Source organism: Micromonospora sediminimaris (assembly GCF_016863575.1).
In the GTDB taxonomy this organism is placed as follows: domain Bacteria; phylum Actinomycetota; class Actinomycetes; order Mycobacteriales; family Micromonosporaceae; genus Micromonospora; species Micromonospora sediminimaris.
Genome location: NZ_BOPD01000004.1, coordinates 1 through 57306, shown reverse-complemented (window position 1 = coordinate 57306; position 57306 = coordinate 1). Strand labels below are relative to the sequence as shown.

At 70.9% G+C, this 57306-nt stretch carries 52 protein-coding genes and 1 pseudogene (1 of these 53 only partly in view); 29 read left to right on the top strand and 24 right to left on the bottom strand.

The genetic code is table 11. The features are described 5' to 3' along the window. Both Vse01_RS02575 and Vse01_RS02570 read left to right on the top strand, forming a co-directional pair. Positions 1-1477, top strand: partial view of a sulfatase-like hydrolase/transferase gene (locus Vse01_RS02575; protein ID WP_373870618.1) — the 3' portion only. The gene continues 620 nt to the left of window position 1, outside the view; 1477 of the gene's 2097 nt are visible here — the last part of the coding sequence; its start codon lies off the left edge, out of view; it ends in the stop codon at positions 1475-1477. A 249-nt stretch (positions 1478-1726) separates the two neighbouring features. Further along, positions 1727-3010 carry a citrate synthase gene (locus tag Vse01_RS02570; protein ID WP_093402738.1) on the top strand — a complete coding sequence of 428 codons (1284 nt, stop codon included), beginning with the start codon at positions 1727-1729 and terminating at the stop codon, positions 3008-3010. 391 nt (positions 3011-3401) lie between these two features. Here the strand turns inward: Vse01_RS02570 and Vse01_RS02565 are convergent, their stop codons facing one another. After that, the gene (locus Vse01_RS02565) at positions 3402-3971 is read right to left on the bottom strand and encodes a maleylpyruvate isomerase N-terminal domain-containing protein (RefSeq protein ID WP_093402834.1); all 570 of its coding nucleotides are present in this window, start codon (positions 3969-3971) and stop codon (positions 3402-3404) included. A 98-nt stretch (positions 3972-4069) separates the two neighbouring features. Between Vse01_RS02565 and Vse01_RS29575 the strand changes: the two genes are divergently transcribed. Both Vse01_RS29575 and Vse01_RS02560 read left to right on the top strand, forming a co-directional pair. Continuing rightward, complete coding sequence (locus Vse01_RS29575; protein ID WP_275415485.1) at positions 4070-4192, top strand: hypothetical protein; 123 nt, start codon at positions 4070-4072, stop codon at positions 4190-4192. A gap of 97 nt (positions 4193-4289) precedes the next feature. Beyond that, the gene (locus tag Vse01_RS02560) at positions 4290-4775 is read left to right on the top strand and encodes a DinB family protein (RefSeq protein WP_198413146.1); all 486 of its coding nucleotides are present in this window, start codon (positions 4290-4292) and stop codon (positions 4773-4775) included. A 91-nt stretch (positions 4776-4866) separates the two neighbouring features. On the opposite strand, the gene Vse01_RS02555 is transcribed toward Vse01_RS02560, so the two are convergent. Beyond that, the gene (locus Vse01_RS02555; RefSeq protein ID WP_093402740.1) at positions 4867-6258 is read right to left on the bottom strand and encodes a glycosyltransferase family 4 protein; all 1392 of its coding nucleotides are present in this window, start codon (positions 6256-6258) and stop codon (positions 4867-4869) included. Between the two features lie 359 nt (positions 6259-6617). Here Vse01_RS02555 and glgX point away from each other — a divergent pair, with 359 nt between their 5' ends. From glgX to Vse01_RS02535, 4 genes are all read left to right on the top strand, one after another. Beyond that, the gene (glgX, locus tag Vse01_RS02550) at positions 6618-8735 is read left to right on the top strand and encodes a glycogen debranching protein GlgX (protein ID WP_093402741.1); all 2118 of its coding nucleotides are present in this window, start codon (positions 6618-6620) and stop codon (positions 8733-8735) included. Between the two features lies 1 nt (position 8736). Beyond that, complete coding sequence (treY, locus tag Vse01_RS02545; RefSeq protein WP_093402742.1) at positions 8737-11022, top strand: malto-oligosyltrehalose synthase; 2286 nt, start codon at positions 8737-8739, stop codon at positions 11020-11022. Positions 11023-11038: 16 nt separating this feature from the next. Next, complete coding sequence (treZ, locus tag Vse01_RS02540; RefSeq protein ID WP_093402743.1) at positions 11039-12763, top strand: malto-oligosyltrehalose trehalohydrolase; 1725 nt, start codon at positions 11039-11041, stop codon at positions 12761-12763. Between the two features lie 135 nt (positions 12764-12898). Beyond that, the gene (locus tag Vse01_RS02535) at positions 12899-13477 is read left to right on the top strand and encodes a DUF4231 domain-containing protein (protein WP_139233111.1); all 579 of its coding nucleotides are present in this window, start codon (positions 12899-12901) and stop codon (positions 13475-13477) included. On the opposite strand, the gene Vse01_RS02530 is transcribed toward Vse01_RS02535, so the two are convergent. Then, positions 13447-14658 (bottom strand): NsdA family TPR-like regulatory protein, encoded by a 1212-nt coding sequence (locus Vse01_RS02530; RefSeq protein ID WP_139233112.1) that lies wholly within the window; start codon positions 14656-14658, stop codon positions 13447-13449. The two genes, Vse01_RS02535 and Vse01_RS02530, sit on opposite strands and share 31 nt — an antisense overlap. A 237-nt stretch (positions 14659-14895) precedes the next feature. Between Vse01_RS02530 and Vse01_RS02525 the strand changes: the two genes are divergently transcribed. Continuing rightward, complete coding sequence (locus Vse01_RS02525; RefSeq protein WP_170863358.1) at positions 14896-15057, top strand: hypothetical protein; 162 nt, start codon at positions 14896-14898, stop codon at positions 15055-15057. After that, positions 15044-16183 carry a helix-turn-helix domain-containing protein gene (locus tag Vse01_RS02520; protein ID WP_093402746.1) on the top strand — a complete coding sequence of 380 codons (1140 nt, stop codon included), beginning with the start codon at positions 15044-15046 and terminating at the stop codon, positions 16181-16183. The genes Vse01_RS02525 and Vse01_RS02520 overlap by 14 nt, the downstream gene beginning before the upstream one ends. A 22-nt stretch (positions 16184-16205) precedes the next feature. Here the strand turns inward: Vse01_RS02520 and Vse01_RS02515 are convergent, their stop codons facing one another. The 3 genes from Vse01_RS02515 to Vse01_RS02505 all read right to left on the bottom strand — a co-directional run bounded on the left by Vse01_RS02515 (position 16206) and on the right by Vse01_RS02505 (position 19756). Further along, positions 16206-17318 (bottom strand): hypothetical protein, encoded by a 1113-nt coding sequence (locus Vse01_RS02515; RefSeq protein ID WP_232511139.1) that lies wholly within the window; start codon positions 17316-17318, stop codon positions 16206-16208. A gap of 116 nt (positions 17319-17434) precedes the next feature. Further along, positions 17435-18313, bottom strand: coding sequence for an inositol monophosphatase family protein (locus Vse01_RS02510; protein WP_275415484.1), 879 nt, complete (start codon positions 18311-18313; stop codon positions 17435-17437). 465 nt (positions 18314-18778) lie between these two features. Next, entirely contained in the window at positions 18779-19756 is a 978-nt protein-coding gene (locus Vse01_RS02505; RefSeq protein ID WP_093402748.1) for a hypothetical protein, read from the bottom strand. A gap of 578 nt (positions 19757-20334) precedes the next feature. Here Vse01_RS02505 and Vse01_RS02500 point away from each other — a divergent pair. Further along, positions 20335-22113 carry a cellulose binding domain-containing protein gene (locus tag Vse01_RS02500; RefSeq protein ID WP_170863360.1) on the top strand — a complete coding sequence of 593 codons (1779 nt, stop codon included), beginning with the start codon at positions 20335-20337 and terminating at the stop codon, positions 22111-22113. Positions 22114-22190: 77 nt separating this feature from the next. Here the strand turns inward: Vse01_RS02500 and Vse01_RS02495 are convergent, their stop codons facing one another. Beyond that, the gene (locus tag Vse01_RS02495) at positions 22191-23174 is read right to left on the bottom strand and encodes a DMT family transporter (protein WP_232511140.1); all 984 of its coding nucleotides are present in this window, start codon (positions 23172-23174) and stop codon (positions 22191-22193) included. A gap of 81 nt (positions 23175-23255) precedes the next feature. Here Vse01_RS02495 and Vse01_RS02490 point away from each other — a divergent pair, with 81 nt between their 5' ends. After that, complete coding sequence (locus Vse01_RS02490) at positions 23256-24164, top strand: LysR family transcriptional regulator (RefSeq protein ID WP_093402749.1); 909 nt, start codon at positions 23256-23258, stop codon at positions 24162-24164. Between the two features lie 11 nt (positions 24165-24175). On the opposite strand, the gene Vse01_RS02485 is transcribed toward Vse01_RS02490, so the two are convergent. From Vse01_RS02485 to Vse01_RS02470, 4 genes are all read right to left on the bottom strand, one after another. After that, positions 24176-24712, bottom strand: coding sequence for a hypothetical protein (locus tag Vse01_RS02485; protein WP_139233113.1), 537 nt, complete (start codon positions 24710-24712; stop codon positions 24176-24178). 63 nt (positions 24713-24775) lie between these two features. After that, complete coding sequence (locus tag Vse01_RS02480) at positions 24776-25126, bottom strand: UBP-type zinc finger domain-containing protein (RefSeq protein ID WP_093402751.1); 351 nt, start codon at positions 25124-25126, stop codon at positions 24776-24778. A gap of 133 nt (positions 25127-25259) precedes the next feature. Continuing rightward, entirely contained in the window at positions 25260-25874 is a 615-nt protein-coding gene (locus Vse01_RS02475) for a GNAT family N-acetyltransferase (RefSeq protein ID WP_093402752.1), read from the bottom strand. Positions 25875-26001: 127 nt separating this feature from the next. Continuing rightward, on the bottom strand, positions 26002-27000 hold the full coding sequence (locus Vse01_RS02470) for a hypothetical protein (RefSeq protein WP_093402753.1): 999 nt from the start codon (positions 26998-27000) through the stop codon (positions 26002-26004). Between the two features lie 196 nt (positions 27001-27196). Here Vse01_RS02470 and argG point away from each other — a divergent pair, with 196 nt between their 5' ends. Both argG and Vse01_RS02460 read left to right on the top strand, forming a co-directional pair. Next, positions 27197-28645, top strand: coding sequence for an argininosuccinate synthase (argG, locus tag Vse01_RS02465; protein WP_093402754.1), 1449 nt, complete (start codon positions 27197-27199; stop codon positions 28643-28645). Between the two features lie 95 nt (positions 28646-28740). Next, positions 28741-29088, top strand: coding sequence for a hypothetical protein (locus tag Vse01_RS02460; RefSeq protein ID WP_093402755.1), 348 nt, complete (start codon positions 28741-28743; stop codon positions 29086-29088). A 67-nt stretch (positions 29089-29155) separates the two neighbouring features. On the opposite strand, the gene Vse01_RS02455 is transcribed toward Vse01_RS02460, so the two are convergent. The 5 genes from Vse01_RS02455 to Vse01_RS02435 all read right to left on the bottom strand — a co-directional run bounded on the left by Vse01_RS02455 (position 29156) and on the right by Vse01_RS02435 (position 32713). Further along, a complete protein-coding gene (locus Vse01_RS02455; RefSeq protein ID WP_093402756.1) occupies positions 29156-30148 on the bottom strand; it encodes an NAD(P)-dependent alcohol dehydrogenase in 993 nt (330 codons plus the stop codon). After that, positions 30145-30369 carry a helix-turn-helix transcriptional regulator gene (locus tag Vse01_RS02450; RefSeq protein WP_093402757.1) on the bottom strand — a complete coding sequence of 75 codons (225 nt, stop codon included), beginning with the start codon at positions 30367-30369 and terminating at the stop codon, positions 30145-30147. The genes Vse01_RS02455 and Vse01_RS02450 overlap by 4 nt, the downstream gene beginning before the upstream one ends. Next, the gene (locus tag Vse01_RS02445) at positions 30363-30791 is read right to left on the bottom strand and encodes a hypothetical protein (RefSeq protein ID WP_093402758.1); all 429 of its coding nucleotides are present in this window, start codon (positions 30789-30791) and stop codon (positions 30363-30365) included. The genes Vse01_RS02450 and Vse01_RS02445 overlap by 7 nt, the downstream gene beginning before the upstream one ends. Positions 30792-30929: 138 nt before the next feature. Next, on the bottom strand, positions 30930-31835 hold the full coding sequence (locus Vse01_RS02440; RefSeq protein WP_093402759.1) for a serine hydrolase: 906 nt from the start codon (positions 31833-31835) through the stop codon (positions 30930-30932). Further along, positions 31832-32713: a LysR family transcriptional regulator gene (locus Vse01_RS02435; protein ID WP_093402760.1), complete on the bottom strand. Its 882-nt coding sequence runs from the start codon at positions 32711-32713 to the stop codon at positions 31832-31834. The genes Vse01_RS02440 and Vse01_RS02435 overlap by 4 nt, the downstream gene beginning before the upstream one ends. A gap of 134 nt (positions 32714-32847) precedes the next feature. On the opposite strand from Vse01_RS02435, the gene bla reads away from it, so the two are divergent. Next, positions 32848-33762, top strand: coding sequence for a class A beta-lactamase (gene bla, locus Vse01_RS02430; protein ID WP_232511141.1), 915 nt, complete (start codon positions 32848-32850; stop codon positions 33760-33762). A 75-nt stretch (positions 33763-33837) separates the two neighbouring features. On the opposite strand, the gene Vse01_RS02425 is transcribed toward bla, so the two are convergent. Together Vse01_RS02425 and Vse01_RS02420 are read right to left on the bottom strand one after the other, a co-directional pair. Further along, the gene (locus Vse01_RS02425) at positions 33838-34962 is read right to left on the bottom strand and encodes a hypothetical protein (protein WP_139233114.1); all 1125 of its coding nucleotides are present in this window, start codon (positions 34960-34962) and stop codon (positions 33838-33840) included. Between the two features lie 85 nt (positions 34963-35047). Next, complete coding sequence (locus tag Vse01_RS02420) at positions 35048-36526, bottom strand: glutamate-cysteine ligase family protein (RefSeq protein ID WP_093402763.1); 1479 nt, start codon at positions 36524-36526, stop codon at positions 35048-35050. Positions 36527-36613: 87 nt separating this feature from the next. Between Vse01_RS02420 and Vse01_RS02415 the strand changes: the two genes are divergently transcribed. Further along, positions 36614-36958, top strand: a complete 345-nt coding sequence (locus Vse01_RS02415; RefSeq protein ID WP_093402764.1) for a DUF3817 domain-containing protein — start codon at positions 36614-36616, stop codon at positions 36956-36958. 88 nt (positions 36959-37046) lie between these two features. On the opposite strand, the gene Vse01_RS02410 is transcribed toward Vse01_RS02415, so the two are convergent. Next, complete coding sequence (locus tag Vse01_RS02410; RefSeq protein ID WP_093402765.1) at positions 37047-37586, bottom strand: hypothetical protein; 540 nt, start codon at positions 37584-37586, stop codon at positions 37047-37049. A 147-nt stretch (positions 37587-37733) separates the two neighbouring features. Between Vse01_RS02410 and Vse01_RS02405 the strand changes: the two genes are divergently transcribed. The 4 genes and pseudogenes from Vse01_RS02405 to Vse01_RS02390 form a co-directional block, all read left to right on the top strand. After that, the gene (locus tag Vse01_RS02405; protein ID WP_093402766.1) at positions 37734-38852 is read left to right on the top strand and encodes a baeRF2 domain-containing protein; all 1119 of its coding nucleotides are present in this window, start codon (positions 37734-37736) and stop codon (positions 38850-38852) included. Further along, on the top strand, positions 38845-40020 hold the full coding sequence (locus Vse01_RS02400; protein ID WP_093402767.1) for a thiamine pyrophosphate-binding protein: 1176 nt from the start codon (positions 38845-38847) through the stop codon (positions 40018-40020). The genes Vse01_RS02405 and Vse01_RS02400 overlap by 8 nt, the downstream gene beginning before the upstream one ends. A gap of 130 nt (positions 40021-40150) precedes the next feature. After that, on the top strand, positions 40151-41521 hold the full coding sequence (locus tag Vse01_RS02395) for a hypothetical protein (RefSeq protein ID WP_170863365.1): 1371 nt from the start codon (positions 40151-40153) through the stop codon (positions 41519-41521). Between the two features lie 219 nt (positions 41522-41740). Next, a pseudogene (locus tag Vse01_RS02390) lies at positions 41741-42657 on the top strand (SigB/SigF/SigG family RNA polymerase sigma factor); the annotation flags it as partial. A 19-nt stretch (positions 42658-42676) separates the two neighbouring features. On the opposite strand, the gene ctaD reads toward Vse01_RS02390, so the two are convergent. The 3 genes from ctaD to Vse01_RS02375 form a co-directional block, all read right to left on the bottom strand. Continuing rightward, positions 42677-44680: an aa3-type cytochrome oxidase subunit I gene (gene ctaD / locus Vse01_RS02385; RefSeq protein ID WP_093402769.1), complete on the bottom strand. Its 2004-nt coding sequence runs from the start codon at positions 44678-44680 to the stop codon at positions 42677-42679. A gap of 88 nt (positions 44681-44768) precedes the next feature. Then, positions 44769-45497, bottom strand: a complete 729-nt coding sequence (locus Vse01_RS02380) for an ATP-binding protein (protein WP_093402839.1) — start codon at positions 45495-45497, stop codon at positions 44769-44771. An 85-nt stretch (positions 45498-45582) separates the two neighbouring features. Further along, entirely contained in the window at positions 45583-46566 is a 984-nt protein-coding gene (locus Vse01_RS02375) for a glucosyl-3-phosphoglycerate synthase (RefSeq protein WP_232511146.1), read from the bottom strand. Positions 46567-46886: 320 nt separating this feature from the next. Between Vse01_RS02375 and secA2 the strand changes: the two genes are divergently transcribed. From secA2 to Vse01_RS02355, 4 genes are all read left to right on the top strand, one after another. Next, positions 46887-49181, top strand: a complete 2295-nt coding sequence (gene secA2, locus Vse01_RS02370; RefSeq protein ID WP_093402771.1) for an accessory Sec system translocase SecA2 — start codon at positions 46887-46889, stop codon at positions 49179-49181. Between the two features lie 189 nt (positions 49182-49370). After that, the gene (locus Vse01_RS02365; protein ID WP_093402772.1) at positions 49371-50111 is read left to right on the top strand and encodes a GAF and ANTAR domain-containing protein; all 741 of its coding nucleotides are present in this window, start codon (positions 49371-49373) and stop codon (positions 50109-50111) included. Positions 50112-50190: 79 nt separating this feature from the next. Beyond that, a complete protein-coding gene (locus Vse01_RS02360; protein WP_093402773.1) occupies positions 50191-50691 on the top strand; it encodes a DUF2231 domain-containing protein in 501 nt (166 codons plus the stop codon). 87 nt (positions 50692-50778) lie between these two features. Next, the gene (locus Vse01_RS02355) at positions 50779-51534 is read left to right on the top strand and encodes a class I SAM-dependent methyltransferase (RefSeq protein WP_093402774.1); all 756 of its coding nucleotides are present in this window, start codon (positions 50779-50781) and stop codon (positions 51532-51534) included. Positions 51535-51538: 4 nt separating this feature from the next. Here Vse01_RS02355 and Vse01_RS02350 read toward each other — a convergent pair whose 3' ends face one another. Next, a complete protein-coding gene (locus Vse01_RS02350; RefSeq protein ID WP_093402775.1) occupies positions 51539-51931 on the bottom strand; it encodes an ankyrin repeat domain-containing protein in 393 nt (130 codons plus the stop codon). Between the two features lie 387 nt (positions 51932-52318). On the opposite strand from Vse01_RS02350, the gene Vse01_RS02345 reads away from it, so the two are divergent. From Vse01_RS02345 to Vse01_RS02325, 5 genes are all read left to right on the top strand, one after another. After that, positions 52319-52930, top strand: coding sequence for a winged helix-turn-helix domain-containing protein (locus Vse01_RS02345; RefSeq protein ID WP_093402776.1), 612 nt, complete (start codon positions 52319-52321; stop codon positions 52928-52930). A 55-nt stretch (positions 52931-52985) separates the two neighbouring features. Beyond that, positions 52986-53627 (top strand): nucleoside/nucleotide kinase family protein, encoded by a 642-nt coding sequence (locus tag Vse01_RS02340; protein WP_093402777.1) that lies wholly within the window; start codon positions 52986-52988, stop codon positions 53625-53627. A 122-nt stretch (positions 53628-53749) separates the two neighbouring features. Next, positions 53750-54148, top strand: a complete 399-nt coding sequence (locus Vse01_RS02335) for a TraR/DksA family transcriptional regulator (protein ID WP_093402778.1) — start codon at positions 53750-53752, stop codon at positions 54146-54148. A 45-nt stretch (positions 54149-54193) separates the two neighbouring features. After that, entirely contained in the window at positions 54194-55069 is an 876-nt protein-coding gene (locus Vse01_RS02330) for a DUF72 domain-containing protein (protein WP_093402779.1), read from the top strand. 719 nt (positions 55070-55788) lie between these two features. After that, positions 55789-56217 carry a DUF2267 domain-containing protein gene (locus Vse01_RS02325; protein ID WP_093402780.1) on the top strand — a complete coding sequence of 143 codons (429 nt, stop codon included), beginning with the start codon at positions 55789-55791 and terminating at the stop codon, positions 56215-56217. Between the two features lie 79 nt (positions 56218-56296). Here Vse01_RS02325 and Vse01_RS02320 read toward each other — a convergent pair whose 3' ends face one another. Continuing rightward, the gene (locus Vse01_RS02320; protein ID WP_170863362.1) at positions 56297-57034 is read right to left on the bottom strand and encodes a PIG-L deacetylase family protein; all 738 of its coding nucleotides are present in this window, start codon (positions 57032-57034) and stop codon (positions 56297-56299) included. Positions 57035-57306: the final 272 nt, after the last annotated feature.

Here is a 57306-nt window from a genome sequence, read left to right as displayed (position 1 = left end):
GACCGGCAACCGGCACCCGCCGGTGATCATGCTGATCCTCGACGAGCTTCCGCTGGTCTCCCTGCTCGACGCCACCGGTGGCGTCGACGCGACCCGGTTTCCGCACTTCGCCGAGCTGGCCGCCGCCTCGACCTGGTACCGCAACGCGACAGGGGTCAGCGGCTGGACCCCGTACGCGTTGCCGGCGATGCTGACCGGCCGCTACCCGGCCGAGTCGTTCGCCCCGCACTACTCGCACTACCCGGACAACCTCTTCACCGCCTTCGGCGGGTTGTACGACATCCGCGCCGAGGAGAGCATCACCCGGCTCTGCCCGCCGAGCCGCTGCGAGCAGCCGGTCACCCCGGAACAGGGGACCGGCGTGCTGGTGCGGGAGACGGCGGAGCTGCTGCGTCAGGTGACCGCGCCGCACGACAGTCGGATCGACCCGGAGGACTCCTACCGCGAACGCACCGCCGAGGAGGCCGGCATCGACGCCGCAGAGCCGGTGCCGACCGACCCGAAGTTCCGCTGGGACAGCCTCAACGTCAACCAGCCGGCCCGCTTCACCAGCTTCCTCGCCGGCCTGGCCCCGTCGGCGCGACCGACACTGCATTTCCTGCACCTGCTGATGCCCCACTCGCCGTGGGCGTTCCTGCCGTCCGGGGCGCGGTACGAGGCCCCGGAGGACTTCCCCAACGAGGGTGACGGCTGGGTGGACCTGGCCCGCGCCCGGCACCTCGCCCAACTCGGCTACACCGACCGGCTGATTGGCGAGACGATGCGTACGCTGCGCGCCAGCGGACTGTGGGACGAGGCGCTCGTGGTGGTCACCGCCGACCACGGAGTCAGTTTCACAAAGGGCGTGCAGGGGCGCGGCGAGGACGCGATCCGCGCCGCCGCCGACGAGGTGGCCTGGGTGCCGCTGTTCGTCAAGACGCCCGGCCAGCGCAGCGGGCAGGTCGACGACCGCAACTGGCAACACGTCGACCTGCTGCCGACGATCGCCGACGAGGCCGCCATCCGGTTGCCCTGGCGGGTCGACGGTCGTTCCGCCCGGCAGGGGCCCCGCGCCGACGCGGGCAAGGTCTTCTACGACCGGCCGTCCCAGCCGATGCCGATCAGCGGCGGGGTGCCGGCCGCGCCGCCACCGATGGCGCCGCACCGGCTGGTCGGCACCGCCGTGGGCGCGGTACCGACCTCCGGCAGCGCCCGGGTCGGCGGGCTGGACGCCTTCCGGGCCGTCGATCCCGACGAGGGTGTGCTGCCCGGCATGATCTGGGGCACCGTCGACGACGACGTCCCCGACGGCACCGAGCTGGCGGTGGCCGTCAACGGCACCGTCGCGGCGGTGGTCCCGGTGGTCGCCCCGGACCCCGGCGGCCGACGCTTCGCGGCGCTGCTCGCCGACGACCGGCTGTTCCGGGCCGGCGCCAACCACCTCGACCTCTACCTGGTCGGCCAGGACGGCCAACTTCGTCAGCTGTCGATCTCCTGACCGGTCCGTCGGGCCCGCCAGGTCGGCACGCGCGCCGGTCTTGGATCGTTTCCCACTCCGCCTGTTTGCACGCTACGTGCGCCTTTCCTGCCTGTCCGTCCCGGTCGTCGGGGTTTCCCGGCGCTTCGGTCGGGAATCGGGTGACGCATGCCTCACCGCCGAACCACGAGCGGCGGTGTTGCCGCAACCGCAATTACGGTAGAAGCGAAGGCAATTCAACGTAGATCTGCCGGCGAAGCGAGGAACCACATGACGGAAGTCAAGCTCGATCACCCCGGCGGGCAGCTGTCGATGCCGGTACATTCCGCGGTCGAGGGCCCCGCCGGGATCGGTGTGGGCAAGCTGCTGAAGGAAACCGGGCTGACGACGTACGACCCGGGGTTCGTCAACACCGCCGCCTGTTCGTCCGCGATCACCTACATCGACGGTGACGCGGGCATCCTGCGTTACCGTGGCTACCCGATCGATCAGCTGGCCGAGAAGAGCTCCTTCCTGGAGGTCTCCTACCTGCTGATCTACGGTGAGCTGCCGACCACCCAGGAGCTGACCGAGTTCACCGAGCGGATCCGCCGGCACTCGTTGCTGCACGAGGAGATGCGGCGCTTCTTCGACGGTTTCCCCCGGGAGGCCCACCCGATGGCGGTGCTCTCCTCCGCCGTCAGCGCCATCTCCACCTTCTACCAGGACAGCCTCGACCCGTTCGACGCCGAGCACGTGGAGATGTCCACGGTCCGGCTGATGGCGAAGGTGCCGACCATCGCCTCGTACGCGTACAAGAAGGCGATCGGGCAGCCGCTGCTGTATCCGGAGAACTCCCTGGGCTACGTGGAGAACTTCCTGCGGATGACGTTCGGTGTGCCGGCGGAGCCGTACGAGGTCGACCCGGTGATCGCCCGGGTGCTGGACATGCTCTTCGTGCTGCACGCCGACCACGAGCAGAACTGCTCCACCTCGACGGTGCGGCTGGTGGGCTCCAGCAACGCCAACCTGTTCGCCTCGGTCTCGGCCGGCGTCAACGCGCTGTTCGGCCCGCTGCACGGCGGCGCCAACCAGGCGGTGCTGGAGATGCTCGAGCGCATCCAGGCCGACGGCGGTGACGTGCAGTCGTTCGTCCGCAAGGTGAAGGACCGCGAGGACGGCGTCAAGCTGATGGGGTTCGGCCACCGGGTCTACAAGAACTACGACCCGCGTGCCGCGATCGTGAAGCAGGCGGCGCAGGACGTGCTCGGCCGGATGGCCAAGCCGGACCCGCTGCTGGACATCGCGATGCAACTGGAGGAGATCGCCCTCGCCGACGACTTCTTCGTCTCCCGCAAGCTCTACCCGAACGTCGACTTCTACACCGGCCTGATCTACAAGGCCATGGGCTTCCCGACGAAGATGTTCACCGTGCTGTTCGCCCTGGGGCGGCTGCCGGGCTGGATCGCCCAGTGGCGCGAGATGATCAACGACCCGGAGACCAAGATCGGCCGCCCGCGGCAGGTCTACACCGGTGCCGCCGAGCGGAACTACCTTCCCGTCGAGCAGCGCTGACCGCGCAACCTGACGCAGCCCGCACGACGACGGCCGCCGCACCCGGAACACGGGTACGGCGGCCGTCGTCGTCCTGACCCGCAGTGGTGGGCAGGTCGCCGAGCACCTCGTTGATGACATGGATGCGGGCGGCGCCGGCCCGGTAGTCGGTGGTAACCGTGCCGGCGGCGACCAGCTCGGCCACCGGCAGCGCCCCGGTGACCAGATGATCGCGCAGCAACCCGCGCCCTCCTCGGACCGCACCGCCGCCGGATGTCTGCGAGTGTGTCGGATGCGCAGCGTCGCCGACCAGTGTGGATAGATCGTAACGGCAGACCGAACTACCCGAACAGACCTGGTGCCATCCGGCGGGCGCCGCCCCACACGCCGCCCGGCGGTGCCCACGGGCGGGTCAGTCGACGGCGGCCTTCAGCAGCCAGGACGTCACCCGGGGATGGCCGGGCAGTTCGGCCCGGCCGGTGCACCAGAGCAGCACATCGACCGGATCCCCGGCCGGGGCCTGCGGAAAGAGCCGGGCGAGCACCGCCGCGCACAGCTCCGCCGGTGGCCGCCAGTCGATGCCGAGCCCCTGGGCGATGTCCCAGGTGTGCACGAGCGTCTCGTTGACCCCGAGGGCGGCGAAGCCACCCGGATCGGTCGGCCCCCAGTGCCACCCACGGGCGGCCGGATCCGCAGCGTCGACCGCTTCGCTCAGCAGCCGCCCGCAGGCGGTGACCACGGCGAGAACATCGCGCGGCGCGGCGTCGTCCCGGACGACCAGGTCGAACGGCAGGTACGCCTCATCCGGGCGGGCTGCGACCTGACCCGCGTACGCCAGCAGGTCGTGGGCGACGTGGACCGCCGTCGTCCAGCAACTCCACTTCAGCGGGCCCGCCCGGTGTTCCCGCCAGTCCCGGGACAGGTGCGGCGTGAGCACCCGCACCATCTCGGTCACCGCCCGCTCGACGTCCCCACCGTCCATCCTCATCATGTCCAGCATGCTGCCATTCGCCCTGCCGGCCGGCGGCCCCGTCAGGTCCGGGCTGCCGCACCAACCGGGTGAGCGGTACGGTGCCGCCCATGAGTCAGCAGGTGCGGGTCCGACCGTTTTCGCTCGGTGGGCGCGTGGTGCTGGTGGCCCACCTGTTGATGCTGGCCGCCGTGCTGATCGGCAGACTAGGGGTTTGCCGACGGCGGTCGTGAGCGAGTGTCGGTCGGGATTGCTACCGTCCGGCATTCGCTGGAGCCGATCCGGGCGACACGTCCCGGGGGCATCGGCTGACAAGAGGGGATGCACGGCGTGGGTGACGAGGAGAAGAGCGCACTGTCGATGTTCCTGAAGGCGCAGCGGGTAAGCGTCCTCGCGATCATCGACGGGCTTGACGTGACGGCCCTGACCACCGCCGTGCTGCCCTCCGGGTGGACGCCGCTGGGCCTGGTGGAGCACCTCGGCTACGCCGAGCGACACTGGTTCCAGGAGATCATGCTCGGCTCGGCCGTCCCGCTGGTCTGGCCCGACGACGACCACGCGCCGCTGACCACGCCCCGACCGCCGTCGGTGGTGCTGGAGTTCTACCGTGCCCAGTGCGAGCGGTCCGACGCCGTCCTCGCCGCCACGTCGCTGTCCGCCCCGGTACGCGAGCGGCACCCCGGCCCGCTCGGAGAAGAGGTCACCGACCTGCGGCGCGTCGTCCTGCACATGATCGAGGAGACCGCACGACACGCGGGTCATCTCGACGCGGCGCGCGAGCTGCTCGACGGAAGGACCGGACTCGGGCCCCGATAGCCGCACCCGATCGCCGGTGGGTCATCGCCCCGACCCGGTCGAGGTCCGGGTCGGGGCGAGGCGCCCGCAAGCGCGAGCGGTGCGGAAGGGGTCAGCGCAGACCGGCGGCGGCGAGCAGGTTGCCCTCCGGGATCGCCGGGAGCGACCGCCCGTGCGCCATCTGCTGCGCCGCGCGTTCGGCGGTGAACGTCGGGGCCTGGGTGATCGCCGCGGCGGTGCGGCTGGCGATGGCGGCCCAGCCGTACTGCTCGTGCACCATCACTCGGGCCCGGCGGGCCAGCGTCCGGGCGCGTTCGGTGTCAGAGAGCAGGGTGTGCACCGCGTCGGTAAGCGCGTCCGGATCGTGCGGCCGGAAGGTCACGCCGGTGACGCCCGGCTCGACGATCTCGGCCAACCCACCGGTCTGGGCGACCGCGAGCGGCGCACCGGCGGCGGCGCCCTCCAGGGCGACCATGCCGAACGGCTCGTAGATGCTGGGCACGGCGAAGCAGTCCGAGGCGGCCATCACCGCGGGCAGATCGGTGCCGCCGAGGAAACCGGGCAGGCTGACCGTGCCGGCCAGGCCGAGCCGGTGCACGTGGGCCTCCAGCTCACCCCGGTACGGCCCGTCGCCGACGATCACCGCGCGCAGCCCCGGGTGCCGCTCACGCAGCCGGGGCAGCCCGGCGATCAGGTGCTGCACACCCTTCTCGTAGACCAGCCGGCCGGCGAAGGTGACAAGCGGCCCGTCTCCGGCGAACCGGGCCCGCGCCTTGGCCACGGCGGCGGCGGAGACCCGCCAGCGGTGCGGCTCGACCCCGTTGGGCACCACGTCGACCCGGCCGTTCGGCACGCCGAACAGGCCGGCCACCTCGTCGCGCATGTAGCCGGAGCAGACGATCACCCGGTTCGACTCGCCGCCCAGCCAGTGCTCCACGCCGTGGATGGTGCGGTTCATGTCCTCGGGTAGCCAGCCCTGGTGCCGGCCGGCTTCGGTGGCGTGGATGGTGGTGACGAGGGGGAGGTCGAGGTGGTCGCGCAGGGTCATCGCGGTGTGCGCGACGAGCCAGTCGTGGGCGTGGATGACGTCGTAGTCGTCGGTCGCGGCGGCGCGTAGGGCGGCGCGGGTGAGGGTGTGGTTGAAGGCCATGGTCCAGGCCAGCAGCGATCCGGTGGCCAGCGGGAAGGTGACCGGGTCCTCGGCGGCACGGACGACGCGTACGCCGTCGACGTATTCCTCAAGCGGCGCGCCGTCGGCGTGGCGGGTGACGACGGTGACCTGGTGACCGGCGGCGGCCAGCGCCACCGACAGGGCGTGCACGTGCCGACCCAGGCCGCCCACGAGTACCGGCGGGTACTCCCACGACAGCATCAGGATGCGGCGGGTCTGTGTCCCGGCGGTAGGGCCGGACGGCGTCGGAACCTGGGGTCGCGAGGTGAGCGTGGGGCGGTGGACGCGGTCCGGAGCGGTGGCGGTACGTCCGCCGACCCGCAGGGTGGTCACATCAGTCTCCGTCCGTGCAGGAAGGAACGCGCCGACGTCGGTGGCGGCGGAACGGGCAGGGTTGGGTTTCGGACACGCGTGGACGCGTCCGCGGTGCAAGGATCTGATAGGCGCGCACTACGCGCCCGCGAACAAGGAAACGTCATGACGGCCGATCGCGCATCTCGAAGAGGGCCTCAGTGACCGAGGACACCGCAGGGTTCATCTCGGCTCAGTCGGGCGGATACCGGGCATTCACCCGATCGGATGGATTGGCGGTGGACCGTGCGGGGCATTACCGCCGCGCGCATCACCGGGCCGCCCCGGCGGGTGCGCTCATGGTGCGGGCGCGCTCATGACATGTGGGCCGAAGGAGCGACATGCAGGTCTGGCCGGGCGAGCGGTACCCCCTCGGGGCCACCTACGACGGGATGGGCACCAACTTCGCGATCTTCTCCGAGGTGGCGGAGAAGATCGAACTCTGCCTCTTCGATGAGTGGGACGTAGGCCACGAGCGCCGGGTCGAGCTGCGGGAGGTCGACGCGTACGTCTGGCACGCGTACATCCCGGGGATCGGGCCGGGGCAGCGGTACGGCTACCGCGTGCACGGCCCGTACGACCCGGCGAACGGGCTGCGCTGCAACCCGGCCAAGCTGCTCATCGACCCGTACGCGAAGGCCATCGACGGTGACGTGCGGTGGGATCCGGCGGTCTACGACTACACCCACGGCGACCCCGATCGGATCAACACCGACGACTCGGCGCCGTACATGCCGAAGTCGGTGGTGGTGAACCCCTACTTCGACTGGGGCAACGACGCGCCGCCGCGCATCCCGTACCACCACTCGGTGATCTACGAGGCCCACGTCCGCGGGCTGACCATGCGGCTGCCCGGCATCCCCGAGGAGTTGCGCGGCACGTACGCCGGCATCGCCTCGCCCCCGATGATCGAGCACCTGACCCGGCTCGGGATCACCGCCATCGAACTGATGCCGGTGCACCAGTTCGTCAACGACCACCGCCTGACCGACCTGGGGCTGCGCAACTACTGGGGTTACAACACCATCGGCTTCTTCGCCCCGCACCACGCGTACTCGGCCCTCGGCCACCTGGGCCAGCAGGTGCAGGAGTTCCGGGGCATGGTCAAGGCGCTGCACGCCGCCGGCATCGAGGTGATCCTCGACGTGGTCTACAACCACACCGCCGAGGGCAACCACCTGGGCCCCACGCTGAGCTTCAAGGGGGTCGACAACCCCAGCTACTACCGGCTGTCCGAGGAGGACCGGCGTTACTACGTCGACTACACCGGCACCGGCAACAGCCTCAACGTCCGCAGCCCCCACTCGCTGCAACTGATCATGGATTCGTTGCGGTACTGGGTGACCGAGATGCACGTCGACGGCTTCCGCTTCGACCTGGCTGCCACCCTGGCCCGCGAGTTCTACGAGGTGGACCGGCTCTCCACCTTCTTCGAGGTGGTGCAGCAGGACCCGGTGGTCAGCCGGGTGAAGCTGATCGCCGAACCGTGGGACGTCGGCCCCGGCGGCTACCAGGTCGGCAACTTCCCGCCACAGTGGACCGAGTGGAACGGCAAGTACCGCGACACGGTCCGCGACTTCTGGCGCGGCGAACCGGCCACCCTCGCCGAGTTCGCCTCCCGCATCTCCGGCTCCGCCGACCTCTACCAGGACGACGGCCGCCGTCCCTTCCACAGCATCAACTTCGTCACCTGCCACGACGGGTTCACCCTCAACGACCTGGTGTCGTACAACGACAAGCACAACGAGGCCAACGGCGAGGACAACCGCGACGGGGAGAGCCACAACCGCTCCTGGAACTGCGGCGTCGAGGGCGACACCGACGACCCGGGCGTGCTCGGCCTGCGCGCCCGGCAGCGCCGCAACTTCATCGCCACCCTGCTGCTGTCGCAGGGCGTACCAATGATCGGCCACGGCGACGAGCTGGGCCGCACCCAGCGGGGCAACAACAACGCCTACTGTCAGGACAGCGAGCTGGCCTGGGTCGACTGGGACAACGCCGACACCGAACTGCTCGACTTCACCCGTCGGCTGGTGGAGTTCCGCCGCCAGCACCAGGTGTTCCAGCGTCGCCGGTTCTTCAGCGGCCTGCCGGTGCACGGCCGCGAGGTCGACGAGCCGCTGCCCGACCTGGCCTGGTACACCCCCGACGGTCGGGAGATGACCGGCGAGGACTGGGGCAACGACTTCGGCCGCTCGGTGGCGTTGTTCGTCAACGGTGAGGGCATCCGGGAACGCGGCCAGTACGGCCAACGCCACCACGACGACTCGTTCTGGCTCTGCTTCAACGCCCACGACGCACCGCTGGACTTCGCCCTCCCACCGGCCGAGTTCGGCCACCGCTGGGAACTGGTGATCAGCACCGCCGAACCGGACCAGGACAAGGGCACCACCGTGGAGGCCGGCGACACGCTCTGCGTACCGGACCGATCCCTGGTGGTGCTGGAGAGGGTGGCCTGACATGCCCGCGAAGCCCGTCGGCGCCACCTACCGGGTGCAGGTGCGCCCCGGCTTCGACCTGGACGTCACCGCCGGCCTCGCCGGCTACCTCGCCGACCTCGGCGTCACCCACCTCTACAGCGCGCCGCTGCTGGCCGCCGCACCGGGCAGCGCGCACGGCTACGACGTCGTCGACCACCGGCAGGTCAACCCGGAGATCGGCGGCGAGGCCGGCCGGCAGCGGCTGCTGCGGGCGCTGCGGGACGCCGGCCTCGGCCTGGTGGTGGACATCGTCCCCAACCACGCCGGAGTGGCCGTACCGGCAGCCAACCCGGCCTGGTGGGACGTGCTGCGTCGGGGCCGCGAGTCGGCGTACGCCGCCTGGTTCGACATCGACTGGCAGCGGGGCCGGCTGCTGCTGCCGGTGCTCGCCGACACCCCCGACGCCCTCGACGACCTCAAGCTCGCCGACGGAGAGCTGCGCTACCACGAACACCGCTTCCCGATCGCCGACGGCACCGGCGACGGCACCGCCCGCGAGGTGCACGACCGGCAGCACTACGAGCTGGTCTCCTGGCGACGCGGCGACGCCGAACTGACGTACCGCCGGTTCTTCGCCGTCTCCAGCCTGGCCGGGCTGCGGGTGGAGGACCCCGACGTGTTCGCCGCCACCCACGAGCTGATCCTGGCCTGGGCGGCGGCCGGTGAGGTCGACGGCATCCGGGTCGACCACCCCGACGGGTTACGCGACCCCGCCGGCTACCTGGCCCGGCTGCGGGAAGCCGCCCCCGAGGCGTGGCTGATCGTGGAGAAGATCCTGGAGTACGGCGAGGAACTGCCGGCGTGGCCGGTCGACGGCACCACCGGCTACGACGCGCTGGGCGCCGTCGGCGGGCTCTTCGTCGACGGCGACGCCGAAGCCGAATTCACAGCCCTGGACACCCGCCTCGCCGGCCGGGCCACCTCCTGGGCCGACCTGACCCACGACACGAAACTCGGCGCCGCCACCCGGCTGCTGGCCGCCGAACTGACCCGGCTGGCCGCGCTCGCCCCCGACGTCGACCCGGACACGGCCCGCGCCGCCCTGGCCGAACTCGCCGCCGCCTTCGCCGTCTACCGGGGCTACCCGCCCGAGGGGGCACGGCACCTGGCCAACGCCCGCGCCGAGGCCGGCCGCCGCCGCACCGACCTGACCGGCGCGCTGGACGCGATCACCCGCCGGCTGCGCGACCCCGACGACGAGCTGGCCCGCCGCTTCCCGCAGTTCACCGGCGCGGTGATGGCCAAGGGCGTCGAGGACACCGCCTACTACCGGTGGAGCAGGTTCATCGCGCTCAACGAGGTCGGCGGCAGCCCCACCCACTTCGGCACCCGGCCCGGCCGGTTCCACCGCTTCGCTGCGGCCCGCCACGAGCGCTGGCCGGCGAGCATGACCACCCTGTCGACCCACGACACGAAACGTGGTGAGGACGTCCGCGCCCGCCTCGCCGTCCTCGCCGAGCTGCCGCAGCGCTGGGCCGACGCGGTCACCCGCTGGATGGCGGCGGTGCCGTTGCCCGACGCCGCCCTGGCCCACCTGCTGTGGCAGACCGCCGTCGGCGCCTGGCCCATCGAGCGCGAGCGCCTGCACGCGTACGCGGAGAAGGCCGCCCGGGAGGCGGCGGCCTCGACCAGCTGGACGGACCCCGACCCGGACTTCGAACGGGCCATGCACGCCCTGGTCGACGCCATGTACGACGACCCGGCGGTCAGCTCGGAGCTGGCCGCCTTCGCCGCCGAGATCACTCCGCCCGGCTGGTCGAACTCGCTGGGGCAGAAGCTCGTGCAACTGGCCATGCCCGGGGTGCCCGACACCTACCAGGGCACCGAGCTGTGGGAAAACTCGCTTGTCGATCCCGACAACCGCCGCCCGGTCGACTTCGGCGTACGCCGGGAACTGCTGGCCCGGCTCGACGCCGGCTGGCAGCCGCCGGTGGACGAGACCGGCGCGGCGAAACTGCTTGTGGTGTCGCGGACCCTGCGGGCGCGTCGCGACCACCCTGAACTGTTCGGCGACTACCAGCCGCTCATCGTGCACGGGCCGGCGGCCCGGCACGCCGTGGCCTTCGACCGGGGCGGTGCGGTCGCCGTGGCCACCCGGCTGCCGCTGCGACTGGCGGCGGCCGGCGGCTGGCGGGAGACCACCCTGTCACTACCCGTTAAAGAGATGTCGTGCCTGTTCACCGGTCGGGTCTACAGTGGCTCTCAGGTCCGCCTCGCGGACCTGTTGACCACCTATCCCGTCGCGCTGCTGGTGCCCACCACCTGACCCGGGAGGCTGCGTCATGACCGAGTTCACCGTCTGGGCGCCCGAGGCGACACGGGTACGGCTGCACCTGCCGGGTGCGGCGGACCACGAGATGCGGGCCGGCCGGGGCGGCTGGTGGCGGGTCGAGGTGCCCGACGCCGGCACCGACTACGCGTTCCTGCTCGACGACGACGACCAGCCGCTGCCCGACCCCCGGTCGGCCTGGCAGCCCTCCGGGGTGCACGGCCCCAGCCGGATCTACGACCACGCGGCGTTCGGATGGACCGACGGCTCCTGGACCGGCCGGCAACTGCCCGGCAGCATCCTGTACGAGCTGCACGTCGGCACCTTCACCCCGGAGGGCACCTTCGACGCGGCGATCGGCAAACTCGACCACCTGGTCGACCTGGGTGTCGACATGATCGAACTGCTGCCGGTCAACGCGTTCAACGGGGAACACAACTGGGGCTACGACGGCGTCTGCTGGTACGCCCCGCACGAACCCTACGGCGGGCCGGACGGCCTGAAACATTTCGTGGACGCCGCCCACGCCAAGGGGCTGGGGGTGATCCTCGACGTCGTCTACAACCATTTCGGGCCCTCCGGGGCCTACGCGCCGAAGTTCGCGCCCTATGTGGGGGAGCGGCACACCCCCTGGGGTCAGGCCATCAACCTGGACGGCCCGCACTCCGACGGGGTACGCCGCTTCATCATCGACAGCATCCTGATGTGGCTGCGCGACTACCATGTCGACGGGCTGCGGCTGGACGCCGTGCACGCCATGCCCGACACCCGCGCCGTGCATCTCCTCGAAGAGATCACCGTCGAGGTCGAATCGCTCTCGACGCATCTGGGTCGCCCGCTGTCCCTGATCGCCGAGTCCGACCTCAACGACCCCCGGCTGATCACCCCACGGGAGGCCGGCGGCCATGGCCTGCACGCCCAGTGGAACGACGACGCCCACCACGCCCTGCACACTCTGCTCACCGGCGAACGGCAGGGCTACTACGGTGACTTCGGCACCATGGAATGCCTGGTGGAGGTGCTCACCGGGGGCTTCTTCCACACCGGCACCTGGTCCAGCTTCCGCAGCCGCCAACACGGCCGCCCGGTCGACCCGCGTACCCCCGGCCACCGCTTCGTCGCCTACCTCCAGAACCACGACCAGATCGGCAACCGCGCCGTCGGCGATCGCCTGTCGGCCTCGCTCTCCCCGGCGTTGCTGCGGGTGGGCGCGACCCTGCTGATGACCGCGCCGTTCACCCCGATGCTGTTCATGGGGGAGGAGTGGGCCGCCTCGACGCCCTGGCAGTACTTCACCTCGCACCCGGAGCCGGAACTGGCCACCGCCGTGGTCACCGGCCGTCGCAGCGAGTTCGCCGCCCACGGCTGGCCCCCCGGCGACGTGCCGGACCCGCAGGACCCGCAGACCTTCCTCCGCTCCCGGCTCGACTGGGCCGAGCTGGACAAACCCGAACACCGCGAGATGTACGACTTCCACCGCCGCCTGATCGCCCTACGGAAGTCCCGCCCCGAGCTGTCGGATCCACACCTGTTCGCAGTGGAGGTACGCCACGGCGACCAGTTCCTGGTGATGCGGCGGGGTGGCTGCCTGGTCGCGGCGAACCTGGCCGGCAAACCGCAGCGGGTGACGTTGCCGGGGGTGGCGCGGCGCGTCCTGCTGGCCACCGGTAGCGGTGTCACAGTGCAACGCGACCGCATCGAGCTACCAGCCGAAACTGCTGCCATCGTGGCGCTCTGAGTCGGGTAGGAGATCGCTGTGCAGATAGGACCCGAAGAATGGCCGGTCCGCGAGTCAGCTATCTGACACGCTGGTTGCCTGACGCGGCCGGTGGAGTGAGCATCGGTACCTTAACTGAGTAGGTTAGGGTGATTGATGCTGGGAGTTTCGCGGGCAGCGCTAAGTCGTTCGTATCAATGGTCACCGGAAATATCAAAAGCCTTCCCGTCTTGCGCACAGTTGATTGATAAGTTCCTGACCTTGCATCGGAAGCGCTACAGGCGGCTCGCGAGCCTGCATGTTGTTTGGTTCAAGGTTATCGGCGCGATCGAGGTCGTTCTCAGCATCACGTTGCCGGTGCTGTTTGTCGTTCCGATTCTTAGCAACGATCAAGCGAACTACGTTTTTCTAGCGATCGTCAGCGTCATTGTCGCTATAGCTGCTGGCCTCCGCAACTTCTACTCCTGGGACACCAACTGGCGACTGTACCGTTCGCAAGAGTTCGTTCTCGCTGGGCTGGTCGCGGAATGGGAAGTTGCGATGCTGCAAATTCTGCATTCCGGCGCAGCCGACGTGCAAGAGCGGGCGCTCAGTGATACGGCGGCTGTTCTTGCTAAGGCGACTGAGCTATTCGAGCACGAAAACAGCACACTCTTTAATGCCGTTGTTCCGCCGGAAGTCGCAAGAAGGAGTGTCCGAGTAGTTCAGCCAACAAGTCCGTCGGTAGCACCATGATCGTTAATGCCATTTCGGCTCGCTGTGCCGTTGGTCAGGTAGACCGTGGAATGATGCTTTCGGGCATGTAGCGCCGCTCGTACCCGCGGAGCTACATTGGTCGGAAGGAGTTGCTCGGCTTGCTCGTGTGAAGCCTGCCGGTGAAGTTTCAAGTCACTCAGGCACTTCAATGCAGTGCCGGCGAAGTGAGCCGGGCTGAAGTAGCTCGTCCACGGCAGGTCGATCGCCTCGGCGGTCGTATACCCGAGAGCACGCTCAGCCTTGGCCAATGCCGCCTGGCAGATACGCCTGTCGCCCGATCGACCGTAGGCGCCGGCGGCGGTGGTATACAGCCGAGCGCGGACGGCCGCAGGAGCTCGCCCTGCCCCGTCGATTGCCGCTTCGGCCAGCCGCGCTGCGTCTCGCGCACGACCCAGATAGATGGCCTGCGTGGCAAGATTCGCGAGTAGGTGAGCGCCGTAGAGACGGTCGTCGGCCGCCTTGGCGAACCGTATGGCGATGGTCCAGTGGCGCTGGGCGATCCCGTGCTCGCCTGCGTCGTAGGACATGAAGGCGAGTTGGCCGGAGAGCGTCGCTGCTGCCCGCATCAGATCGCGTCCCACAGCGTCGGTGTAGGCGCCGCTCAGCATGGGGGCGACCTGACGTACGAGAAGTTCGGCCAGTATCGTCCGGATCTGTGGACAGCCGCCGCCGTGGCGGCGGTCGAGATCGGTGAAGTGGTCGGCGAGGGCGTACAGCGACTGGACGTCCCCAGTGGTGACCGAGTGTCGACCGCTTCGGCTCACCGACTGATCGGTCAGGTCGTACCGCCAAGCGAGCGCGGTCCGTAGCGCCTCGACGCTGTCGAAGGTGTCATTACTCTGCGATCTGCTCTGGCGGGCCAGGGCCGTCCAAAGCTGTTCGGCGGAGTCCATCGCCTCCGCGACGGTCGTGGGGTAGGAAACCTTCGCGTCTGAGTGATCGGTGGCGAAACCCAACTCCACAGTGGCGACTGAACGACGTAGCCTGCGGCCGAGGACCTCCGTCATGGCGGCTTGAACCTGCTCGGCAGGACGACGACCGCGTAACCACCAGTAGACGCTGGCGGCGTCATAGCGCCACGCGCCGTGGGCGCGTCCCAGGTGGTTGAGTTGGCGGGCGAATGCGGCATGGGCAGTGCTGTAGCTGGCGTCGCGCAGCAACGCTTCGAGTGCAGTGTTCGTGACTGGCCGCACCACAGATTGACCCCCGAATCCCCGTGACTACTCGTGTCCAGCTTATTGCTCGTCGTAGCGACATGGGGGGTCGCGCAACCCCACGCAATCTCTCTCCTGGCTTGGCGCAATGGCGCACATCGGTCGCCATCTGTCTCATGGTTCCGCCTTCCGGTCTTCTGCAAAGGAGGCGTGATTAGGGGCGCTCGGACGGCGGAGGTGCGAATGGGAAGCGAGAAACGGGTGAGCCAAGGTGAGCAGGTGGAGGCGGCGGAGCGGGAGGCGGCCAGGCGACGCCTGTTGATTCAGGCAGAGGCGGAGCGCGTACCGGTGGAGGAGACCACGCGGGCGGTGCCGGACCGGCGGTGGCGGCGTGAGCAGCGGTGAGCTGCCGATCGGTCGGCGGGTGGCGCGTTGGCGGGTCCGGCGGGGGATGACCCAGCAGATGCTGGCCGACCGGTTGGGCAAGTCGAAGAGCTGGGTGGACAAGGTGGAACGGGGTGCCCGGCGACTGGACCGGTACCCGACGATCCAGCAGATCGGCGAGGTGTTGCGGGTCGATCCGATGGTGCTGCTCGGTCAGCGTCGCCCGCCGCAGCAGCAGGATGCCGGTACGCCGGACGGGGTGGACGGGATCCGGGCGGCGCTGGCCCGCTACGACCGGGCGCTCGGCAATCCGGTGTCGCCAGTCGAGGTGCGACGGCAGGTCGAGCATGCCTGGTTGAGTTTCCAGCACGCGCACTACGCGCAGTTGGTGCGGGCGTTGCCGGGGCTGCTGGACGCCGCACAGGCATCGTCGGGGCGGGATCTGCTGGTGCAGGCGTACCGGATCACCGCGTCGGTGCTGGTGAAGCTCGGTGAGGCCGACCTGGGCTGGCTGGCCGCAGACCGGGCGATGGGTGCGGCGGGCGGTGATGCGCTGCTGTCCGCGTCGGCGGCGGTGTCGGTGGGGCAGGCGTTGCGGGCGTTGGGCCGGCACCGGCTGGCCCTGGCCGTCACGTGTGCCGCCGCGAGCCACCTCGGGCCACACCATGCCGCCGTACAAGGAACGTTGCTGCTTGAGGGTGCGCTGGCTGCCGCAGGGTGCGGCGAAGCCCGACGTGCCGCCGAGTTGACTGGACGGGCAGCCGGGCTCGCCGCCAAGCTTCGTGAAGACACGCAGCGGACTGGGTTCGGGCCGGCGGCCGTCGAGTTGGCGCGAGTGGTGGTGGCGATCGAGTTGGGAGACACGGAGGCGGCGGTGCACGGGCACGCGGTGGTCATGCGGCGGGATGGTTGGCGGCGGTTGCCGCTCGAACATCGGGGCGCGTATCTGGTGGACGTGGCGCGGGCGTACCTCCAGATCGGTGACCTGCGGGGGGCGGCCCGCGCGCTGGTCGACGCCGACGCCATCGCGCCGGCCGAGATCCGCTGCCGGCCGTTGGCGCGTACCGTCATCGCCGATCTTGCCCACCGTCACCCGGCCCCGGCCGGCGTCGCCCGCCTGGCCACCCTCGTCGGCCTCACCCGCTGACGGCCCGGCAGCGCGCGGCGGGTCAGCGGCCGGCGCGTTTCCAGGCGCGGTAGAACTCCTTGTAGAGGAAGCGCTGCACCGGTGTGCCGGTGGCGGAGACCTGTTTGCCGAGTGCCCGTGCGCCGATCCACATGCCGGCGACCTTGGGCACGCCGGGCACCGACTCGGTCACCGATGCCACCCCGTTGACTAGTTCCTGTTCGACCGGCGAGAGCGCCACCCGGCGCAGGCCGAGCCGTTCCAGGAGTTGTCGCTTCGCCCCGTTGATGTCGCGGGCGAGGCGAAGATGATCCTCGTCGGTGACGCAGCGGGCGACGGCGGCCCGCAGGTCGGCTGCCTTGTCCCGGTAATCGGCGATCCGGGCGACGATCAGGTCTGTCCATTCGCGTTCACCGAGCCGCCCGGTCTCATCCGCCTGCCAGAGACGGCCGCCCAACAGCGGAAGTTCGAGTTCGAGAAGCTGTACGCGGTGCGTGTCGTTGTCGTCCGCCGCCGTCACGAGGGACTCGTGGATCCCCCGGATGGCCTTGATGACGTCGAGCACCACCGTTTCCGTCGCACCCTCGGTGGAAAGGTCGAAGGTCAGCAGGAAGTCGCGCCGGACGGGATGTGCCTGGTAGGACAGGCGAGTGGCGTCCGCACGTGCCTGATACTTCAGCCCGCGCGCCAATGTCGCCGCGACGTAGACCTCCTCGCCAGGCGGTGCCATCAGTCGCAGCGGGCCACGTAGCACGATCGAGGCCGCTCGTGCCCAGGTGCCGAAAGGGTCGTCCTCGACCCCGTCGGAGGTGGTGATTCGATCCGTGTGATGACCGGCGACCCGTACATTGGCCGCCTGGAAGGCGCACCAGCCGTGGATGCGCTTCGACAGCGAGTTCCGTGAGTCGGGCAGGGCATCGTCGCAGGTGACAGCCTGCCCGATGAACTGCCCGAGGACCTGGTTGCCGCGCCAGCTCTGCAACTCGTGCAGCGCCGTCTCCTCGGCGTCCCGCATCCGGTTGGTCTCGTCGTCGTCGAGTTGCAGCGGGTGCAACAGTCCCACGTCGGCCAACGCCCGGAGGAGATACGGTCTGGCGCCGAAGTCGGCGGCCGAAGGTCGGTCGAGTACCGGATGCGCCACCCACACCCGGTCCATGAAGATCAGAGATTGGATCAGTTCGACGAATGCTTGGCGGGCGAACGGGTCGTCGGGCCGAGTCCCGCGGTTCTGCGCAACGACGAAATCTTCCGCGCTGATGATCGAGGTGACGTCTACGAGGACTTCGGTGTTCCGATGGGGGAGTCCCGGGCTAGCTCCACGAACCACTTGACGGCCTCCGGGCGACCCATCACGGTGCTGGCGAAAGTCGGCTCAGGTTGGGCGAGCGTTTCCATGGGCACCGGCAAATGCCGTTTCCCATTCACGTCTGTGGACATTAGACCGACGATCTCACCGAGACACAAGCCTGCGAGGCCGTCCCAGACCTTCTGCCGAGGGCGGTAGAAGAGGTCGAAGCGCGGCGCACCCGCCGCGAGATCGGTGAGGTCCAGGGCGGTACGCAGCATGTCCAGCGTCTGTGACGTGGTCCGCGTTTTCAGGGCGTAACCTGCCTCGGCCATGCCGATCTCGTGCGGCGGGGCTTCCGATCGGGCGCTGCGGGTCAGGGATGCGACACGAATCGGCTCGCGGTTGTACGTTGCCGGTCTGCCGTTGACTGTGATCGTCTCGTCGGCCCGAGAGGCGACCACCACGATCGGTTTACCGCCGTCTCCCAGTTCCGGCGCGACGATGAGCGCGGCAGCCGGCTCCCGTCGCTCCAGCAGGCAGACCACGGAGCAGAACTCGGTGCTGTGCGGATTGACGAACTCAGCCGTGCCGTCGATCGGATCGATCACCCAGATCCGCTCGGGTTCCTCGTCGTGGCCGGGCCGCCACGAGCCACTGCCCGACTCCTCGGCCAACACGCGAGCATCAGGGTCCACCGCCCGGATCTTGCTGATGACCATGTCTTCGACCGCGAGGTCGGCTTCGGTGAGCAGGGTGCGGTCGGCCTTCTCCCGCACGTTCAACTCGGCTACCCGGGATCGGTATGAGGCGAGGATGTCCAACAGCTCAGTCGTCAGGTCGGTCCACAACGGGTCAAGGTTCATCGACTCGACACTCCTCGCGACCGGCTCTCGGCACCGCTCGATCGATGGTCCCATCATTCCACTCCGGCACTCATTCGCTGAGCTGGCCCAGTGCCACCCGGCACCCGCCGGAGTAGTCCGCCTGGCCACACTGGTTGGCCTCACCCGCTGAACGCTTCCGGTCGAGCTGACCTTCCGATCTGTGGCAGTCGAGGTTGTCGACACGCCGGGCAGGAGACACCTTTAATGCCCACGGATACCCTCGCTTCACCGACGGGGTTCCGGGTTGCGCGCTGATACCTCGCTTCACGACGCGACGTCTTGCCGAGGAATCCGCCGGACTGCCCTAAACCACAGGTTGGCGTAGATTCCGCCGCGTCCTGCTAGCCACCGGCAGCGGAGTCACAGTGCAGCGCGACCGCATCGAGCTACCAGCCGAAACTGCCGCCATCGTGGCGCTGTGAGGCGGGATCCCCTGGCCGCCGGCTACCAGAAGCGCCACCGGGTGGGATCCTCGTGACCCTTCACCAGCCGGATCGAGGCGGCCAGCCTCAGGGCGTCGTCCCGATCCCCGATCGCGGCAGTAGCGGCCGGGGCGATGACCAGCTCCGCGACACACTCGGCGCACCCACCGGGAAGCTGCGCCACGCGATAGATCCCCACGGTGCCGCTGCCCCGCGATTCCCGTGCGGTGGCCCGCCTGCCCGACACGGTGACGTCGTCGCTGCCTGCGGCGCTGCCCAAACTGCTCGTGTCGATACCGATCGTGATGACAGGCCCCGGGTAATCGTGCTCGTTCTCGACCGGAGCCACCAGGTAGTCGGCGGAGACGACGACAGGTCCGTCCGCTTCCCAACGCAGGTAGGTACTTTTCCGCACGGCACCGTCGGGGAGGCCGTCCACCTCGAACGGCAGGGCTCGTGGCGTGGTCTCCCAGCGAACGCCCTCGGCCACCTGACGGGCCATCTCGTCGCGGCGCTCGGCGGTGCTCGCCGTGCTCAGCATCATCCGGATCTCCGCGTCGGGCGCGTATTCCCAGGCCAGCACCCGATTTTGGTCTGATAGGGCCTGGACGGCGCGACGACCGTGCACCGGCGCGACGCGCTCTCTGGGAATGACGGCCGGGCCCGAGTCTTCGTCGTACGGCACGAAGCTGTGGACGTCCGCGCCCCGTGTCGCCATCAGGATCTCCACCTGCCAGGCATAGTCCGACGAGAGGTGGTCCCCCCGGCTGGGGGAGGCGTCAGTCAGTGCTCCGGAGATCTCAAGTTTGTGCAGGTCGGGCCTAATTGTGTAGGTGGCGGTGCGGACGGGGCCAGGCAGATCGCCGAGGCGGAGCAACTGCCGGCCGAGGTCGAACTCGACGGGTGCCGAGGCGGTCAGGCCGCCGGAGGTGTCGCCCGTCTCCGGTGCCCGTCGGGTGGTCCAGACGGTCAGGCCCGCCACCACCGCCACCACGATCACGACCCCCAGGATCAGGATCTGGCGACTGCGCCTGCCATTCGGAGGCCCCTCGGCGCCGGAGGCAGCTGAATCGTTGCCCGATTCGTGTGCCTCACTCGCCACGGACGTCCTCTCGACTCGGTGCGCCGTGCTGCGACGCGGTCCGAGGAGTCTACGACCGGTCCCGTCCCCACCGCTGCCCGTGGCCTGACCACAGGATGCCCAGCGGCGGGTGAGCCGGCCGGTGGTGTTGACCAAGAGGGTTGCGTCCCCGGAGCGGCGCGGCCAGGGCGCAAAGCTCTTGATCGACTCGTGTGGCCGGGGCGGAGTTGGCGGGCGGGCGGGAGTCAGGCAGGGGGGACGGCAAACGATTGCAGGGGGTCGGGACGTACTGGCAAGATGGCTGTCGATGCGCCGCGTGGGAGTGGCAGCGATGATGACCTGAGCCGAGGGCAACGGCCGGGCATCGGATGTTCCTGATCGACCTGTAGCTGGGGCGACAGCAGGCGGCCCGTTGGCTGCCCGCTCGCTCGGGCTGACCCCGCCAGCTGCACCGAACGCCGCCATCTGCATCGCCATGGCGGTAGAGAGGAAGCCCGATGAGGCTTGCCCAACCCGACAACGTCCCACCGTCGCGTCGGCGGCACGGAGCCGGCGCGATCACCGTGCTCGCGGCGGCGACCTCGCTGGTCACCGTGGCGGGAATTCTGACCGCGCCGCCCTCGCTGGCCGCGACGCCCGACATCACCGTCAACACCGCTTCGAGTTTCCAGACGATCGACGGGTTCGGGGCCGCGACGCCGATCTTCGGTGGTTCCGGTGACCCGTGGACGACGAGCGAAACCCAGACCCTCGTCGGTACGGGGCCGGGACAGCTCGGTCTGTCGATCGTGCGGACCGTGGTGTCGCCCGTGTCGAGCGAATGGGGTCTGTACGCCAGCAGCCTGCAAACGGCGAAGTCCTACGGCTCCGACGTCAAGATTCTCGCCTCGCCGTGGACCGCGCCCGCCCACTTCAAGACGAACAACAGCAGGATCAACGGCGGCAAGCTCCGGACCGACTACTACGACGACTATGCGGAACACCTGAACAGCTACGTGCAGTTCATGAAGAGCCGGGGGGTCACAATCGACGTGACCTCGGTCCAGAACGAGCCGGACTGGCACCCCGACTACGACTCGATGGACTGGACCGGTACCGAGATGCGGAACTTCGTCCGCGACCACGGTGCCCGGGTCAGGGACACCCAGCTGATGGTCGGCGAGTCCCTGCGGTTCGCACGCCAGTACTCCGACCCCACGTTGCAGGACGCCACCGCCCGCAACAACATCGGTTACGTCGGTGGCCACCTGTACGACGCCGAGAACAGCGGGAACCTTTCTCCGTACCCGCTCGCCGCCCAGTACGGCAAGAACCAGTGGATGACCGAGTGGAATCTGCACGCGGCAGACGGCAGCGGTTCGAACATCTGGGGAGACCCGGGCAACACGGCGGTCTGGAACGAGACCCTCGACGACATCATGCGGACCGTGCACAGGTCGATGGAGGCGAACTGGAGCGCCTACATCTGGTGGTACGGCCGGCGTTTCTACTCCTTCATCGGTGACGGTGAGGCGCAGTGGGGGACCACCAAGGGCGCCGTCCTCAAGCGTGGCCAGGCGTTCGCCCAGTACGCCAAGTACGTCCGCCCCGGTGACCGCCGGGTGGGCGTGTCGAAGAGTTCGCGGGCTTCCGGGCTGGAGGTCACCGCCTACCGTGGCCGGGGCAAGGTCGTGCTGGTGCTGCTCAACCGGTCGAACAACGCGGTCAACGACGCCGTCGTCCAGGTGCCGCAGAACATCTCGTCGGCCGAGTACATCGTCACCTCACGCACCTCGGGTGCCCAGTCCCAGGCGGTGAACGTCAGCGGGGGACAGGCGACGGTGAACGTTCCCGCCCGGAGCATCTCCACGATCGTCCTGACCGAAGGGTCCGCCTCACCCACGCCGACGGTCACCCCGACGCCCACTCCGACCGTCAGTCCGACGCCGACGCCCACCCCGAGCCCGACCACCGAGCCGCCCACGGGGGCGTGTCGGGTGACCAACGCGGTGAACGCGTGGAACAACGGCCTGGTCGACAACATCACCATCACCAACACCGGCACGAGCGCCGTCAACGGCTGGTCGCTGCGATTCACCCTCGCCCCCGGGCAGACGATCACCTCTGGTTGGGGTGCCACGTACTCACCAACCAGCGGTCAGGTGACTGCGACGAACGTCAGCTACAACCCGTCCATACCGCCGGGAGCCTCAATCACCATCGGCTTCCAGGCCACTCATGGCGGCAACGACGCCCCGCCCACCGGCTTCACCCTCAACGGCGCTGCCTGTAGCTGAGCAGCTCATTTTGGAAAGCGGGCGCACGCCGGCCCCCGGCCGGCGTGCGCTGCCCCACCATTGGCTGCCCACGCCCCTCAGCGGCGCGTCGCGAAAACCACGCCGGTCAGGCAGAGCGCGCCGCCCAGCAGGGCCAGCGGTGCCGGCACCTCGCCCAGCAGCGTCCAGGACAGCAGGACGGTGACCGGCGGGACCAGGTAGGTGGCGGCGCTGGTGCGCCCCGCCGTCCAATGGGACAGCACGTAACCCCAGGTGAGGAAGCCGATCGCGGTCGGGAACACGCCCAGGAACAGCACGCCGATGGTGGCCGGTACCGGGGCCGCGGCGAGTTCGGCGAACAGGGTGGGGGCGAACGGCAGCAGGGCCGCCGTCCCGGCCAGCGCGCCGAGCCAGGTCATCGTCGGCGCGGCCATCCGCGCCAGGAGGCGCTTCTGGAGCAGTACGCCGAAGGCGTACAACAGCGCGGAGAGCACCGCCAGCCCGACGCCTACCTTGTCGGCGTGCCCGGTGAAACCACTGGCCGCGATCAGGGCCACGCCCACGAAGGCGACCGCCACGCCGACGCCGAGCCGGCCGGTGAGCCGCTCGCCCAGGACGAGCACCGCGGCCACCGCGACCAGGATGGGTGCGACCGCCACGAGCAGGGCCGCCGTGCCGGCGTCGACCAGCCGCTCGGCGGCGTTGAGCGCCACGTTGTACCCGCCGAACCACGCCACGCCCCAGAGCGCGACGAGTCCCAACGTGCCACCACGGGGCAGGGTGTCCCGAGTCGTGGCGTGCGGTGCTCGGGCGCGCCGCAGGCGGGTGGTGACCGCGACGAAGACGCTCAGCGCAGCGGACGCCGCCACCATGCGGCCCAGCGCCATGGCGCCGGGGGAGAAGTCGTGCCCGGCGAAGCGGATGCCCACGAACGCCGAGGCCCACAGCAGCACCGTGGTCCCGGCCGCGGCGACGATCGGCCAGGACCGGGGCCGCTCCGCACGCCGGGCGTACCCGATGACCGGCTTCTCGGGGACGGCCAGGATCGGGGCGGCGGGCTCGGTCATCGACGGGCTGCTCATGAGGAGATTCTCGGCCGCCCGACGATTCAGCACCAGCGACTGTTTCTTCACAACAGTTTAGTAGCGCTTTATCGTTGGGCGGTGCTTGACGTTCACCGCCTCCGGGTCTTCCGTTCCGTCGTGGCGTCCGGGTCGGTCCAGGCCGCAGCCACCAACCTCGGCTACACCCCCTCCGCCGTCAGTCAGCACCTCACCGCACTGCAACGCGAGACCGGTCTCACCCTGCTCGCCCGAGCCGGACGAGGTCTGCGGCCCACCGCAGCCGGGCACGCCCTCGCCGCCGAAGCCGATCGGGTGCTCGCCCGGGTCGGTGCGGCCGAATCGCTCATCGCCGACCTGCGCACCGGTCGCACCGGTGCCCTGTCCATCGCGTACTTCGCGTCGGTGGGCGCGGCGTGGATGCCACACGTGGTGCGGTCCATCCTCACCGGACTTCCCGGCGTACGGCTCGACCTGCAACTACGCGAACACATCCCGGACAGCCGGGAGGAACGCGCCGACGTGCAGGTGGTCGTGGCGGGCACCGGCTTCGACCCGGGTTCGGGCTTCACCGCCCACCACCTCCTCGACGACCCGTACGTCGCCGTGGTGCCGGCCGGGCACCGCCTCGCCGACCGGCCGGAGACGGACCTGGTCGACCTCGCCGACGAGCGCTGGGTCGACAACGACTTCGCCCGGGGCTGGTGCCGCGCCAACCTCCTGGAAGCCTGCACCGCCGCCGGTTTCCGCCCAGCCTTCCGGGTCGAGGCGCACGACTACCGGACGGCACTCGCCTTCGTCGCCGCCGGCATCGGCCTCACGGTGCTGCCCGCGCTCGGCGCAGCGCACCTGCCGGACGGGGTGACCTGCCTCCGGCTGCTCCGCCCGACGCCGACCCGGTCCATCCACGTGGTGGTGCACGACGCCGTCGAGCACACCCCGGCGGCCCGAATGGCGGTGACCGCGCTACGAGCCGCCGCCCAGTCCGCCCCCACCCCGATCAGCCCCTGACGGTCCGCGGGTCAGCTCGGCTCCAGGGCTCCGCGCGCGACAGCGACGAACGCGTCGCGGCGTTCGGTCCGGCAGCGCAGCGCAGCGAGGTGCTCGGCACGGTGCCGCTCGCCCAGCGGGGTGGCTTCCGTGGCCTGCTCCCGGAGTAACCGACGCTGCTGGGCGTACTCCTCGTTGACGCTGCGCACGGTCCGCCCGGCGGCGTCCGCGACCGGGTCCGGGCCGGCCAGCAACACCAGGTTGTACGCCTCGTCGAGCGCGCGCAGCGCCCGGTACGGGGCGTCCTCGCCGGGTGCGGTGTCCGGCCCGACCCACCCGGTGTCCAGTGCCCGGTACGCCCGGTCGCAGGCGGCCAGGAAGCCGACGTACGTGTCCCGCCGTGCCTGGTCTCGGCGGACCGTACGCTGCGCGTCGCGCTCCTCCCGAGCGGCGGTGAGTTGGCCGGTGACCTGCCGACGTCCGGTGAGCGCGGTGACCAGCCCGGTGAGGCCGGCGGCGGTCAGCGTGGACAGTGACGTGATCAACGCGATGGCGACGGTCTCCCGCATGCCGACCATCATGGTCGGCCGGCCCACCCGGGCCTCGCCCGACCACCGGTCCCAGCCAGCGCCCTAGCGGTGCAGCTGCCGCTTCCAGTCGGCGGGCACGCGCTCGGCCGGAGCCGGTGCGCCCTGCTCCGGCGGACGGCTGACGGGCGCCACGAGCGAGGGCCCCTGTTCGTACAGCACCTGCTCGTCGTAGTCCCAGAACCATTCCTCGCCCGGCTCGAAGCTGCGGACGAACCGGTGCCCGGTCGCGGCATGGTGGGCGCTGGCGTGCTGGCTGGGCGAGGAGTCGCAGCACCCGATGTGACCGCACCGACCGCACCGCCGCAGGTGGAACCACCAGCCCGGTGGGTCTGCCGCCGCACAGTCGGCACAGCCCGGGCCGCTGGGCGGCGCCTCGGGGTTGATGCCCTCCATCGCGCGTCCTCTCCGTCACAGCGTGCACCATCGTGCGGCGTGCGAAGCGCCGCAGCAAGGCGTGCAACTCTACCGTCGGTCCGGCCGCGCGGTTCGTGCCCTGGTTCCTCGCTGTCCGTCACGTTCGGGCAGTTCACCCGGGTCGGGCGGCCCGCCACTCTGCGCGGGTGATGGCGTACTCGACCTCGCCCTGTTCGGTTCCGGGCAGCGGGTCGTCCCAGGACGGGAAGTAGGTGCGGACGTAGCGCAGGCCGACGGACTCCATCACCCGACGAGATCCGATGTTCACGGTCATGGTCTGTGCGATGACCCGGCGTTGGCCGACCGTGTCGAAGGCGTGCCGCAGTAGTTCCCGGGAGGCCTCGCTGGCCAGACCCTGGCGCCAGTGCCGGCGCAGGAGGCGGTACCCCAGCTCGGCGACGGCGGGATCGTCCGGCTGGTCGGGGCCGTGCGCGGGCGGAAGCATCATCAGCCCGATGAACTCCCCGTCGTCCTCGGCCTGCGGCGGCGTCGAGCCGCGAGCCCCGCCGTCGGTGCCGAACGCCATCCAGTAGCCGAGGCCGTCCACCTTGTCGGCCAGGGCCATTCGGTTCGCGTGCGAGGTGACCACCTCGTCCCTGGTACGGGTCCGGCCGTAGAGGTAGCGCAGCACCTCCGGGTCGGAGTCCAACTCGACCTCCAGGTCGAGGTGCCGATCCGCGAGTGGGACCAGCAACAGACGATCGGTACGCAGAACCGGTTGCGGCATCGGGCCACGATCGCACGCGTCCGCCCGCGCGGCGCGTGATTTTCGTGGCCCGTGCCCAACGAGGGCGGCGTGACGCTCGCCTGGGCCAGCACCGACGTCAGGAAGTCGACCGGGGCATGGTTCGCGGTCACGCCCAGGGGGCGGTCGGGTACCAGGGGATGATCTCGCGGCGGGCGAGCAGGCGGATGTCCCAGTAGAGGAAGGTGAAGGCACCCGCGATGAGGAACGCCACCGCCATGGTCGCCGCCAGCCGGCTCGGGCGGGCCGCGAACCAGCGCTGGAGCCGGCTGCCGGCGAACCACGTGAGCAGGATGAACAGCACCGCCATGATGACGATGTTGCCGATCGACTGGAGGGTGAACGCGGCGGCGCCGTAGAGCGGGTTGCCGCTTTCCGCGGCGTCGCGGAACATCTGCCGGAACAGCGAGAACGGGCGTCCGATCAGGAAGCCGGCGATGAGCGCGCCCATGAATACCAGCGGCGCATTGGGATACCGGCGGGAGATCCGGGCGAACGGGTCCGGCACCACCCGCAGGGCGGCCAGTCCCAGGTAGATCATGATCAGCCCGATGGCACCGAAGACCACCATGGACTGGATGCTGCGCGGCGAGAGTGAGCCGGCCGTGTTCGAGGCGGTGGAGAACTGGGGCATCGCGGTCCCGACCAGGCCGACGACCACACCGTACGTGGCGGAGACCGCGATCATGCCGACCGCCATCCAGCCCAGCGGTCGCAGCGGTGCCAGGAAGCGGCTCAGTCGACCGCCGGAGGTGCCGGCCAGGGGGGCGAGCGCGCCGAAGGCGGCGACGTTGCAGGCGGTGAAGGTGCCGGCGATGCCCGAGACGAACGCGAAGAGCACGCCGGCCACGACCCCACTGATCGGAGTCTCCTTGGCGTCGTGACCCAGCAGCGTGTTGGCGACGTTGTCACCGATGGTCCGGTCGACGAACTCCGCCGACCAGACGACGGTGAGCAGGAAGCCGGCAAGCACGCTGAGTGTGATGATCAGCCCGCGTCGACGTGGCGTCTCGCCGGCGACGAAGATCGAGGTGCGGCCGGTCTCGGCCGGAACGCGGAGCTCGTCGTCAGCGGGTGGACGGCTGGTGCGCCTGTCGGTGTTGGTCACGGATAGGCTCCTCATCATCACGTAGGGTTAGCAATGATGATGGTGGATGGGGCGGGGGCTGGTAACTCTCAGTTTGCTCGACCCCTCGTCGATCCGGTCGCCGGTGCCGTCGCGCCCGCCTCGACCCCCGGGTAGCCGGCGGCCCTTCATCCCATTCGGCTTGCATGACCATACGTCATGGTGCATACTTTTCCTCGTGTCCAAGGTCCTGACCTCCCTGCCCACCGGTGAACGTGTCGGCATCGCCTTCTCCGGCGGCCTCGACACCTCCGTCGCGGTCGCGTGGATGCGCGACAAGGGCGCCATTCCGTGCGCCTACACCGCTGACATCGGCCAGTACGACGAGCCCGACATCGCCTCGGTGCCGGACCGGGCGCTCAGCTACGGCGCCGAGGTCGCCCGGCTGGTCGACTGCCGCGCGGCCCTGGTGGAAGAGGGCCTGGCCGCGCTGACCTGCGGCGCCTTCCACATCCGTTCGGGCGGGCGGGCCTACTTCAACACCACGCCGTTGGGACGCGCGGTCACCGGCACGCTGCTGGTGCGGGCGATGATCTCCGACGACGTGCAGATCTGGGGCGACGGCTCGACCTTCAAGGGCAACGACATCGAGCGGTTCTACCGCTACGGCCTGCTGGCCAACCCGCAGCTGCGGATCTACAAGCCGTGGCTCGACACCGACTTCGTCAGCGACCTGGGTGGCCGCAAGGAGATGTCGGAGTGGCTGCTGGCCCGGAACCTGCCGTACCGGGACAGCACCGAGAAGGCGTACTCGACCGACGCGAACATCTGGGGCGCCACCCACGAGGCGAAGACCCTCGAACATCTCGACACCGGCATCGAGACGGTCAACCCGATCATGGGCGTCCGGTTCTGGGATCCGGCGGTGGAGATCCCCACCGAGGACGTGACGATCGGCTTCGACCAGGGCCGGCCGGTGACCATCAACGGCAAGGAGTTCGGCAGCGCGGTCGACCTGGTGCTGGAGGCCAACGCCATCGGCGGCCGGCACGGCCTCGGCATGTCCGACCAGATCGAGAACCGGATCATCGAGGCCAAGAGCCGGGGCATCTACGAGGCGCCCGGCATGGCGTTGCTGCACACCGCGTACGAGCGGCTGGTCAACGCCATCCACAACGAGGACACCCTGGCCAACTACCACAACGAGGGCCGCCGGCTGGGCCGGCTGATGTACGAGGGCCGCTGGCTGGACCCGCAGGCGTTGATGCTGCGTGAGTCGCTGCAACGCTGGGTCGGCACCGCCGTGACCGGTGAGGTGACGCTGCGGCTGCGTCGGGGCGAGGACTACTCGATCCTGGACACCACCGGGCCGGCCTTCAGCTACCACCCGGACAAACTGTCGATGGAGCGTACGACGGACTCCGCCTTCGGCCCGGCCGACCGCATCGGTCAGCTCACCATGCGCAACCTCGACATCGCCGACTCGCGGGCCAAGCTTGAGCAGTACGCGCACCTGGGTATGGTCGGCGGCGCTCCGCAGCGGGTGGTCGGTGCCGCCCAGGCGGCCTCGACCGGGCTGATCGGCGCCATGCCGGAGGGCGGCGCGGAGGCGATCGCCTCCCGGGGTGTCCCGTCGGCGGAGGACGAGGCGCTCGACCGCGCCGCCATGGAGTTCGGCGTAGACTGACCGACCGGATCCGGTCAAGCCCACCCACCCTCGGCGGTGGGTGGTGCCGTCTCCGGCCTGCCGCTCCGCGACCGGTACCCTTGCCGCCTTCGGGCGTGCAGGAGGAGGTGGCGGTGCTCGCAGGTGTCCGACCGTGGCTGGCGGTCGCCGTGGCCAGCGCCCTCGCGGTCCTGGCCTGGGCCGGCTTCTGGTACCTGGCCGTGCCGCGCTTCGACGTCTGCCCCGCGGTGCATCCGGCGCCGGCCGGTTGTCGGGTCGACGCGCGGATCTCGGCCGCGTGGCTCTGGACGACGATCGTGGCGGTGCTCTACGTGGCTGTCGTCGTCGCCGTCCGGGTCCGTCCGGGGGGCGGGCAGTACCACAGGTCGGTCGCGTTGGGCACGGTGGCGCTGGGCGTCGCGGCCCTGTACGGCCTGTGGTCCGTGTGGCAGGCGGGCGGCTGACCGTCGCGCCGCCGGGCCGGGCGCGCCACGCTGTTCCGATAGCGCGCCGGCCGAGCGACGTGACCGCCTACGTTCCCGGTTCAGAGACGGTGATGACGAGCTTGCCGGCCGGGTGCCCGTCGGTGAAGTGGCGCAGCGCGTCCGCCGTCTCGGCGAGCGGATAGCTGCGGTCGACCTGCGGGGTGAGCGCGCCGGATTCCACGAGGTCGCGCAGTTTGTCGAGATCCTCGATGCGCTCGCGGGCGTTGACGGCGCGCAGCCGGTGACCGACGACCGTCGACAACAACGGCGCCCCGAACATCTGCCGGCCGTAGCCGCCGAGCAGCGCACCCCGGGTCCAGTCGCCGCCGACCAGGGCCAGCGTCCCGCGTGGGGTGAGCGCGCGGCGCAGCAACGACAGCGGCCGGTTGCCGCCGGTGTCGACGACCACGTCGTACACCGGACCGTCCCGGTCGATCTCCTCGCGGGTGTAGTCGAGCACGTCGTCCGCGCCGAGGGAGCGGACGAAGTCAGCCTTCGTGGGGGCGCAGACGCCGGTGACCGTCGCACCGTACGCCTTGGCGATCTGCACGGCCTGGGCACCGACGCCACCGGAGGCGCCGATGACCAGCACCCGGTGGCCGGGCCGCACCCGGCCGGTGTCGCGGACCGCGCGCAGGGCGGTCATCCCGGAGACGGGTACGGCGGCGGCCTGGGCGAAGGTCAGGTTCGTCGGCTTGCCGGCCAGCCGCCGTTCGTGGGTGGCCGTGAACTCGGCGTACGACCCGCGCAGCGTGGTGCCGTACACCTCGTCGCCGGGCCGGAAGCGGGTCACCCGGGCGCCGACCTCGGCCACCACGCCGGCCACGTCCCGGCCGAGGACCGGCACCCGGGGCCGGCGCAGCCCGGCGGCGAGCCGCACCAGGTAGGGACGTCCGGACAGGAAGATCAACACTCCCGGGTCGACGCCGGCGGCGCGGACCCGCACCAGCACCTCCCGATCCCCGACGCCGGGACGGTCGATGTCGCGTAGCCGCAGCGCGGACGGCGGGCCGTAGTGGTCGTACACGATGGCCTTCACGGTGCCTCCTCGGGGTACTGGAACACGTCGTCGAGCCGTACGCCGAACACGTTTGCGATCCGGAAGGCCATCTCCAGCGAGGGGGAGTAGCGGCCCTGCTCGATGGCGATGACGGTCTGCCGCGTCACCCCGAGCCGTTCGGCCAGCTCGGCCTGGGTCATCTCGTCCCGGGCGAACCGCAGTGCCCGGATGTTGTTTGTGACGCGGGTCGGCTTCACCACTGCGGGACGCCCCTGCGGTAGACGACCACCTTCGCCAGCGAGCCGACCACCGCCGACAGCACGAAGCAGAGGTAGATCACGTTGGCGATCCAGAACCAGTGCCACTGCGCCAGCGCCATGAGCATCGCCGACACCGCCCCGATCACCACGAACGCCTGCCCGACGTGGTCGCCCAACCGCCCGATCTCCCGGTCGCGGACGTCGCTGACCCGCGAGGCGCGCGGGTTCACCATGCCGATCCCGATCTCGAGGAGCATGCTGGCGGCGATGGCGCCGCCGACCGTCCAGAGCAGTGCGCCGGCGTACGGCGTCGCGGTCAGTCGCCCATCACCGACCCGGCTCAGGACCACGGCCACGTAGACGGCGTAGCCGACCACGCTGACCACCAGCATGATCCAGGCCCGCTTCTCCTGGTGCGTCATGACGACTCCTCGATGTAAAGAATCATTGACATCATGAGAGTAAGGCGTCTTTGACATAATGTCTAGAAAGTTTTACATCGCGTACCACGTGGAGGCTCCGGCGGGCGAGCGGAGCGGGGTCGCGATCTGTCAGCTGGGTCAGCGTCGGGCGGCGCGCAGCGCGTCGTGCAACTCCCGCGCCACCTGTGCCAGCGCCGCCTCGGCCTGCGGCTGCACGGCCGCCGGCACCGTCGACTCGCTCAGCGCGGCCACGGCGTACGCCTGCCCGTCAGCGTGTTCCACCACGCCGACCTCGTGCCGCAGGTTGAGCAGCGTGCCGGTCTTCGACGACCACCGGGAGCTGTCGGAGCTGAAGTCCGGGGCGAGCCGTTGTCGTAGCAGGTTGTCACCCATCAGCTCGCGCACCCGGGCGGCCACCACGGCCGGTATCCGCGACGGGCGCCACAGCGCGTGCAGCAGCTCGACGAAGGCCCGGGCAGAGCCGGAGTTGGCCCGGCCCACGTCCAGCTGGGCGACCGGATGGCCCTGACCGGCGGTGGTCGCGGACGCGGCGAGCGAGTGCGCGAGGTGCACCTCCGGCGCGAGCCGCTCGGCCGGCGTGTCGGTGAGGTCCCGGGTGCGGTGCCGGACGCTGATCCCGTCGACGCCGAAACGGCGCAGCGTGTCGGCGACCACGGTGGGCGGGGTCAACGCGAACAACGCGTCCGAGGCCCCCTCGTCGCTGATCGCCACGCTGAGGTAGAGCAGGTCGTCGATCGCCACGGTGGCCGGGTGCCGGAACCGGCTCAACCCGGTCGGACCGGGCGTGCGCACCCGGCCGGGGGCCACCGTGACCGCAGTGGCGCCGTCGAGTTCGCCGCGTTCGATCCGGTCCACGGTGGCCACCGCCAACGGCACCTTCACCAGCGACGCGACGGCTAGCACCACGTCGTCGTCCAGGCCCAACTCGTCGCCGGAGTCGAGGTCGCGGACCAGGAGACAGCCCCGCAGCCCGGCGTCGCGCAGCGTCTCCCGGGCGGTGCGGAGCAGGCGGCCGACGGTCACGCCGCCTCCGGTACGCCCAGGCACCGCGCCACGGCGGCCCCCAACGCGCCACGCAGCCGCTCGGCGTCCTCCCGGACACCGGCCGTCACCTGGTAGCCGCGGACCGGTCGCAGCTCGCCGAGCTGCCGCCAGTGCAGTCCGAGTTCGCGCGCCTCGGCGGGGGAGCAGAGCACCAGGTCGGTGCCGGCGAGCGCCTCGGCGGCGGCGTCGACCACGGACGCCGCGACCGCCACCTGGGTCGGCTGTAACCCGACGGCGTCGCGCAGCCGGGTCAGCGGGTCACGGACGTGCGGCACGTCGTCCTCAGGTGAGATCCAGACCCGACGTCGACGGGCCCGTCGGTTCGCCCGTGGGGTCCGCAGCGTCTCCAGCCGCACCACCTCGACACCCGGGTCGGTGCCGCCCGCGAGGCCGAGCGGCACCCGCCACGCGGCCTCGTCCGGCGGTACGCAGAGCAGCGCGGCGCGCACCTCGTGGCGCTGCCGCAGTCGGGCCCGTTCCGCCGGCTCGCCCCGGCGCAGTTCCAGATTCAGGTCGTGTCGACGGGCCTCGACCACGAGCCGGGCGAGCGAGCGTGGCGCGCAGACCGCCGGCACGGCCAGCCGGAACGGGCGCAGCCGGGCCCGTTCGGCGTCGTGCTCCATCGCCTCCGCCAACTCCACGATCCGCCGGGCGGAGGCGAGCATGTCCCGCCCGAACGTGGTGAGCGTGACGCTGCGCGAGGTGCGGTCGAACAACTGCCCGCCGAGGTGCCGCTCCAGTGCCGCGACCCGTCGGCTCGCCACCGACTGCGGGATCCGGGCCACCGAGGCGCCGACGGTGAAGCTGCCGTGGGTGCCGACCGACACGAAGGCCCGGCAGGCCGCCACCAGATCCACGCCGGCAGTCTATGCCGATTCGGCATCGGTACCGTCGTCGGTGTCTTCGACAGCATGGGACGGCGCTGCGAATCTGGGTGCCGGTTGCCCGGACGACGTCCGGTAGACCGGTTGATCGAGGGAAGGACCCAGCTGTGACCAGTACCAACCGCCGTACCCGTGCAGTCGCGCTCGCGCTGACACTCGGCCTGCTCGCCGGCTGCTCTCCCGGCAGCCCGTCCACGCCGACACCAACGCCGACGGTGTCCGAACCGGCGGCGTCCGCTGCGCCGGTCACCGTCGACTTCGCGCCGCTGGAACGGGAGTTCGACGCCCGGCTCGGCGTGTACGCGATCGACACCGGTAGCGGCAGCACCGTCACGCACCGGGCCGACGAGCGTTTCGCGTACGCCTCGACCTTCAAGGCCCTCGCCGCCGGTGCGGTGCTCGCCGCGACCTCGACCGAGGAACTGGACCAGGTCGTCAGCTACTCCCGCGACGACCTGGTCACCTACTCGCCGATCACGGAACGGCACGTCGACACCGGCCTGTCGCTGCGCGCGATCGCCGACGCGGCGGTGCGCTACAGCGACAACACCGCCGGAAACCTGCTGCTCAAGCAGCTCGGCGGTCCCTCCGGCTTCATGCAGGCGCTGCGTGAGGTCGGCGACGAGGTCACCGAGCCGGTGCGGTGGGAGACCGAACTCAACGCGTACGTCCCGGGGGAGCGCCGCGACACCAGCACGCCCGAGGCGCTGGCCACCACGCTGCGGGCGTACGCGGTCGACGACGCCCTCTCCCCGGACGACCGGGCCCTGCTGGTCGACTGGCTCAAGCGCAACACCACCGGCGACAAGACGATCCGGGCTGGTGTGCCCGAGGGCTGGGCGGTGGGTGACAAGACCGGCTCGGCCGACCACGGCACCCGCAACGACATCGCGGTCATCTGGCCGCCGGACCGGGCACCGATCGTGCTGGCCGTGCTCTCCGATCGGGCCGAGCCCGACGCCGAGCGCGACGACGCCCTGCTCGCCCGGGCCACCGAGCTCACCCTCGACGCGCTGAGCTGAGCCGGTCCCTGGAGCCTGGACCCGGCCACCAGGCGACCGTGGCGGGTCGTCCTGGTGGCCGGGACCGGGCGCTCGTCAGGGGGTCGGGACCGTGGCGGGACCGGTCAGGTCGAAGTCGGCGGTGACCGGGGTGTGCCGGATCCGCACCGGCTGCGCCCCGGCCACCTCCGCCGCGTTGGGGAACCAGCGGCTGGGCGCGTGTGCGCAGTCGCACCGCAGCAGCACCCGCTGCCCCGGCAGCAGCCGCAGCGTGTAGTCGGCGCCGACGTCGACCACCCCCGTCACGTCGCCGGTCCGCGCGTGGAAGGCGATCACCTGGGAGTAGTTCGGCATCTCGTCGACGGCGATGGTGCCGCTGACCACGGTGCCCGCGACGAGTGTCTGATTGCTGGTCACGGACGTGCCGGACCGGACCCGTACGGTGTCGGCCTTCCGGCGGTCGGCCACCCCGCCGGACCACTGGCTGGCCAGTCCAGGACCGGTGTAGTACAGCGGCCAGCGGTACGGCCCGAGACCGGTGAGCGTGTACCGGCCGTCGTCATCGGTGATGACACCGTAGTCGCTGTACTTGGGATGCGGGACCACCGGCAGGGGCAGGACGTATCCGAAGTAGACAGGGGTGCCGTCCGCCGCGCGGGTGACCCGGCCGGTGACGGTGCCCGGCGGGTCGAACCGGACCGTCGGGGCGGTGACCGTCTTGCCCGGACGCACCCTGATCGTCACCCCGCGCTCCCGCTGCCCGGTGCCGCCGTGCCGACCGACCCACTGCATGCCGTACTGCGTGTTGTCGTAGGGCTCGGCGAGCAGGTGATAACGGCCGGGCGGCACGTTGCTGGCGAGCACGTCGCCACCGTCGACGCCGGTGCAGCCGCCGTGCCGGCCGTCCTGCGGCTCGCCCTGATACACGACGGTGAGCCGGTCACGGTCGACGGGAACCAGGGACACGCATCCTCGTACGGCGGCCCCGGTGGCCCGGTCGCGCAAGGTGGTTCGTACCTCGCCCGGAGTGGTGTCGACAGTGCTCCGACCGGCTTCCTCCCGGTGCGACGTGGCGGCGAACGTGGACGTGGACGGCGCGGCGGCGGTGGCGCGCGGGGCGGCGGACTGGGCGAGCCCGGGGCTCGCGGCGGCGGGCAGCGGCAGGCTGACGACGAGCAGGGCGACGGTGAGTGGGATGGCATGACGTGGTGACCGCGGCATCGGCGGGATCCTCTCCACCCGGCGGACGAAACCCACTCACGGTAACGACTGTGACGGATCCGTCACGCGTTGTGTCGGGAGGTGGTCACGGGATCGGCCACTCGTGGACCGGCCGGTTGCTGTGCATCAGCTCCACGTAGTGCCGGACCACCTGGCGCAGCGCGTCCGGGCGGTCCAGCTGGTCGGTCGACTCCAGCCGGTGCAGCGTCTCCACCTGCCAGGTGGCGCCGTTGCGGCCGGTCAGGCAGCGTTGCTCGATGATGCCGAGCAGCCGGTCCCGCTCGTCCGGCTCGACACCCCACCGGTCCAGACCGTGGTGGGCCAGGGGCAGCAGGCGGCGCAGCACCAGCTCGGCGGCCGGCAGGTAACCCAGACCGGGCCAGAAGACGTGGGCGTCGATGCCGTGCCGGGCGCAGGTGTTGAAGTTCTCCTCGGCGGCGCTGAACGACATCTGGGACCACAGCGGCCGGTCGGCCTCGGCGAGCGCCCGGACCAGCCCGAAGTAGAACGCCCCGTTCGCGATCGTGTCCAGCACGGTCGGACCGGCCGGCAGGACCCGATTCTCCACCCGCAGGTGCGGCCGGCCCCGCAGCACGTCGTAGACCGGCCGGTTCCACCGGTAGATGGTGCCGTTGTGCAGCCGCAACTCGGCGAGGGTCGGTACCCCTCCGGCGGCTAGCGTCTCGGACGGATCCTCCGGGTCGCAGACCGGCAGCAGCGCCGGGAAGAAGCGCACGTTCTCCTCGAACAGGTCGAACACCGAGGTGATCCAGCGCTCGCCGAACCAGACCCGGGGGCGTACGCCCTGGGTCTTGATCTCCTCGGGACGGGTGTCGGTGGCCTGCTGGAACAGCGGAATCCGGGTCTCGCGCCACAGCTCACGGCCGAAGAACAGCGGTGAGTTCGCGCCGAGCGCCACCTGGATCCCGGCGATGGCCTGGGCGGCGTTCCAGTAGTCGGCGAACTGGCCGGGCCCCACCTGGAGGTGGAACTGGGTGCTGGTGCACGCCGCCTCCGGTGTGATCGTGTCGGCGGTGACCGCCAGCCGCTCCACCCCGTTGATGGCGATCCGCAGATCCTCACCCCGAGCGGCGAAGATCTGCTCGTTGAGCAGCGCGTAACGGGGATTTGCCGACAGGGTGGCGGCGGTCAGGTGCTCCGGTAGCACGGTCGGCAGGATGCCGATCATCACCAGCTGCGCGTCGACCGTGCGGGCCCGTTGGTCGGCCGAGTTCAGGGCGGCGCGGACGTGCTCCTCGAATTCGGCGGTGCCGGTACCGGACAGCCGCCGCGGTGCCACGTTGATCTCGACGTTGAACTGGCCGAGTTCGGTCTGGAAGCTCGGGTCGGCCACCGCCTGCAACACGTCGGCGTTGCGCATCGCCGGCATCGATTCGGCGTCGACCAGGTTGAGTTCGATCTCCAACCCGGTCATCGGCCGGTCGACGTCGAACCGGGACTCGCGCAGCATCTCGGCGAAGACGTCGAGACAGCGGCGCACCTTGTCCCGGTAGCGAGCCCGATCCTGACGGCTGAAGGTCTGTACGCCGACTTCCTCACCCATAGGTCACCACCCTGTCACCGCTGGTACCCCGAACGTCTCACGTCCATGCCCCCTGCGGAAGTCGGGACCGGTGGAGAGGTCCGTAGCATGGCCGTCGTGCGTGACAAGGTGACCCGACTGTTCGTGGTGGCGGCGATCGCGGAGGCGATCTCCTGGGCCGGGCTGCTGGCCGGAATGGCCGTCAAGTACGGCCCGCCCGGCAACGAGCTGGGGGTGCAGATCTTCGGGCCGATCCACGGCGCGCTCTTCGTCGCGTACGGGGTGCTGGTGCTGGCGGTGGCCCGGGTGCACCGGTGGAGCCCGCTGGCCACGTTCGTGGCGTTGGCCTGCGCGGTGCCGCCGTTCGCCACCGTGATCTTCGAGCGTTGGGCGCGGCGGCGGGGCATGCTCGACGTCGGCGAGCCGGCCCCGGAGCCCGCTCCGGTCGGCTGAGCCCCCCGGGGCGCCTGTCCCGCTGCTGACCCCTGCCGTCGGCTGTCCCGCCTGCTGACCGTGCCGTCGGCGTTGCCGGGCCGCCGCCTCAGGTCACCGCCGTGCAGGCGGCCACCGTCGCGACCACCAGCACGCCCAGCATCGCCTGGAGCAGCAGCGGAGGCCCCAGGTGCGACCACATGGTGGCCGTACGCGGCCGGAGCAACTGCCCCGTGGTGAGGTTGACGATCCGTTCGATCTTCGGTGCCAGGTCGGGATCACCCTGGTCGCGCAGGGTCAGTTGAACGTGGTCGGCCGGGTGCAGGGCGCTCTGCGGCAGGTGCCCGTGCAACTCCACCTCGTAGAGCCGGCCGTCGGCGTCTCGCAGGCGCACCGGGGTGACCAGGTACTCGGGTCCCTTCTTCAGCTCCTTGAAGCTGCGTCGGCCCGTGCCGGAGCCGGCCGAGAGCAGGGCTCGTACCAGCTTGGCCAGCAGGCCCGCCACGCTGGCCGCGGCCAGCACCACCACCAGCACCGGCTGCCCCACCCGCACCTCCCGGGGGTAGCCGTCCATCAGGCGCACGATCTGCGCGGTGAGGATCCGCCCGGTGGGGTGCAGGCTGCGCCGGGAATACGATGTCGCGTCCATGCCACCACCCAGAGTCCGCCTACGCCTACAGATCGTATCGATCCTCGGGGTTGAACGACGTGAATGAAAACCGGTCACGCGGTTGCCGGCAGGTGACAAGCACGCTGACGCGGGTAAGCGGTGGGCCGAGCTGGAAAGGGGTCGAGCATGCAGCTGTCCTTCCTGCGCCCGCTGTACCAGCGTCCGGGCCCGTGGTGCTCGGTCTACCTGGACGCCTCCCTGGACACCGAGGACGCGCACGCGGCACTCGATCTGCGTTGGCGTGGCCTGCAACGGCAACTGGCCGAGCAGGGGGCGGACGAGCCGACGATGGCCGCCATCGACCGGGTGGTCCGGGGACACGACCCGATGCCCGGCGACTACGGGTTGGCCGTGTTCGGTGCCCACGGACAGGTGGTGCTCTCCGAGTACCTGTCCGCCCCGCCGCGACGGGATCTGGCCGCGTACGCCCCGCTGCCGCATGTGATGCCGCTGCTGGCCCAGCGCGGTGAACAGGTGGCGTGGGTGCGGGTGCTGGCCGACCGCACGGGTGCCGACGCGATGTCGGTGAGTGCCGGCGGAGTGCCGCGCCGGGCACATGTCGTCGGTCGGGAAAGCTATCAGCTGCGCCGGGTCCAACCCGGGGGCTGGTCCCAGTCGCGCTACCAGCGGGCCGCGATGGAAGCATGGCATCACAACGCCGGTGACGTCACCGCCGCGACCGTCGAACTGGCCGAGCGGGTGGGCGCCGAGGTGGTGGTGGTGGCCGGCGACGTCCGCGCCACCGGCATGATCGCCGCCCAGATGCCGGATCGCTGGCAGGACCTGGTGGTACGCACCGACGCCGGTTCCCGGGCCGGCGGTGCCGACCAGACCCTGCTCGACGACCTGACCGTGCAGACCATCGCCGAGGTGGCCGACCAGCGGGTGAACGCGGCGCTGGACCGCTTCGGCACGCAGGAGGACGTCGGTGCCGGACTCGACGCGGTGGTGGCCGCGTTGCAGCGCAACCAGGTCGACACGATGCTCATCGTCGACGACCCGTCAGCCGACGGCCAGCTCTGGATCGGCCCGGCGGCCACCGACATCGCCACCGAGCCGGATCAGCTGGCCGCGGTCGCCGAACCGGAGCGGGTGCGGGCCGACGCGGCGCTGGTGCGTGCCCTGGTGGGCACCGACGCCGAGCTGACCGTGCTCGGCGCCGACGAGGCGCCCGACCTGGTGGACGGGGTGGGCGCGGTGCTGCGCTACGTCGACCCGGTCACCCCGGGACGGGGCGGTGCCTGACCCGAGCGTCGCTGACGCGGTGGTCGACCGGCTGCTGGCCGGGCGGATTCCGCGGGTCTTCGGCCATCCGGAGGAGGCGGCCACGGCACTGGTCGAGGCGCTCGACGCCGCCGGTGGCGACCCGGAGTTCGTACCCGTCCGCAACGCGGAGTGCGCTGCGGTCATGGCGGCCGGGCACGCCCGCTTCACCGGCGGCCCGGGCGTCTGCCTGGCCGCCGGCGGAGTGGCCGCCGCGGGCCTGCTCGCGGGACTCGACGCCGCCCGGGGCGCCGGCCTGCCGGTACTCGCCGTCGTCGCCGAGCCCGGCCCGGTCCCGGACGACGAGGTGGGTCTCACGACACGACTGCTCGCCGAGGTGTGTCACGGCGTCCGGTACGCCGCCGATCCGGTGCGGGTGCCGGAGCTGGTGGACGAGGCGCTGCGCGTCGCGTCGCACGTTCGCCGCCCGGTCGGCCTGGTGCTGCCTCCCCCGTCACCGGTCGGCGGGGTGCAGGCCGCATCGCCGCGCGCCGCAACCGATGGTCGCTGGATACTCGACGAGCTGTCCGCCCGGCTGCCACCGGACGGCGCGGTGATCGTCGACGGCACCCTGCCGGCCGTACACCTGAAGACGACGGCGCACGTCGTGGTGGGTCCGGCCGGACCGTCCGGCGGTGCCCTGCCGTACGCCGTCGCCGCGAAGCTGGCCGACCCGGACCGGCCGGTGATCGCCCTGGTCACCGACGAGGGGATGCGCTCGCAGGGACTGGGCGAACTGGTCACCGTCTCCCGCTGGCGGTCGGTGTGGCCCGACCCGCGACTGGTGGTGCTGGTGTTCAACGAGCGGTCTGGCCATCTCCGGCTTGGGGACCGGCCGATGACCGACGACGTCCCGTACGCCGGCTGGGCCCGGTTGCTCGGCCTGCACGGCGTGCGCGTCGACCGGCCGGAGTTGGTCGGCGTGGCCTGGGACGAGGCGCTGACCGCCGACCGCCCGTGCGTGCTGGAGATGGTCACGGACGCCCTGCCCCCAGGCCCGTGGAACCGGCAGGGATGGGACAACATCGGGCATGTTGCTGCCCCAGGCGACGGCGAGACAGCAAGATCCCCGATGTTGCTCGGCGGTAACGGTGCACCGGCGATGGCGGGTGGTCGGTGTTGGGGGGAAGGGGCAAGATCCCCTGATTGATGCCGTCCGGTGGGGAGATGCCCTGTTTAACCCGCATCGTGGCGGGAAGCCGGGCCGCGTGGTGAGCGATCGAGGCAAGGTGGGGCCGGTGCGCAAGGTGCGCCCGGGACTGACGGCGGCCGGGGCCGGCATGGCCGGTGACCGCGTGGTCGCGGCCGGCAGCACCGCCCGGATCCTGGTCGGGGCCACCGCCCGCGCGCTACGCGGCAGCGACTGCGCCGACCTCGGGCACGCCGGACCGGTGTCCCGTTTCGCCGGTACGCCCGAGCCGGTACGGCGGGCGGCGGCGATCCGCTCCGCCGGCCGGATCGCCCTCACCGCCGGTCAGGCCGCCGAGGTCGACGCGGAGCGGGTCGCCCGCTGGTTCGTCGACCAGTACCCGCGGCGCCGGTATCCCGGAGTGCTGCTGGGCTCCCCGCACGGCGGCGTGGCACATCTGGCGGTGGCGCTGGGCATGCCCTGGCTGCCCGCCGGGTTCGAGATGATCGCGCACTGGCCGCAGGGCGCGGTGGACCGGCCCCGCGCCGCCCTGGACCACGGCGCGGCGCTTGCCGGACGGGTGCTCGCCGGCAACCCCGACCTGCATGTACGGCAGGTGCACTGCCCGGCCAGCCGAGGCGCGCTGGCCGGGGCGACGGTGGCGCTGACCGGCCGCTGGCGGGCGCTGTCGGCGGCGTACCGCAGCTTCCTGACCGACCGGCTGGCGCCCGGCGCGCCGGTGCTGGTGCTGCGGGACACCCGGACCTGGCCGGTGGTGGACGCCGCTGACGGGCACAGCTTCCAACTCGGCTGCCCGGCCAGCGGCCTGAACCCGGTGGACTTCCATCCCGACAGCCACGCGCTGCGGCAGGTGCTGCGCTCGGCCGGCGGGGACAGCGCGCACTGGGAACCACCCGAGATCTCCGCCCCGCCCGCTGCCGCCGAACACGGCGTGGAGTCCGGTTTCGACCGGAGCGTACGGGACTGGACCTCCCGGCACGGTCATCCGCTGCACCAGATCCTGGTGCCCACGCCGGAGGCGCTCAGCGCGGCCACCGCGGACCTGTACCGACACTGGCTGCGGGCCGCCGGCAAGACCGGTGACCGCCTGGTGGTCGAGTGCGGGCGACTGCTCGACCCCTGGCAGGTGCTCCGGGCCGGGCTGGTGCCGTACTGGTGCGAGAACGCCACCCGGCGCAGCGTCGAACAGGTGGAGTGGTGGCTGGCCGGCAGCGAGTCGTTCACCTCGATCGACGTGCTGCCGGAGCCACCCGGCGTACGCTCACCGGCGCTGGCCGGGCTCCCGCAGTGGCTGGCGGTCGCCGGCTTCGGTCGGCGGCGGCGGGCCCTGGACCGCACCTCGGCGCGCGGCTACCCGGTCACCTCCGTACCCACCCGCAGGGCCACCGAGGTGCTCCGCGCCCAGCCGTACGACCTGCCCAACCCGGCGCCGCTGGCGACCGGCGAGGCCCTGGCCGCGCTGCGCGACGGCGGGAGCCACCACGGCCTGCTGATCTGTTGAGACCGGGCTGACGAAACATCCTCGCGAACCCGCGATCCCGTGATTGAGTACCTACGGAGCGGGAACACCGCCGGCTGCGACAGGCTGATCACCTTGCGTGGCGCGGCGCCGTCGCCCGCTGGCATCCCAGTCACGTAACCCAGTCACAGGCCCGTGCGTGCCTACGCGCGTGCCCGGTGTCGGCGAATCCGGGCGGGGTCCTTCCCGAGGGAGGCGCGGATGTTCGGACAGACCACCACAACCACACCACCACCTACCGATCGTGGGCTTGAGGACCTCGACGCCGCGGCGTTGGCGTACGCGGCGCGGATCGAAGGGCTGCCGCCGGAGCGCCGCCAGGAGGCCCGCGACGACCTGGTCCGGTTCGCGTTGCCGTTCGCGGGCCGGTTGGCCCGCCGCTACCGGGGGCGCGGCGAGCCGTTGGAGGACCTGGAACAGGTGGCCCGCCTGGGACTGGTCAACGCCGTCGACCGGTACGACCCGGAACGGGGTTCCTTCACCGCGTACGCGGCAATCACCATCGTGGGCGAGATCAAGCGGCATTTCCGGGATCGCACCTGGGGTGTGCACGTGCCCCGCCGGCTACGTGACCTGATCCTGGAGGTCGGACAGGCGACGGCGGCGCTGACCAGTGAGTTGTCCCGGGCGCCGACGGTGGCCGAACTGTCGAAACGGCTGGAGACGCCGGAGGAGGAGATCCTCGCCGCGTTGGAGTCGGCGGCCGGCTACAGCCCGGCGTCGCTCAACGCGCCGGTCGGCGGGGAGAGTTCGGCGGAGTTCGGCGATCTGGTCGGCGAGTCGGACATCGCGCTGGAGTCGGTCGACGACAGGGTGACCGTCAGCGGTCTGCTGCACCGGCTGCCCTGGCGGGAGCGGCGGATCCTGGCCATGCGGTTCTACGGCAACCAGACCCAGGCCGAGATCGCGGCCCGCTTCGGCATCTCCCAGATGCACGTGTCCCGGTTGCTGTCGCGGGCGCTGACCTGGCTGCGCCAGGCGATGCTCGCCGACGCGCCGCCACCGTGGCAGAACGGTCCCGCCGAGTCCGAGTCGGCCAACCAGTCGCGCGCCACGGCTCCGGTGCGCGGTCGCTGAGCCTCGGGGAAACTCGTCGGGGCGGCACCGACCGGTGCCGCCCCGACCGGTACGCGTCGATCAGTTCTGCGGGGTGTCACCGTGTCCGCGCGGATGCCGCCACCGGTCGTTGGGTTGCGCCTCGCGCTGCGCGCCCAGCGGGTTGTCCTCCGGCTCGTCGGTCTCCTCGAAGCTCGGCCGGCGTACCTCCTCCGGCTCCGGCACGTCGACCGGCCGGGCGCCGGACTGCGGCGCGGGCTGGTACGCGACGGCCTCCCGCGCGCCGTGCGCCCCCTCGGCACTCGGTGACTCCGGCATGTGCACCTCCCGGTGGATCTCGTCGCGGAATTCCTGCGGCGGCCGGGTGGTCCGCTGTGGAAGGTCGCGGCCCAGGTCGGAGACGAGTTCGCCGTACTTGGCGTCGAACGCGGGCCGCTCCGAGCGGATCCGGGGCATCCGGTCGAAGTTGCGCAGCGGTGGCGGGCAGGTGGTGGCCCACTCCAGGGAGTTGCCGAAGCCCCAGGGATCGTCCACCGTCACCTCGGCGCCGTAGCGCCAGGACTTCCAGGCGTTCCACATGAAGAACAGGGTGGACGCGCCGAGCACGAACGCGAAGATGCTGGAGATGGTGTTCAGCGTGGTGAACCCGTCGGTGGGCAGGTAGTCGGCGTATCGCCGGGGCATGCCCTCGTTGCCGAGCCAGTGGTGCACCAGAAAGGTGCCGTGGAAGCCGATGAACATGGTCCAGAAGTGCAGCTTGCCGAGCCGCTCGTCGAGCAGGCGCCCGGTCATCTTCGGCCACCAGAAGTAGAAGCCGGCGAAGAGCGCGAAGACCACCGTGCCGAAAACCACGTAGTGGAAGTGGGCGACCACGAAGTAGCTGTCGTGGGTGTGCCAGTCGGCCGGCGGGCTGGCCAGCAGCACGCCGGTCAACCCGCCGAGCAGGAAGGTCACCAGGAAGCCGATGGCGAACAGCATCGGCGTCTCGAAGGTGAGCTGCCCCTTCCACATGGTGCCGATCCAGTTGAAGAACTTCACCCCGGTCGGCACCGCGATCAGGTAGCTCAGGATGCTGAAGAACGGCAACAGCACCTGACCGGTGGCGAACATGTGGTGCGCCCAGACCGTCATCGACAGCACGGTGATCGCGATGGTGGCCAGCACCAGACCGGTGTAACCGAAGATCGGCTTGCGGGAGAAGACCGGGATGACCTCGGTGATGATGCCGAAGAACGGCAGCGCGATGATGTAGACCTCGGGGTGGCCGAAGAACCAGAAGAGGTGCTGCCACAGCATCGGTCCGGCGGTGTCGGGGTTGAACACCTGCGCGTCGAGCAGCCGGTCGGCGCTGAGCGCCAGCAGCGCGGCGGCCAGCAGCGGGAAGACCAGGATCACCAGCACGCTGGTGAAGAGCATGTTCCACGTGAAGATCGGCATCCGGAACATGGTCATGCCCGGCGCGCGCAGGGTCAGGATCGTGGTGATCAGGTTGACCGCGCCGAGGATCGTACCCAGGCCGGACACCACCAGGCCGATCACCCACATGTTCGCGCCGACGCCGGGGGAGTGCTCGACGGTGCTCAGCGGCGTGTACGCGGTCCAGCCGAAGTCGGCCGAGCCACCCGGGGTCAGGAACCCGCCGACCACCATCAGCCCACCGAAGAGGTAGAGCCAGTAGGCCAGCGCGTTGAGCCGGGGGAACGACACGTCCGGGGCGCCGATCTGGATCGGCACGATGTAGTTGGCGAAGCCGAACGCCGCCGGGGTGGCGAACAGCAGCAGCATCACCGCGCCGTGCGAGGTGAAGAGCTGGTTGTACTGCTCCGGGGCGAGAAACTGTAGACCGGGCCGAGCCAACTCGGCGCGGATCACCATGGCCTCGATCCCGGCCAGCACGAAGAAGCCGAACGAGGTCAGCAGGTACAGCAGGCCGATCTGCTTGTGGTCCGTGGTGGCCAGGAACCTGACCAGCTTTCCGCCCGGAAGCGGCCTGCGCAGCGGTCCGGGATAGCCGCCGAACCGGGCCGGGGCGAGGATCGCCGGGCCCCGGTCCTGTCCGGGTTCGGTGGTAACCCGCTTGGGCATGAGCGCTCACCTGCGTTGACGACGGATAAGGACGGGCGTGGCTACCCACCCCGTCGACCATGTAACCAGGCGAGAGCGGTAATTTCGGTCAATTCGCCGGTAGCGTGGCCCAGACGGCCTTTCCGTCGCCGGCCGGCGCGCTGCCCCAGCGGTCGGCCAGCTCGCGTACCAACAGCAGCCCACGACCGCCCTCGTCGTGCTGCCCGGCCGCGCCGGGCCGGGCCGCCGCGCTGCTGCCGTCGATCACGGCCAGGTGCAGCCAGGGCCGGCGCAGGGTCACCGTGACCTGCATCGGGGTACCAGCGTGCCGGACCACGTTGCCGACCAGCTCACTGAGCACCACCGAGGCCGGACCGGCCGCCTCGGGCAGGTTCCACCGGGCACACGCATCGGTCACCAGTTCCCGGGCCCGCCGGCAGGCCGCCGCCACCGGGTCCAGGCGCAGCCGCAGCCGGCTCACGGCGGACGCGCCGGCGAACCGACTCGCCTCGTCACAGCTGTCCCGCATCGGCACCACCCGGCAGGCGGTGGAGGCGGTCAGCAGGGCGGCGGCTTCCGGGTGGGGTGCGCAGAGCACCAGCGGCACCATCGGCCAGTCCGCGGCGCGACGCGCCACGGCGGCGAAGACGGACACCGCCAGCTGGTCCCGCACGGCCAGCTCGGCCAGGTCGACCACCAGCGCGTCGGGCTGCCGGGCCAGACACTCCTCCAGGTGCGCGTACACCTCACGCATCGAGATCATGTCGAGGGTGCCGGCCAGGCGTACGACGGTGACCTGTGCTCCGTCGTGCACCTGGCAGGTGATCCGGCTCGCCATCTCCACCCTCGTCTCGGCGGTGTCGCAGAGCCTGGCAGGTACCCGGCCCTCCACGGGGTGAAACGCCACCGTGGGGTCGGACACGTCATGCCGCGGCGACCTGCCGTCGCGGCAGCTGGTGCTGCAACTCCGCCAGCGGGGGCCGCTCCTCCACGGCGACGTCGCTGACCACGATCTCCCGGTCCAGGTTCGGCAGCGCGTCCGAGCCGCCCCGGCGGAACTGGGTCAGCAGGGCGGTGGGCAGTACGTCCGAATTCGCCCAGCCCCGGCGCTGCAAACGGGACCAGGCGGTGAGCATGATCTGGGCGGACATCCGGCCCAGCGCGGCGGTGTCCTGGTGCCGGTGCTTACGCTCGCCGAGATCCACCTGGGCCAGCGCGTCCAACCCGACGAGTTCGAGCAGGTCGATCAGCATGGCGGTCTCGACGCCGTAGCCGGAGACGAATGGCACACGCGACAACACCTCCCGGCGGCCGGCGTACTCACCGGCGAGGGGCTGCACGAACCCGGCCAGTTCCGGCCAGAACAGGTTCAGCATCGGCCGGGCCATCAGCTCCGTCACCCGGCCGCCGCCGTCGGCCTCCACCCCGCCGCTGCTGACCAGGGGCCGGTGGTAGAAGCCCTTGACGAAATCGACCGACGGGTCGGTCAGCAGCGGGCCGAGCAGCCCGGTGACGAAGTGCGGCCGGAACTCGCGCAGGTCGGCGTCGACGAAGGCGACCACGTCGCCCTCCGCCGCGGCCAGGCCGGCCCAGAGCGCGTCGCCCTTGCCGGTCAGCCGGGGCAGTCCGCGGGTCATTGCGTCCTGGCCGACCACCTCGGCGCCGGCGGCCCGGGCCACCGCGGCGGTGCGGTCGGTGGACCGCGAGTCGACCACGATCAGTTCGTCGACCAGCGACACCCGGTCCATCAGGTGCTCGCGGATGGTCGCCACGATCGCCCCGACGGTGGCTTCCTCGTTGCGCGCCGGCAGCACCACGCTGACCCGGCTGTCACCCTTGGCCCGCAGGAGTCGTCGGGTCGGCCAGTCGGCCGCCGAGGTGGTCCGATAGGTGGCCCAGGCCTCCACCACCGGCGAGACCAGAGATTCGTTGTTGCGCACAGGCACCCCCTCGTCGGCGGGAAGACCGGGTGATGGATTTCCCAGCCCCCCGCACGCTAACCGGATTGGTCCCCCAGCTTGATCACAAGCGTGCTCCGGCCACGTTCCCGGCTGATGAACCTTTGATTGCGTCCACCAACCAGGCCCAATTTCCGCGATTCGTGCACGTCTGGTCTTCCTTATGCGCTGGACATCCCCCATGTCGAGACGTCGAGTGCAAGATCGCGCGGATTCGGGAGGGCGGGCGGGACGTTCAAGATCGGTCCGGTCGCGTACCGTTGCGGCTCATGGGTGTGTCGCAACGGTTGAAGACCAGGTTCCGCCGGTTCCTCCAACGCCCGGGCACCACGGTCGATCTGGCTCCGCTGGAGAAGCTGCTGCCGGTCATCGAGGCCCGCGAGGAGGAGATCTCGGCGTTCGACGACGCCGAGCTCACCGAGGCGGCGACCGCGGCGTCGAGCTACGAGGAGATCTGTGCGCTCGGCCGCGAGGCGGCCCGCCGCGGCATCGACCAGCGTCCGTACGATGTCCAGTTGCTGGGCGCCATGTCGCTGCTCTCCGGCAAGGTCGCCGAGATGGCCACCGGTGAGGGCAAGACGCTCACCGCGGCGATCGCCGCGTACGGGCACGTCCGGCTCGGCAACGGGCCAGTGCACGTGCTGACCGTCAACGACTACCTGGCCCGCCGCGACGCCCAGTGGATGGAGCCGATCTACACCCTGCTCGGGCTCACCGTCGGCTGGGTCAACGAGGCGTCCACCCCGATCGAGCGGCGCGCCGCGTACGCCTGCGACGTCACCTATGTCTCGGTGAGCGAGGCCGGCTTCGACTTCCTCCGCGACCAGCTCGTCACCGACATCGAGGACCGGGTGCAGCGCCCGCTGCGCACCGCGATCGTCGACGAGGCCGACTCGATCCTGATCGACGAGGCCCGGGTGCCGATGGTCCTCGCCGGCTCGGTCCCCGGCGAGCAGGACCCGGTCCACGCCGCCGCTGCGCTGGTGCGCGGCCTGCGCAAGGGCAAGCACTACACGGTGGCCGAGGACGGCCGGAGCGTCGCCTTCACCTCCGCCGGTCTGGCCGCCGTCGAGGCCAAGCTCGGCATCGACCTGTACGACGAGGAGAACGTCGAGCAGCTCTCCGCGGTCAACGTGGCGCTGCACGCGCACGCCCTGCTGCACCGGGACGTGGACTACATCGTCCGGGACGGCACGGTGGAGCTGATCGACGAGATGCGGGGGCGGGTGGCCCAGCGCCGCCGCTGGCCCGACGGGCTCCAGGCGGCGGTCGAGGCCAAGGAAGGGCTGGACGCCACGGCAGAGGGCGAGGTGCTGGGCACCATCGCCGTGCAGGCGTACGTCGGGCTCTACCCGGTGGTGTGCGGCATGACCGCCACCGCGGTGCTCGTCGGCGACCAGTTGCGGGAGTTCTTCGGCCTGGAGGTCGCGGTGATCCCGCCGAACACCCCGTGCGTGCGGGTCGACGAGCCGGACCGCATCTACGCCACCCGGGCGGAGAAGGAGGAGGCGCTGATCGACGAGATCCGGCGCTGCCACGCCGACGGGCGCCCGGTGCTGGTCGGCACGCTGGATGTCAAGGAGTCCGAGCAGTTGGCGGTCGGGCTCAACGCCGCCGGGGTGCCGTGCGTGGTGCTCAATGCGAAGAACGACGACGAGGAAGCGGCGATCATCGCCGAGGCCGGCGCGTACGGTGCGGTCACCGTCTCCACCCAGATGGCCGGCCGGGGCGTGGACATCCGCCTCGGTGGCAGCGACCAGGCCGACCGGGAGCGGGTGGCCGAGCTGGGCGGTCTCTACGTGATCGGCAGCGGCCGACACGACAGCCGCCGCGTGGACGATCAGTTGCGTGGCCGGGCCGGCCGTCAGGGCGACCCCGGTGGCTCGGTCTTCTACGTCAGCCTGGAGGACGACCTGGTCGTCCGCCACGCCGGCGACACCGTCCCGCCGTCGCCCCGGATGAACGCCGACGGCCTGGTCACCGACCCGCAGGTGGACTACGCCGTGGAGCACGCCCAGCGGGTCGCGGAAGGGGTCAACCACGAGATCCACCGCAACACCTGGCGCTACAGCGTGGTCATCGAGCAGCAGCGCAAGGCCCTCGCCGAGCGGCGGGAGCGGCTGCTCACCAGCGATGTCGCCGCCCTGATGCTGCTGGACAAGATGCCGGAGAAGGCCGGTGAGATGGACGAGGACCTGCTGGCCCAGGTGGCCCGGTCGATCGCCCTCTACCACCTTGACCGGCTGTGGGCATCGCACCTGGCCGAGCTGTCGGAGGTCCGCGAGGGCGTGCACCTGCGGGCCCTGGGACGGCTCGACCCGCTCGACGAGTTCCACCGTGCCGCGGTGCCGGCCTTCACCGAGCTGGTGCCGGCGATCGAGGCGCGTACCCTCGCGACCTTCGCCGAGACCGAGTTCGACGACGACTGGGAGCCCGACGCGGCGGAACTGGTCCGTCCGAGCGCCACCTGGACGTATCTGGTGCACGACAACCCATTCGGCTCCGAGCTGGACCGGCTGATCGCCTCGGTCGGGCGGCGGCTCAGCGGGGCCGGCTCTCGCTGAGTCGTCCGGTCCGGCCCACCCCTCCCGGCGGCACCCGTACCCTGGGAGGGGCCCCGGTTTGCGCCGCTTCGACCGTTGTCGGCGCCGGTAGCAGGGCGATCGTGATGTCGAGTGCGGCTCCAGCGTGGGGGCCCAGCCGAGGAGGATACGGGTGACGACGCTGACCGGGCGTACGGGAGTTGCGGGCTCGTGAACCTGGAAACGCGTACACCGCTGGCGGAGACGCTCGGCGTGTTGGAGACGGCTGCCCTGCTGCGGGAGGTGACCGCCGGGCTGATCGCCGTGGACGACTTCGACGCGGCGCTCTCCGCGCTGGTCCGGATCACCCGGGACGCCGTCGGCGGCGTCGCCTGGTGCGGGTTCACCGCCCTGCGGGCCGGCGAGCCGGCCGGCGTGGCCGCCTCCGATCCGCGGCTGAGCGGGCTGGACGACCTGCGGTACGGTCCGGACACTCCGGCGATGGAGGCGATCCGCCGCCGGGAGATGGTCGGCGCGGAGGAGCTGGGCGTCGAACCGCGTTGGCCGGACTGGACGCCCCGGGCCCGCGAACTGGGCGTACGTGGGGTCATCTCGGCACCCGTCGACATCGACGACCAGGTGATCGGCGCGGTGAACCTGTACGCTGCCGAACCCGACGCCCTGACCCCCGCTCACCAGCTGACCGCGATGCTGCTGGCCGAACACGCCGGCCTGCTGCTGGCGGCGGTGCGCGACCGGGAGAAGCGTGCCGCGCTGATCGGGCAGCAGGACACCGCGCTGCTCAACGACGGCGTGATCGGTCAGGCGGTCGGCGTCATCATGACCCAACGCGGCTGCCCCGCCGAGGACGCTCTCGACGTGCTGCGCAGCGCCGCGTCGTCGCTGTCGATCCCGCTACGGGAGGTCGCGGAGCGGCTCGTCAGCACGGTGTCGCGACCTCGGGACAACTGACCGGGGCGTGTCGTTTCGCCCGGGTGGCGCCCGGGTAGCACCCTGGACTGATGGACTGAACCTAGCCAGGGGGACCACGATGCAGAGCCGGCTGCGGGTGCAGGGGCACCCCATCCAACCGATGCTGGTGACCTTTCCGTACGGGCTCTTCGTCTGTGCCGTCATCTTCGACCTCGCCGACGTGGTCGGCGGCCCGGTCTTCCTCGGCGAGGTCGGCTACTGGACGGCGGTGGCCGCCCTGGTGACGGCGGCGTTGACCGCGGTGGCCGGGATGGTGGACCTGTGGGACGTGCCGCCCGACCGCACCCGCCACACGGCGATCAGCTTCAACGTCGTCAACGCCGGCATGGCCGGGCTGTTCCTGCTCTCCTGCCTGGTCCGGGCGGACGCCACGAACCGCGGTGCCACTCCGGCGCTGCTGGTCGTCGAAATGCTCGGCCTCGCCGTCGGCGGGGTGGGCGTCCACCTCGGCGCGCGGCTGATGCGCCACTTCGACGCCACCCGGTCCGAGACGGCAAGCGTCGAGCTGGTACGCGGCGTGGACGCCCCCACCGTCGAGGTCGTACGCCCCCGTCCGTAGCGCCCGGCCCGGTACCCGGGTACTGCGTCGGCGGACGGCGTCGGATAACGCGTTGCCGGAGCGGTCCTGGCCGGACACGCTGACACCGTGCCGCAAGAGACGAGCTTCGAGGATCTGATCGCCGAGGGGGCCACCGCCCCGGTCGAGGGATGGGCGTTCGACTGGCTTGCCGGGCGGGCCACCGAGGAACGCCCACCCTGGGGTTACGCGCGGCTGGTGGCAGCGCGGATGGCGGGTGTCGACGCGGCGTTGGACATCGACACCGGCGGGGGAGAGGTGCTGGCCGAGGTGCCCCACCCGCCCCCGCTGCTGGTGGCGACCGAGGCGTGGCCGCCGAACGTGCCGGTGGCGCGGAAGCACCTTGCGCCACTCGGCGCGAGCGTGGTGGCGGTGACCGGCGACGCGCCCCTGCCGTTCCGTGACGCCGCCTTCGACCTGGTGGTCAGCCGGCATCCGGTGCGCACCGACTGGCCCGAGGTGGCCCGGGTGTTGCGTCCGGGCGGTACGTTCCTGTCCCAGCAGATCGGTCCCGGGACCGTACGCGAACTCAGCGAGGCGATCCTCGGCCCGCTGCCGCCGCCGGCGCACCGCCATCCGGAGCACGCCGTGGCCGCCGCCCGGGCGGCCGGCCTGACCGTGGTGGACCTGCGTGAGGCGACGCTGCGGACGGTCTTCCACGACATCGGCGCGGTGGTCTGGTTCCTGCGCAAGGTGATCTGGACCGTGCCCGGCTTCACCGTGGCGGCGCACCGACCCGCGCTGCGGCGCCTGCACGATCGGATCCGCGCCGAGGGCCCCTTCGTCGCCCACGCCCGCCGCTTCCTCATCGAGGCCCGAGCGTAGGCGTCTAGCCGGTGCGGAGGAGCGTGAGCATCTCTGGCAGGTCGAAGAACTCGGCGGTGGCCACTGCGGACGGATTGCCGCCGTCGGGGTCGGCGCCCGCGTCGAGCAACGCGCGTACCGCCTCGGCGTTGCTGCGGAACACCGCCGCGGCCAGCGCCGTCTGTCCCCGGTCGTTGGCGCGGGAGTGATCGGCTCCCCGGTCGAGCAGCGCGCGCACCGTCTCCGGGTGGGCGTGATACGCCGCCAGGATCAGCAGGCTGTCACCCTTCTGGTTGGTCAGGTTGACCGGTAGCCCCGCGTCGACGTACCCGGCGAGCTCGGTGGTCGCGCCGTCGCGCGCCAGGTCGAACATCCGGTGGGCGAATTCCAGGGTCTCGGCGTCGAGTTCGTCGCTCACCGGTCCAGGTTAGTCGCCGCCGTCGCACCGCTCGCGACCGCCAGTCGACCTGCTCGCCGTTGCCCGACCGTTCGGGACCGGCACCGCTGTCCCGTTCGTGTGACGGCCGTGGCGTGGGAGCGCGAACAGCCGACGTCACGCCGGGTACGGACATCCCGCCGCGAAGGCCGCGAACGGTGTGGACCACCCCCCGTATCAGGTCAACTTGGCGACTCTGCTGTAATCATCTGGCCTCGTACGCAGAGCGAGCGGACGGCTCCGATGTGTCGGTCAATTGTCACATTCATGCAACGCAGCCGCCTCTTGACCCTCGCACGGGCGCCGGGAAACATCGATAAAGCGGCGTCCCGGGGCCGTGGGGAACACCCGGACCAGCCAAGGAGGACCATGTCGGTCAGCCCCGCTTCGTCGCGCGCCGGATGGCATACGTCCCAACCCGCGGTGCCCGGTCGACCCCCCGGCGGCCAGCGTCGTCCCGCCAACACCGCCGCGCCAGTCCTGACGGTCACCCTCTCCATTCCCCTGGCGTGCGAGGAGTCGCTGACGCCGGCCGCGCGGCGGCTGCTCGACGCGGCCCGGGAGATGCTGGAGCGGGGCGAGGGCACCATCACCACCGTCGGTCCGGTGGTGCCGGAACGCCGCAGCGAGACCGTGCCGGCGGGTCGTACACCGTCGCGGCAGCTCGCGCCCGCCATTCCCGCCCTGCACATCCTGGCGTCCTCTAGGTCGGTGCTGCGCGACGGCGAGCCGTTGCCGCTGACCCGGCTGGAGTTCGATCTGCTGCTGCACCTGGTCGCGAATCCCCGACGGGTCTTCACCAGGCTCCAGTTGCTCAACGCCGTCTGGGGTTACGAGCACGCCGGCGTACGCACGGTCGACGTGCACGTGCGTCGGCTGCGCGGCAAGGTCGGCGTGGACGTTCCGCTTGTCACCACCGTCTACGGCGTCGGTTACCGGTTGGCCGACGACGCCCGGGTCACCCTCGACCGGGCCGGCTGACCGGGTCGCGCCGGCCTGGCCCGGCCTCGCTCCGACCGGCGGGCACCATTGTGGGATGCGCGTACGTCCCATCTCACCGCCGCTCCTGGTCAGCGAGCTGGCCGAGCGGCTGGCCGGCGCGAGGTCGACCGGACGGCTGCGGGTCGCGTTGGACGGTGCGCCGGCCGCCCGGCCCGACCACCTGGCCGACGCCCTGGTCGATCCACTGCGCGCCCTCGGCCACCCGGTGCTGCACGTACGGACCGAGGACTTCCTGCGCCCCGCCTCGCTACGCCTGGAACAGGGCCGGACCAACCCGGATTCGTACTACGAGAGCTGGATCGACGAGGCCGGTCTGCGGCGGGAGGTGCTGGACCCGGCGGGGCCGGACGGGCCCGGGAGGGTGCTGCCCTCGCTCTGGGACGCCCGGACGGACCGGGCCAGCCGGGCCGCCTACGTCGACCTGCCACCCGGCGGGGTGGTACTGGTCAGCGGTGCCTTCCTGCTCGGCGGCGGGCTGGCCTTCGACGTCGTCGTACACCTGGAGATGTCGGCCGCCGCGCTGCGTCGGCGCACCGGGACCGACCTGGCCTGGACCCTGCCGGCATTCGACAGGTACGCCGCCGAGGTCGCCCCGGCCAGCTTCGCCGACGTGGTGGTCCGGGTCGACGACCCGCGTCGCCCGGCGTTGGTGGAATCCGTCGACGGACCGGTTTGAGTCGCCGACAGCGCGGGTAAACGCGGGGCTCACAGCGCCCGGGTGCGATGACTTGGGCGGTATGACCGGGTGTGGACCGACCCGCCCGCGCAGACCATAAGGCCCAGGAAAGGCAGGCAGCGATGCTCGTCCACGACACGGTCGGCACCGGCCGGTCCCAGGCGGAGACCGACCAGATCCGGCTCTCCCTGCAGGCCCGCCACGACGAGCTGACCGAGGAGTACCAGCAGGCGGTGCAGCAGAGCCAGGTGCTGCGGCTCGTCGAGGTCGGCGACACCGCCGGCGACGACCAGGCCGACAGCGGCACCAAGACCGCCGAGCGGGACACCGCACAGTCGTTGCTGCGGACCATCCTGGACCGTCGCGCCCAGTACGAGCACGCCCTGGCCCGGCTCGCCGAGGGCACCTACGGTTTCTGTGAGGGCTGCACCGCGCCGATCCCGGTCGAACGGCTGGAGATCTTCCCGTCGGCCACCACCTGCGTCACCTGCAAGCAGACGCGCGAGCGTCGGGCGGCCTGACCCGCAACGGTTGCCGGTCGGTCCGGGACACGGTGGACTCCACCCATGGGCGAGATCAAGGTGGGCACCGCGTCCTGGACCGACCGGACTCTGCTGGACTCCGGCTGGTACCCCCAGACCGCCGACAACCCGGAGAAACGGCTGGCCTACTACGCGCGCCAGTTCCCGCTGGTCGAGGTCGACGCCACCTACTACTCGCCGCCCGCGGAGCGTACGGCGAGGCTGTGGGCCGAGCGGACCCCGGCCGGTTTCACCTTCAACGTGAAGGCGTTCAGCCTGCTCACCGGCCACCCCACCCGGGTCAGCGCGATCTACAAGGAGCTGCGTCCGGAGACCAGCAAGCGCAATCTCTACCCCGACGACCTGCCGCCGCAGGCGTACGAGGAGGTCTGGACGCGCTTCCTCAGCGCCCTCGATCCGCTGGTCGAGGCGGGCAAGCTCGGCGCGCTGCTGTTCCAGTTCCCGCCCTGGTTCACCATCCGGCGTGACAACAAGCAGTACCTGCTGGAGGTGACGCGGCGCTGCGCGCCGCTGCGCCCGGTCTTCGAGTTCCGGCACGCGTCCTGGTTCGACGGCGACAACGCCACCGAGACCCTCGACTTCCTGCGTGCGCACCGGCTCGCGTACGTCAGCGTGGACATGCCGCAGGGACACCGCTCGTCGATCCCGCCGGTGTTGGCCGCCACCTCCGACCTCGCGGTGGTGCGCTTCCACGGGCACAGCGACAAGTGGACCAGCAAGGACATCCACGAGAAGTTCGGCTACCACTACTCCGAACGGGAGCTCACGGACTGGGCCCCCAAGCTCCGCGAACTGGCCGGCGAGACCGAACAGACGCACGTACTCATGAACAATTGTTACCGCGATTATGCCCAGACCAACGCCCAGCAACTCCAGGCCCTGCTCGGCGAGACCGGCTGACGTTCCCGCCTCCGTGCCCGGCGTCGTGCAGAGCCGAGGATGCGACCGAGGCGGCCCGGCCCGGCGGTGCCCGGCTGCTGGGTACGCGCAGCAGTGGCCACTTTCCGTAGACCTGCCCTAGCCCGTCCGGCCTTCCACCCTGCTCCCTTTGCTCTGCTTCAACCCACGCAAAGAACTACTCTCCGTGTCGATATGGCCGTGGGCTCATCGGTGCCCCCGCCGCATCTCACCAGCTTGTGGACTAGTGCGTGGAGTGAAGCAGAGCAAAGGGGCTGAACAGGGGTAGCGGGGGTGACGTCAAGGCCGTCACTGAGGATTAAATGGGGCGACGATCGATGCTGTCACGGAGGGTGACAGTTGTTTCGGTGACTCGCGCCTGACCGCCAGCGGTTCGAGTGTGATGGGGGCGCGGGCGGTTCTCACCCGGGTGGGGTGAGGGCACCTCACCTTGCGGCAACCGAGGATGGGGTCAAGCGGGCGACGCGCCGTTGGCGATCGTCCGCGCGGAAGCGACACCACGGAGGTGACCGCGATGACCGTTCGGGTCGTACCGCATCGGCGGCGAACCGGCGTCCTGCGCACCGTCGGAGCGTCCGAGCAGCCTCGACGGGTCGCCCGGGCCGGCCGCGACAGCCCGATCCGGTACCGGCGCGGCCCGGTGGGTCCGCCGCGACGTCACGACGACCGACGGTGGGAAACCGACCTACGGGGGTGGACAGATGGCTGAGCAGTTCCAGTCCGCGATCGAGTCCTCGATGGACAAGACCAACCTGATCCTGAAGGACATCGAGCAGGCGTACGGATGGCCGAAGGAGCAGCGCAACCAGTCGTACGCCGCGTTGCGTACCGTGCTGCACCTGCTCCGCGACCGGATGCCGGTGCAGGAGAGCGTGGAGTTCTCCGCGCAACTGCCGGTCGTGGTGCGGGGCATCTACTTCGACGGCTGGCAGCCGCAGAACGTGCCGATCAAGCTCAACCGGGACGACTTCCTCTACGAGGTCCGCCAGGGCTTCCCGTACGACGTGGCCGGCGGCCCGGAGCGGGTGGTCCAGGTGGTGCTGGACACCCTGCGTCGGCACATCACCCAGGGCGAGTGGGAGGACGTCAAGGGCACCATGCCCGCTGACCTCGCCCGGATCATGCCCTGACTCCGGGCCCGTCGTGACCCGCCCCGCCCATTGTGGGGTGGGTCGACGCGCCCGGTTCGCCGGGCCGGCGGCCCCGGCCCTACCAGAGGTCGAAGTGGAACACCTCGAACGACGTGCCGTAGCGCACGCCCAGCCGGGCGCCGACCGGCCGCGCGCCGCCCTCCAGGAACTCCTCGGCGTCGAAACTGCCGTCGCCCAGGCCGGTCAGGTACGCCTCATGGGCCAGCAGCGACGCGACCCCCTGGTCGAACGTGGCGGTGGTGTCCACACCGTGCCGGGAACGCGGCGACGAGGCCGCCCACACCTGCCGTACGCGGCCCCACGGCTCGACGCCGTCGGTGAGCTGCTCCGGGAAGATCCAACGGTTGCCGGCGTCACGGACCGCATCCAGGGTGGCCCGCCCCACCGCGATGTGGTCGGCCTGGTTGAGCACGTCAGCGCCGTCCCAGGTGGCCCGGAAGTTGTTGGTGATGACGATGTCCGGGCGGTGCCGCCGGACGACTGCGGCCAGTTCCCGGCGCAGCGGTACGCCGTACTCAAGCACCCCGTCGGGCAGGCCCAGGAACTCGACCGTGTCCACGCCCACCAGGGCTGCCGACTCCCGCTGCTCTCGCTCGCGTACCTCTCGGGCACGCGGCGGCGGCATCCCGTCAATGCCCGCCTCGCCGCTGGTGACCAGGCAATAGACGATCTGCTTGCCCTGCCCGGTCCAGCGGGCGATGGCGGCGGCGGCACCGAACTCCAGGTCGTCGGGATGGGCCACGATCGCCAGGGCGCGCTGCCAGTCCTCGGTCACCGGCTCCAGTGGTTCAGTCATGAGCACCTCCGTCGGTGTGTCCGGCAATCCTGCCACCCGAGGCGCGGGCCGCCCGCCCGCAGCGGCGAACTGGTCATGTCGGACGGTTCGGGCGATTACGGTGGGACCAGGTGTGTGGTTAGAGAAGATCGGGAGCGGGGTACCACCCGCGGCAGGACGCAACCGACCAATGGCGGCGGGGGCGGGTCAATCCGAGGGAGCACGATGCCACTCAACGACGATGACATGCAGACCACAAGCGGCGGCGGGGCCGAGGGTCCGGCCGACGGCGG

Coding starts and splice junctions, on each gene's coding strand:
- Vse01_RS02570 (WP_093402738.1), top strand. CDS start 1,727: ATGACGGAAGTCAAGCTCGATCACCCCGGCGGGCAGCTGTCGATGCCG.
- Vse01_RS02565 (WP_093402834.1), bottom strand. CDS start 3,971: ATGGACGGTGGGGACGTCGAGCGGGCGGTGACCGAGATGGTGCGGGTG.
- Vse01_RS29575 (WP_275415485.1), top strand. CDS start 4,070: ATGAGTCAGCAGGTGCGGGTCCGACCGTTTTCGCTCGGTGGGCGCGTG.
- glgX (WP_093402741.1), top strand. CDS start 6,618: ATGCAGGTCTGGCCGGGCGAGCGGTACCCCCTCGGGGCCACCTACGAC.
- treY (WP_093402742.1), top strand. CDS start 8,737: ATGCCCGCGAAGCCCGTCGGCGCCACCTACCGGGTGCAGGTGCGCCCC.
- treZ (WP_093402743.1), top strand. CDS start 11,039: ATGACCGAGTTCACCGTCTGGGCGCCCGAGGCGACACGGGTACGGCTG.
- Vse01_RS02535 (WP_139233111.1), top strand. CDS start 12,899: ATGCTGGGAGTTTCGCGGGCAGCGCTAAGTCGTTCGTATCAATGGTCA.
- Vse01_RS02525 (WP_170863358.1), top strand. CDS start 14,896: ATGGGAAGCGAGAAACGGGTGAGCCAAGGTGAGCAGGTGGAGGCGGCG.
- Vse01_RS02515 (WP_232511139.1), bottom strand. CDS start 17,318: ATGGACCGGGTGTGGGTGGCGCATCCGGTACTCGACCGACCTTCGGCC.
- Vse01_RS02510 (WP_275415484.1), bottom strand. CDS start 18,313: ATGAACCTTGACCCGTTGTGGACCGACCTGACGACTGAGCTGTTGGAC.
- Vse01_RS02500 (WP_170863360.1), top strand. CDS start 20,335: ATGAGGCTTGCCCAACCCGACAACGTCCCACCGTCGCGTCGGCGGCAC.
- Vse01_RS02495 (WP_232511140.1), bottom strand. CDS start 23,174: ATGAGCAGCCCGTCGATGACCGAGCCCGCCGCCCCGATCCTGGCCGTC.
- Vse01_RS02485 (WP_139233113.1), bottom strand. CDS start 24,712: ATGCGGGAGACCGTCGCCATCGCGTTGATCACGTCACTGTCCACGCTG.
- Vse01_RS02480 (WP_093402751.1), bottom strand. CDS start 25,126: ATGGAGGGCATCAACCCCGAGGCGCCGCCCAGCGGCCCGGGCTGTGCC.
- Vse01_RS02475 (WP_093402752.1), bottom strand. CDS start 25,874: ATGCCGCAACCGGTTCTGCGTACCGATCGTCTGTTGCTGGTCCCACTC.
- Vse01_RS02445 (WP_093402758.1), bottom strand. CDS start 30,791: ATGACGCACCAGGAGAAGCGGGCCTGGATCATGCTGGTGGTCAGCGTG.
- Vse01_RS02425 (WP_139233114.1), bottom strand. CDS start 34,962: ATGCCGCGGTCACCACGTCATGCCATCCCACTCACCGTCGCCCTGCTC.
- Vse01_RS02420 (WP_093402763.1), bottom strand. CDS start 36,526: ATGGGTGAGGAAGTCGGCGTACAGACCTTCAGCCGTCAGGATCGGGCT.
- Vse01_RS02415 (WP_093402764.1), top strand. CDS start 36,614: ATGGCCGTCGTGCGTGACAAGGTGACCCGACTGTTCGTGGTGGCGGCG.
- Vse01_RS02410 (WP_093402765.1), bottom strand. CDS start 37,586: ATGGACGCGACATCGTATTCCCGGCGCAGCCTGCACCCCACCGGGCGG.
- Vse01_RS02405 (WP_093402766.1), top strand. CDS start 37,734: ATGCAGCTGTCCTTCCTGCGCCCGCTGTACCAGCGTCCGGGCCCGTGG.
- Vse01_RS02395 (WP_170863365.1), top strand. CDS start 40,151: ATGGCCGGTGACCGCGTGGTCGCGGCCGGCAGCACCGCCCGGATCCTG.
- ctaD (WP_093402769.1), bottom strand. CDS start 44,680: ATGCCCAAGCGGGTTACCACCGAACCCGGACAGGACCGGGGCCCGGCG.
- Vse01_RS02380 (WP_093402839.1), bottom strand. CDS start 45,497: ATGGCGAGCCGGATCACCTGCCAGGTGCACGACGGAGCACAGGTCACC.
- secA2 (WP_093402771.1), top strand. CDS start 46,887: ATGGGTGTGTCGCAACGGTTGAAGACCAGGTTCCGCCGGTTCCTCCAA.
- Vse01_RS02360 (WP_093402773.1), top strand. CDS start 50,191: ATGCAGAGCCGGCTGCGGGTGCAGGGGCACCCCATCCAACCGATGCTG.
- Vse01_RS02345 (WP_093402776.1), top strand. CDS start 52,319: ATGTCGGTCAGCCCCGCTTCGTCGCGCGCCGGATGGCATACGTCCCAA.
- Vse01_RS02340 (WP_093402777.1), top strand. CDS start 52,986: ATGCGCGTACGTCCCATCTCACCGCCGCTCCTGGTCAGCGAGCTGGCC.
- Vse01_RS02335 (WP_093402778.1), top strand. CDS start 53,750: ATGCTCGTCCACGACACGGTCGGCACCGGCCGGTCCCAGGCGGAGACC.
- Vse01_RS02330 (WP_093402779.1), top strand. CDS start 54,194: ATGGGCGAGATCAAGGTGGGCACCGCGTCCTGGACCGACCGGACTCTG.
- Vse01_RS02325 (WP_093402780.1), top strand. CDS start 55,789: ATGGCTGAGCAGTTCCAGTCCGCGATCGAGTCCTCGATGGACAAGACC.
- Vse01_RS02320 (WP_170863362.1), bottom strand. CDS start 57,034: ATGACTGAACCACTGGAGCCGGTGACCGAGGACTGGCAGCGCGCCCTG.